Origin of the sequence: Salibacter sp. (assembly GCF_031581065.1) — a bacterium.
Lineage (GTDB): Bacteria > Bacteroidota > Bacteroidia > Flavobacteriales_G > Salibacteraceae > Salibacter.
Genome location: NZ_JAVLBN010000020.1, coordinates 1 through 40,763 on the forward strand (window position 1 = coordinate 1; position 40,763 = coordinate 40,763).

Below are 40,763 nucleotides of genomic sequence, written 5' to 3' on the forward strand. Positions count from 1 at the left end.
ATATGACTGTTGTTGTAAATTCCAATAATACCGATAAGAAAACAGGTTTCTTTTGGAGCACAAATAATGCATATGGGTGGCGACATATAAAATCCGGCAACTGGGAAAACACATTTGAATCACAAGAAAACGACTGCAATGCCGAGTGCATGCTCAATGGCTATGGAGATGGAAGCATTGACATAACAGTAACTACCGAGGATACAACTTTCACTAAAAATCACCCATTTGAATAATAAAATGGAGGATCAACAAATAGCCTTGTTTGTATATTATGGCAACCGAATCTCCAGGCAAACCATTCCTAGTGATTCAACTAATCTATTGTTTTTATAACCTGATCTTTCACTAACATATCCACTTGTTAAATTCGTGTTTTTATACTCTCTTTTTACTGACTGATGCAAAAGCCTTGTTTCTACTGAAAGTGAAATGTACTTTGAAATAATGCCCTCAATTCCCAACGAATACATCCCGCCAACCCCTATTTCTGTCTCTTCATATCTGTAACTATCAGCTCTATAGTTAAGATCAAGTATATCAGAATGCTTGTAGACCCCATAAGCTTCTGCAGCAAGATAAGGTCTTATCCTATTTAAAATGAGAATTCCTTTTTCTACACCAATTTTGAACCGAGTCTCGTTATCATTTTCGTGATAGCCGTAATGTTCGAAACCGGCTCTTAGCGTTAAGTATTTTGTTCTGTACTTGACTCCAACTCCACTCAAAAATGACGGAGATATTTTATCATTATACCAATCCCTATCCTGCATCAACAACGTAGTGATTTTCCACCGCATTTCTTTTACTGCAGAATCAATTTGAGCACCAGATGAGACAGAACTAATTAAAAAAGCGAAAAAGACGATGATTCGGTAATGCATAATATTGAGGGTTTATTTTACTCTAAACTAAGCCATTATTATTCGTTAAGCAAATCAAAATACACCAACACGTTGATTTAAAATAAATTAAACAAATAGTACTTTCATAATTTTAGTACTATGTTTTGCAAAGTACTATTTTAATTATAAGTTTGCTGCGAAATAAAACTGAAAACACGATGAAAACACTTCTCTTATCAATAGTGGCACTACTTAGCAGCCTGGCAACTGTTGCGCAAATCAGCACTACCGATATCGTCAAAGTACTGGGCGAATACGGAACTAAACTCTCTTTCAGCTACGAGAGTGATGAGCTCAATGAAATTGACGTAGAAACGGAAATCCGCGATGAAATGGAACGCTTAAAAGGCGATATCAAGTCTGTGGATCTGACCATTATAGGTGATGGTGATTTTGAAGAAAAATTCAATCCTGAGAAAAAAATCAAAGCTGTTGAAAAAGAGTTTAACCTCATTCGCGAAAAAGCTGAGCATGAAGATGACGACCCTTACATACTCACTGACAGGAAAAGAAAAAATATTACACAAATTGCCATAATCGGATTGGATGATGACGGAAGTGGAATTGTGATGATCATCAATGGTGATCTCACGATTGAAAAAGAAGAATAAGCCCATGAAAATTGAAAATACAAAAGCTCAAATGCGGAAAGGTGTGCTCGAGTTGTGTATTCTATCTCTACTGAAACACAACGAGCTCTACCCTTCTGAGATTATTGACGAGCTAAAAAAATCAAAACTAATAGTAGTGGAGGGAACTCTTTACCCGCTGCTCACACGCCTCAAGAATGCAGGCGTATTGAGTTATCGCTGGGAAGAATCAAAGAGTGGTCCGCCACGCAAATATTACAAACTCACCGCGCTTGGTGAGAAATTTTTATCAGAACTACAAAATACCTGGAAAGAGTTAGATGCAGCCGTTTCAAGTGCATCGTCAAAAAAATAACAAACTATGAAAAAAACACTCTCAATCAATTTAGGCGGCATCGTTTTTAGCATAGATGAGGATGCCTACCAAACGCTGAATCGCTACCTCAACAAGATAAAAGGCTATTTCAGCGCTTCTGACGGAAGAGATGAAATCATGACCGACATCGAGTCGCGCATAGCTGAAATGTTGCAGGATAAACTGGGCAAAACGCGTGAAGTTGTAACGAATAATGACATCGATGAAGTCATCGCGACAATGGGTCAGCCAGAAGATTTCATTGATCCCGAAGAACAAGCCCAGGAAGAATTACACGGTCAGAGCCAGACGCGCAAAACAAAAAAACGACTATTCCGCGACCCTGATAGTAGAGTCATTGGCGGAGTTTGTGCAGGTATCAGTCACTACTTTGGTATTAGCCCAATTTGGTTAAGACTGATTCTTGGTTTAGCTTTTGTCATTTACGGTTTTGGGCTGTTGCTTTACATTTTATTGTGGATTATCATTCCAAAAGCGCGCACATCTGCTGAAAAACTAGAGATGAAGGGGGAACCCGTAAATTTTAATACAATCGGGAAAGAGGTTGAAGAAGGTTTTCAAAACGTTAATGAGAAGTTCAACTCTTTTCGCGATAGTGCATCAGAAAAGGATTTTGGAGGAAAAGTTGGGCAATTTTTCGAAAACCTCGGCCAGTTTTTAATCCGAATCCTCAAGTTGTTCTTCAATGCTTTAGGTAAGGTGTTGGGAGTATTATTACTAATTGGTGGTTCAGTTGGGTTGTTTGCGTTTATTATGGGAATACTGGGAGCCAACTTCAGCCCCATCATGTTTGGCGATGCTGATGAATTTTCTACAATTGCCGGCAGTGAGTTGCGCTCTCTCTTATTCAGCAATGGATTTGATTACTTTTCGGCTATAACGGGAACTATTTTAGTGGCCGGAATACCAATCCTGGTTCTCACGATGGTAGGTTGGATTCTACTCACCAAGAGATCGATCAAGAAAGAAGTTGCATGGGGATCTCTGGGAGCTTTTATTCTGGGAATGTTGCTCACAATTTATGCAGGGCTATCAACAGGCGGTGATTTCAGAAGTCATGCAGAAGTCACAGAGGACTTCACCATTAGCCAGAATGTTGGTGATACGTTGATTTTGGCTCTGACCGATAACCAATTAAAATCAAAGGTGAATATAAACACCGGATCTATAAGTTCAAATTATCCTTTTAATCTGGATGATCATCATGTTTATTTGGGTGATATCGACCTGCACGTTCACAGATCTAGTGATTCTGTTTTTAGAGTGGAATTCATAAAAGCGTCAAACGGAGGTACAATTGAGGAGGCGCAAAAAAGAGCCGGTGAAATCAATTATGAATATTATCAAAATGGTAGCGGGTTGTTTCTCAGCGAAATGCTCAGGTTCCCGAGAGATGATCAATGGAGAAAACAACAGGTTGATATTGAGCTTTATATACCTAAAGGGAAAACAATCTATTTTGAAAATGGATTGAGGAGTTTACTGGACGATATCCCCAATGTATCGAATACTTATGACGATAAAATGATTGGCCATTACTGGACGATGACCGATAAAGGACTTTGGAGCAGGGATTTTGAGAAAGAGAAAAAAGTTGAATCTTCTTCTCCTGATTTACAGGATGCTGACTCAACAAACCCAAAATCTGACAAAGAGGAGGTGAGCATGAAGTTCACCTCTCTTCATTTTCCTAATTTGTTTGACTTAATCTGATTTACTCTCTTTTAATAAATCTCTAATCTCAGAAAGCAACTCCACATTTTTTGGGGTTGCTTCACTTTTATCCTTCTCGTTTTCAGCTTTCTTACGAATTCTGTTAAAAACCTTGATCACTACAAACATCGCAAATGCAATGACAAGAAAATCAATTGTTAATTGAATGAATGAACCATATTGCAGTACAACCTGCTCCTGAATCATTTTACCCGATGCATTCAGTTTTTGAGGTTGCAGGATTATTACGAGGTTTTCAAAGTTTACTTTCCCCAACAATACACCAATTGGCGGCATAATGATATCCTGAACCAGGGATGAAACAACCTTACTAAAAGCGGTTCCGATTATGATACCAACCGCCATATCAAACATATTGCCTTTAATGGCAAACTCCTTAAACTCTTTATAGATTTTCAAGATGTTCCATTTTATCCTCAAAAATAACGAGGAAAGGGAACTCAATAAAAATTAAAAGACATAGTTTACAACCGCATTGTAAACAGTCATGTCAACTTTGTGGAGGATGAAGTTCGGATTATCGTAAGTATTTCCTCTATTGGGTTTGTGCAAAACAAATAACTGTAAATTGAGTCCGTCAAGATAACCGGAAAAATGATAACCAATATTGAAAGTCATTTGATCGTGTGAGGGAAAACCGTACTTATTTCGTAGAGGGTCATTAGGTTCTGACCGATAGTATCTTCCATATGCTGCGTCAAAATTAACTTTTCCTCCCCACTTGAATTGATGCATACCTGCCAGTTGAATCATGATATTTGAAGCATCGCGCATTCCCTCAGTACGTTCGCGCCTTTGAAAGGTGAATAAACCTGTTTCAATTCCCCAAGAGCGAGGGAACAAAAACCTTCCCTGATCAGTGATGTGATTGGCATTGAGTGTTAGTGAATAGTCACCTCGTTTTAAACCAATTTTAGCACCGTAAGTAATACTCTCGTCCTGATCAAAATACCGTTTATCGGGATCTTTATTACCTCCATAATTGATTCTGTCCTGGCGAATAAACTGTGCACCTATATATGGTTTGTAAGTGGAACTATCAGAACCAAGCTCAAATAATGAAGTAAGCATAGCTGTATTACTTACATTATCGATATAATAGTCCCAAAAGTGAATTTTCATATTTTGATAAAGACCGCTCCAATTGAAAAAGGCTAAATAATTAGATTGTGTGTGATTGCGATAATCAGATACCCCGCCTGATGGTTTTAGTCCTTGTGAATAAACACCAAAACACTCGTTAACGGCTTTATAACCATTTGATGATCTGGCTGCAACTGCATTGATTATACCAGAAGAAAACTTGTGATGATCAAAAGAAGTGTTTTTGTAAGTTATTCCTTGATGTAATGTAGGAATCATTCTTCCATCTTGTATATTAAGAAGCGGTGATCTTATTGATTGCCTTCCAATTTTAAAAAAATGCCCTTTGTTTTTATAAGAGATAAACAGTTCACCCAAATAACTAACTTCTCGTTCAGAGGGATTATGTATATCGAATAACCCAAGCTCATATCTACTTAGTTTACCCGTAGCAGGATCTGGTTTAGTGAGGTCAGTAATATTCGTGTTGAAAGTGCTGTAGTAGTAGGCTCCAACACTAAAGTTTTTGTATCGTTTTGTCTCAAAACCCAGCTTACCTCCTACTCCCAGTGCACTGAAATCTTTTAAGCCCTCATCATTATCTGAATAGGAATAAAAAGAACGAAAATAGCCGTTCACTTCACTGTCCAAAAAGGCCTCACGTAAAGTCGAAGCTTCTTGTGAAATCAATAGTTGAGAAAGTAAAAGTGTGAAAACTGCCAATAATGATATTCGCATAAAAGTGGATTTATTTCGATTTAGTTATGTCGTATTTTTCTTTATAAAACTTTATTATTTCCTGAAAAGGACCGTATTTATGTTGTTCTGCATTAAAATCATCAGCCCACGGACCATATGGTGCAGATACCGGTTTCCTTTTCAAATCAGGATAATCTTTTTGAGTATTTGCTTTTTTGGGTCTTTTATGAGAATTAATATAGCCGGCAACATCGTAAGCCTCTTCATCTGACAAGATAGGGTTTTCGTATGTAGCGCCCAAAGGCATATTCCCTTTAATAAACTGCGCTGCAGTCAAAACTCTATTCATTCCAGCACCATGATTGTAGCTATCATCACCCCAGAGAGGAGGATAAGTATATTCATCTCCTGCTTTCAGTCCCTGTCCATCAGGTTGGTGACAACTCGCACAACGCATTTTATATATTTTTTGACCGTTTTTGAGGTCAACTTTTCTATTAGGTATATCGATTTTTGTGAATCCTTTACCCTCTATTTCCATACCTGAAGGTACACCTTCTGATAGCCAATTCATGTAAGCTACATAAGATCTCATTTCTTTGCTATCAATAGGTAATTTTTTTCCGTTCATACTTCGTTCCATGCAACCGTTTATTCGTTCTTCAATAGTGCCGATTTTATTCTCTCTACCTCTATATTGAGGGAACCTACCTGTAACACCAATATACGGAGCTGAATATTTCTTTTGTCCTGCATCTAGATGACAGTTTTCACATGCTAAATTATTCCCGGTATAAACCTTTGATGGATCATCACTTGCAGGACCAATATGTTTGTATGTTTCTTTTACTAATCGATAACCGTATTTGATGTATTCGGCTTCTAAATCATTTTTATTGTCAAGCCGTTCTAGCGGGTTTTTGACAGATGCAAAAAAGTCAGCTTTCTGTGGATCTGACTGAGAAGTTTTATCGTTAATATCAGTCTCCGTATTTTCAACTACAGTACTCTCAAAGTCAATCGTAAAAAGCGGCTTATTGTCAAAAATCAGGATTAAAAAAAGCACTACCACTGCGATGATCAACAACACAACAAGTCGCGTCATTTTTGATATCGACTTCAATAATGCATTAACTACTCCAGTATTAGAATTCTTTGAATTTCCCATTAAAATTTGATTTGGTGCAAAATTGCCTAATCATCATATTGCTTACAGTAACATATATCACTCATGACTGACTATATGATAAACTATCATCACAACTTTTCACCTTTTAAAGTGAACATTTCATTTATTAAAGGTTAGAATTGTGTAGAAATTATTCAACACTTCGATCTAAAGTATGACGCATTTGCAGCATTCAGACTATATGACGCACAATCAAACAATATGACAGCCAGTCTACTATTCTTTTATTTGAGTTAAAGAAAAAAGAGTTTAATCGCTGTTTAACAGAGTACTAAGCATCTCCGCCATCAAACCATTAACCGATAAACACTCTCAATATTCTACAAAATGCACAAACCTTGCGGCTGTATAAACGAAAAATTAATTAATTTTAAGCTGAAAATTTTCATTCATGAAAGTACTTGTAATTGGAGCAGGAAATATGGGTTTAGCTTACGCTAAAGCCCTCGTAAAATCAGAATTTCTCCAAAAAACTAATCTGATGATTTCGGATACAAGTCCGGAAAAAACAGAAGAACTCAAAAAAGTAAGCCGCTTTGATGTTTACACCAAATTGGAAGATTGCCTTCCAATTGCAGATATCATCTTTATTGCGGTTAAACCATATCACGCTGAAGAATTGTTCAAAGAATTAAAGCCAATGATGACCAAAGATCAACTCGCGATCTCCATCATGGCAGGCGTAACAATTCAAAGCATGAAAGATGGGCTCGGTATTAAAAAAGTAGTACGCGCAATGCCAAACCTACCTGCTCAAGTTGGTAAAGGATTGACATCTTTTACAGCATCAGAAGAAGTATCCAGGCTTGAGCTTTCAACAGTTGAGAAATTACTTGATACAACAGGACGCTCAGTTCGTTTAGATACGGAAAACGATGTTGATGCATCAACAGGTATTTCAGGTAGTGGCCCTGCATACGTATTCTATTTCATGCAGAGTATGATGGATGCAGCGCGCAAAATGGGCTTCTCAGAACACGATTCAAAAGTGCTGGTAAGTCAAACATTTGAAGGAGCTGTAGAACTATTCAACAAATCAGATCTAAGTCCCGCTTCCTGGATGAATCGCGTTGCATCAAAAGGTGGTACTACCCGTGCAGCACTTGATTCAATGGAGGACAACAATATCAAAGATCTTGTTGAAGAAGCAGCATATGCCGCGTTCAATCGCGCAGTTGAACTCGGTAAAGAACAAAACGAAAACAGTTAATTAACGCGCACATATAGTGATGGATTCTGATAAGCAATACAAAAAAAGAGTTGTTGTAAAAGTAGGAACTAACGTAATGGTTAATAAAGATAACCGAATCGTTGGTCCAATCCTCAAAAGACTGGTTGATCAAATCGCCAGGCTGTACGAGGAAGATGTTATTACTGTCCTCATTTCTTCAGGATCTGTAATTGCAGGTAAAGAAGTTTTAGACACCAATAATATAGAGGATGACACCGTTCGCAGGCAGGTTTATTCTGCAGTTGGTCAACCGCGCATGATGCGCCATTACTACAGCATGTTCCACGACTACGGAATGCGTTGTGCACAGGTACTGGCAACAAAACGGGATTTTGACCCCGGCAAGCATCGCGAAAATATGATCAACTGTTACGAAGGACTCATGAGCCAGGGAATAGTTCCAATTGCCAATGAAGATGATGCCGTTTCATTATCCATGTCTATGTTTACTGATAATGACGAATTGGCAAGTCTTGTGGCAGAATTGATCAATGCCGATATGCTCATTCTCCTTACCGATACTGATGGCTTGTATGATGGTCACCCTGATCACGATGACTCTTCATTGATCGCTCAGGTTTCAACTGATCAAAAAGTTGAACAATTCGTACAATCCTCTAATAAAAAAGAAGGTGAAGGCCGAGGAGGTATGGAGTCTAAACTAAATGTAGCCAAGAAAACGGCTGCCAAAGACATCACAACATTTATTGCCAATGGTAAAACTCCAGATATCATTATGGATATCGTACACGGCAAAGATGTTGGAACTCGCATCTTTCAGGAAGATGAAGAGTAATGTGATGGTCAGAACCGAAAATCGGATCTGACCGAAAAAGATTTTCGAATTAAAATCAATTCAATACATGAAGCTTTTAAGCGAAGAAAAGAAGAATGCAGTACTTCAGTCGATGATGGACTATATGAAAGAGGATAAAGAAGCCATCATTGCAGCTAACAAAAAAGACCTCGATGCATTTGATCGTGATGATCAGGCACTTTATGACAGGCTTGTTGTTGATTCAGCAAAAGTTGATGACATGATAAGAGCCGTTCGTGAAGTCAAAGAACAAAACGATCCTGTTGGTAAAATCATCAGCGATGATACACTCGAGAACGGACTCAAAATCACGAATAAAACGGCTCCTTTCGGAACCATCATGATTATTTACGAGTCTCGACCTGATGTTACAATTGAGGCTGCTGTTCTCGCGTTTAAAGCAAACAATAAAATTCTACTCAAAGGTGGTAAAGAAGCACACAAGAGTAATGAGGAACTCGTAAAATGCTGGCACAAGGCATTGAAAGATCATGGTCTTGAAGAAGATTGGATCCAGTACCTCAAAATGGATCGCGCCACAACCCAGGAGTTCTTGCGCAATCCTGATCAACCACTAGACCTCATTGTACCGCGAGGAGGAGAAAAGTTGATCAACTTTGTCAAAGAGCACGCAAAATGTGCGGTTCTTATCAGCGGCCGCGGAAACAACTTTGCTTATGTAGCACCTGATGCTGATATGGACAAGGTAATTCCGGTTATCGTCAACGCTAAAACTGATAAAATATCAGGTTGTAATGCGCTTGATAAAATCCTGGTTGACAAGAATCATCCAGATTTTGAAGGAACACTGAGGAAAATTGAGTCTGAGCTTTCAAATGCAGGTGTTGAAATTGTCGCCAGCAGCAAAGTGATCGACAAACTCGATACCAAGAATGAGATCAAAGATGAAAACGTTTGGTATGAAGAATTCCTCGCAATGAAAGCTGCATTTGATTCAGTTGATGGATTAGATGATGCAATTGAAACAATCAACCGCTATTCAGGTGGTCACTCGAACATCATTTTAACTGAAAACAACGATGATGCTCTTAAATTTATGGAGCAAATAGATAGTGCTGCTGTTTACCAAAACGCATCAACACGTTTTACTGATGGTGGTCAAATGGGAGTTGGAGCTGAGTTAGCTATCAGTACTGACAAGCTCCACCACCGTGGTCCACTTGGACTCAAACAGTTGGTAACGAATAAATACTACGTATTGGGTACTGGACAAATTAGAAAATAATTTGCTGTTAATCAGCTTTAATACAGAGGGTGTATCAAAAGGCGTATTAAAGTTTAAAATTCATTATAGAGTAAAATGTAAATACTCCTAAATCAGATTTTTAAATTTTAATGAATTGCCTTTTAATACCGAAAAATCTATCATTTTTCGGTATTGATACACCCTCTTTTATTTCAACCTCTAAAATGTTAAATCAGAACTAAATTACCTTTAACCTTATTACCTTCTCAACCAATTGCGTTTTAAGTACGTAAATACTACAAAATCTGGTTGATGAAAGCTAATAAAATACTCTACCTGCTTTTTGCAACATCGCTGTTTATGCAATCCTGTGATAAGTTTGAATACAATCATTACCAGGTTGACCTCAGCGATGAATACATGAATATCAACCAACAAAACATCAACCAGCTTCGCAACTCTGGATCTGACACAATAAAACTAGCACTCATTGGTGATTCGCAAAGGTTTTATGAAGGTGCATCCAAAGCAGTTGATAGAATTAACCAAATTAGAGATATAGATTTTATTATCCACACGGGCGATCTTGTGGATTTTGGAACGCAAAAAGAATACAAACTCATTCACGATGTATTAAAACAACTCAATGCTCCATACATTACGGTAATTGGAAACCACGATTTAATTGGAAACGGGAGTAAAGTATTTCGCGAAATGTACGGTCCTTACGACTTCACCTTTATGTTTAAAGGGTATAAATTCATCTACCTCAATACAAACGCAAGGGAATTCAACTTTTCACCAAACGTTCCAGACATTTCCTGGTTAGATAAGCAGTTAGCTGATACCTCATCATACAAGCAAGCTATAATCGTCAACCATGTACCTTTCAACAATGATGATTTCAATCCTGCTCTCAGAGATGATTATTACAACACTATAAACAAATACCCCAAAACACTCATCAGCATAAACGGACACAATCACAACTACGTCTTCACACCTTCAATGATGGGTAGCGTACCTTTTTTAAATACCTCCAGTCCTAAAAACGGTGAATTCATTATTTTAAAGATTTGGGAAGATCAATTCACTCACAGATTTGTGAATGAGTAAAATGAGAAAACAACAATACATACTACTTATTTTACTCTGTTTATCCATAACGGTCAGAGCACAGGACTCATCCAGCTCACCATTTCTAAAAAAGCTCATTCCAACCGGAGCTCAGGGGCAGTTTGCCGGGAACATTGGAATGATTTCAATTGGTCCTAACTGGAACCTCTACAAAGAGAAAATACACCTTGAGTACTCATTTGGGGTTGTTCCTGAAAATGAATTCCTCAAACCAATTTACAGCTCAGCCTTAAAACTTCGTTTTACTCCCTGGAAAATTAACATAGATGACAAAACCCACCTCTATCCTGCTTCACTTGGAATTGCAATGAACTACACATATGGTGAGCGATACAACAAATACAACAACCCCGGTCAATACGAAAGAGGTTATTACTGGTGGACAACAGCCATGCGATTTGGTACATTCTACCAAATAGAAATCAGCAGATCATTTGACACCAAATTCTTTAAAGAAGCGGGAGTGTATTTTGAAACCAGCATTTGGGATTTAGATTTATACAACTACTCAGCTAATGAAAACTACATGGAGCTTTCATACATGGAATTGCTAACGCTGGGTGCAGGATTCAGGATCTACTTTTGATCATCACTGTATTCAATCACCTCCCAGGTGTGATCTGAAAGTAATTGTACAGAAGCCACAAAGCTCTCAAAAGGTTTTTTCTTCCCCCATTCATTTGGTGCTATCATCGATAACAACATCGACTCATCTTTCTTTTGATAGAGGAAATATACTTTACCCGGGACAGGTTCAAAGTTGATATCAGCATCGTAAATCTGTTGGCTAATTTCAACGCGATTTTGTAGCTGTTTTGCCTGTCCGGCAAGCGTTTCAATTTGCCCTTTTAATTGATCCATTTGACGATTCGTTTGATCAGCCATGCTCGACATCGCCCTGCCCACGATTTTACCCTTATCCTCAGGTCTGATCGAAACAGCACCAACATTGCTGGCATAAGGCAACAATCCTGGATTTTCAGCTACTTTATCAGGGTCAATAGGTGTTTTTGATTCCTTTCCCAGATCTTTATCGTCTTTCTTCTTTGTCATACACTATGTTAAACGCAAAACAACTAAAAATTCAAACAAAATTACAAAACACTAACATACACACACGAGAATCGTTCATTAGTCTATGATAAATCCCACTATTAAAATTCAGGTTATACCTTTGTAAAAAATAAGCACCATGAACAATCGCGTAGTTCTCATGATCCTTGACGGATGGGGAATAGCTAATGATAAAAACGTATCGGCAATCGACAAAGCCAATACCCCATTTATCGACTCACTTTATGACAAATACCCACACAACACGCTAGAAACATCTGGAATGGCCGTAGGTTTGCCTGATGGACAAATGGGAAACTCTGAAGTGGGACACATGAATTTAGGTGCTGGTCGTGTGGTATATCAGGATCTGGTCAAAATCAACAAAGCTGTTGATGACGGCTCTATCGGTCAGAACCAGGTTTTGCAAGCCGCATTCCAACACGCTAAAGAAAGCGGTAAAAACCTGCATTTCATCGGGCTGGTATCAGATGGCGGAGTACACTCTCACATGAACCACCTTGTGGGTTTGACCAAAGAAGCAGCTAAAACCGGACTCGAGAACATTTATATACATGCCTTTACTGATGGACGCGATTGTGATCCGCACAGTGGAAAAAGTTTTATTGAAAAGCTGGAGAAAGACATCAGTAAAACACCCGCAAAAATCGCTTCAATCGTTGGCCGCTATTACGCAATGGATCGCGATAAACGCTGGGAGCGAATCAAGCTGGCTTACGATGCAATGGTTCACGGCAAAGGTGCCAAATTTGAAAGTGCCGTTGAAGGCATCAAAGCGAGTTATGATAATGACGTAACCGATGAGTTTATCAAACCAATTGTGCTGCAAAACGAAGATCACGAGCCTGTGGCAACCATCAGCGATGGTGATGTGGTGATCAACTTCAACTTTAGAACCGATCGCGGCCGACAAATTTCAATGGCTCTCACTCAACAGGACTTTCCTGAACAGGAAATGAAAAAGCTCGACCTCTATTACTGCACGATGACACGCTATGATGATACTTTTAAAAATGTACACGTTATTTTTGAGAAGGATAACCTGAAGAACACAATCGGAGAGGTAATTGCTAAGGCAGGAAAGAAACAAATAAGAATTGCAGAAACTGAAAAATACCCGCACGTAACATTCTTCTTTTCAGGAGGACGGGAAGAGCCTTTTGAAAATGAAAAGCGAATTATGGTCAACTCGCCAAAAGTAGCGACATACGACTTACAGCCGGAGATGAGCGCTCCTGAAGTAACCGCTAAAATCACAGCTGAACTCGAAAATGAATGGCCAGATTTTGTTTGTCTCAACTTTGCCAATCCAGATATGGTTGGGCACACCGGTGTTTTTGAAGCAGCAGTAAAAGCCTGCGAAACGGTTGACCAATCAGTAAAACAAGTTGTGGAAACCGGTCTCAAGCACGGTTATGAGTTTTTCATCATTGCCGATCACGGAAACAGCGACTGTATGATCAATGATGATGGTTCACCAAATACAGCGCATACAACGAATCCGGTACCGTGTATTTTCGTCACAGGATCTGACCAAAAAATTGATCTCAGGCACGGAAAGTTAGGTGATCTTGCACCAACTATTTTAAAGAGAATGGAAATCGATATTCCTGTTGAAATGACTGGAAATCAACTGATATAAAAAAAGCCCCTGAATTCGGGGCTTTTTCTATCTAATTCATGTTGTAAGCTAAATCACCAACGTGTTTACTTTTTTCAACTTTGAGTGATTTAGAGTAATTCAAAATGTTTTGAACTGTATTGTTACTCGGTGTGCTCTTATACTGCTCGTAAATTTCATTGTTTACTTCATCGAGTAATTGTTTGTGTTTAGGCTCATCGTGAGCATTTTCAAAGGGTAACTGTTGCTCCATAGGCACGATATGTTTACTTTTTTTGGGTTCATTTCCCACATAACGGCACCCGTGTTCAACTTATTGTACGCAATTAAAAAAAAGCGCATTTACAATCAGTACTTGAGCAAATCTACCCTTCGCTCTTCTATGGTTTTACGCATATTGATAAGCGCATAACGCATACGACCCAGAGCTGTATTGATACTCACATCAGTTTCTTCAGCAATTTCTTTGAAACTCATTTGACCGTAATGTCTCATCTTTAAAACCTCTCGTTGTTCTTCAGGTAGTTCTTCAATGATTTCCTTGAGATCTCCCGTGATCTGCTCCCAAACGAGCTGATCTTCAGCATTTGGGTCTTCGCGCTTGATCAAATCAAAAATATCAAAATCACCTCCACCGTCAATCGTTGGGTTACGCTTGAGTGCTCTAAAGTTGTCAATCACAAGATTATGAGAAATACGCATTACCCATGGAAGGAACTTCCCTTCCTCATTGTATTTACCTCTTTTTAAAGTATTCACAACCTTGATAAATACTTCCTGGAAAATATCATCAGCTAGTTGGCGATCTTTAACCAAAGATACAATGTAAGTAAAAACGCGTTCTTTATGTCGGGTGATGAGAATTTCTAAAGCCTCTTCTTTTCCTCGCAAATACTGTTTTACGAGTTCCTTGTCGCTTACATTAGCACAAAGCATAATTACCTCCTCTTTTTCAATTAATCACTTAAATTCTTGAAGAGTAAAAATGCTGCTATAGGCTTTAAATTTTTGTTTGAATTGAACTATTGAGAGTTCGTTTCTGTTAAATATGGTGCTAAGATGAAAAAAAAATCTTTTCGAAACAAATAAAATCTCTGTTCCCCGTACCTTTGCAAATTCAAATTTTAGCAAATTATGCCAAAAACGGACCTCCAGCAAGTCGACACAAAAAAGAATATTGTTATTAAAGGTGCTAAAATGCACAACCTTAAAGGTGTCGATGTCATAATTCCGCGAAACAAATTTATTGTCATTACAGGATTATCCGGCTCCGGTAAATCTTCGCTGGCATTTGACACGCTTTATGCTGAAGGCCAAAGACGCTACGTAGAATCGCTTTCTTCTTATGCCCGGCAGTTTATGGGTAAGCTCGACAAACCTGAGGTAGAATACATCAAAGGGATATCTCCGGCTATTGCCATCGAGCAAAAAGTAAACACGCGTAATCCCCGTTCTACAGTTGGAACAACAACTGAAATTTACGACTATCTCAAATTACTCTTCGCTCGTATAGGTCGTACTTTCTCGCCTGTTTCAGGTGAAGAAGTAAAACGCGACACCGTTACTGATGTGGTAAATTACATCACCAGCCTCACAGAGGGATCAAAACTCATGATCGCCTCTCCCCTGCTCGTAACAGGTAATAAAACACTTGAAGAACAGGTCAAAATTCTCAAACAGCAAGGCTTTACTCGTTTGCTGAGTGATGAAAAACCTGTGAGAATTGAAGACTTTGACCCTGAACTCCACAGTCAGAACCCGGAAATCCTGATCGATCGTGTTGTAGCAAACGATGACGAGGACAATCAAATGCGAATTGCAGACTCTGTACAAACAGCCTTTTATGAAGGTGACGGAAGCTGTTCGGTTCTGACCAAAACCGACAATGGTTTTGATCGCAAAGATTTCTCAAACCGTTTTGAGTTAGACGGAATAACATTTGAACAACCAACTCACCATTTCTTTGCTTTTAATAATCCGCTGGGAGCCTGTAAAACTTGCGAGGGATTTGGAAGCGTGATGGGAATTGATCCTGATCTCGTGATTCCAAACAAAGGACTGTCTGTTTATGAAGAAGCTATTGTTTGCTGGAAAGGCGAAAAGATGAGCAAATGGAAAGACAAGCTCATTAGAAATGCAGCCAAGTTCGACTTTCCTATTCACAGACCCATTCACGAACTCACAGAGGAACAGAAAGAGTTGTTATGGACGGGAAATGAATACTTTAAAGGTCTCAATGCTTTTTTCAAGCACCTGGAATCAAAGAGTTATAAAATCCAGTTTCGCGTGATGTTATCGCGTTACCGTGGAAAAACAACCTGTCCAGATTGTAAAGGAACACGCCTGAGAAAAGATGCTTCGTATGTCAAAATCAATGACAAATCGATCATTGACTTGGTACTCACTCCTGTTGATGAGCTCTACGAATGGTTCCAGGACCTCAACAATCATTTAACTGATTACGATAAAAAGGTTGGTAAACGACTACTGATAGAGATCAACAACAGATTGCAGTTTTTACAGGAAGTTGGATTGAGCTATCTCACACTCAACCGTAATTCAGGATCTCTTTCAGGCGGTGAATCACAACGCATTAACCTAGCTACAACTTTAGGGAGCAGCCTCGTTGGATCGATGTACATTCTCGATGAACCCAGTATAGGTCTGCACCCTCGCGACACAAACCGATTAGTTGGCGTGTTGCATTCTCTCAAAAGACTTGGAAATACAGTAATCGTGGTTGAACACGAGGAAGAAGTGATGCGGGCTGCAGATGAGATCATCGATATGGGCCCAATGGCCGGTACCAATGGCGGTGAAGTAGTTTTCCAGGGCGATCATGATGACCTGATCAACAGTGATGAAAGCCTTACGGCTAAGTATCTCACGGGTAAAATGAACATTGAAACGCCTAAAAACCGAAGAGACTGGAAATTGTCGATCGATATTAGCGGTGCGCGTGAACACAACCTCAAAAACATTGATGTTTCTTTCCCGCTCAAGGCTCTGACTGTTGTAACAGGTGTTTCAGGATCAGGGAAATCCACTCTCGTTCGCAAAATCCTGTTCCCGTCAATTCAAAAGAAATTAGGAGAATACGGTGACATAACAGGTGAGTTTGATGAATTAGCCGGAGACATAAGCGCAATTCAAAATATCGAGTTTGTCGATCAGAACCCGATTGGCAAGTCGTCACGCAGCAACCCGGTTACGTATGTGAAAGCATTTGATGAAATCCGTTCGCTATTTGCCTCACAACAATTGGCTAAACTCCGCGGATTTAAACCTTCCTATTTCTCGTTTAATGTTGAGGGGGGAAGATGCGAAAAATGCAAAGGAGAAGGCGAAATCACGGTTGAAATGCAGTTCATGGCTGATATCCATTTGCAGTGTGATGCATGCAAAGGAAAACGCTACAAAAGTGAAGTTCTCGAAATAGAGTACGAGGGTAAAACGATAGCTGATGTACTAAATTTGACCATTGATGAAGCAATTGAGTTTTTTGGTTCTCAGGAAGAAAACGATGCTAAAAAGGTTGTAAACAAACTGCTTCCACTACAGGATGTGGGACTCGGTTATATCAAACTCGGTCAGTCATCCAGCACATTGAGTGGTGGTGAAGCGCAACGTATTAAACTCGCTTCGTTTTTGGTAAAAGGAAAAACTCGCGATAAAACACTTTTCATCTTTGACGAACCCACAACCGGATTGCATTTTCACGACATTGAAAAACTACTCAGAGCCCTCAACGCATTGATCGACAACGGCCACAGCATTATTGTGGTTGAACACAATGCCGAGATTATCAAGTGTGCAGACTGGGTAATTGATTTGGGACCTGAAGGTGGTAAAAATGGTGGTGATTTGGTCTTTGCCGGTACACCAGAAGATTTGATAAATCACAAGGAGAGTTACACTGGTCAATACCTGAAAGGAAAGCTCTAAAATCCTGATAAAAATCAGCATTTGTTTTGATTTCACTCATGGATAGTCAGTTTCCTACTCCTGATCTTTGAAGCTCAAATTTGAGCTTCTAAAGATGGAAAAACAACTGATCAAAAAATACAATGTTCCAGGTCCGCGCTACACGAGTTACCCAACCGTTCCATACTGGAAGGATAACCCGATGAACCTCAATGAATGGAAAGAATCTGTAGTTGAGACATTCAGAGCCACAAATAAAGAAAAAGGAATAAGTCTTTACATTCACCTCCCCTTTTGTGAAAGCCTTTGTCATTATTGTGGCTGTAATGTTCGCCACACGACAAATCACAAAGTTGAAGATTCATACATCGGTTACGTTATAAAAGAGTGGCAACTCTACTTAAACCTTTTGCCTGATGTTCCTCACATTGCAGAGATTCACCTTGGCGGTGGAACACCAACTTTCTTTTCAAAACAGAACCTCCGCGATCTGATTGAAATGATAAAGAGTACCTCTACAATTCATCCACAGGCTAAAATGAGTTTTGAGGCAGATCCTCGCAACACAACTAGAGAACAACTTCAAACACTTTACGATTTAGGTTTTAGGCGAGTGAGTTTTGGTGTACAGGATTTTGACCAAAAAGTGCAGGAAGCGATTAACCGGATTCAACCTTTTGACATGGTTCGCGATGTCACTGAAATAGCACGCGAAATTGGTTATGAATCCATCAATTACGACCTCATTTACGGTTTACCCCACCAACAGCCAGAGTCAATCGAGCAAACATTCAACTTCGTGAAAGAAATGATGCCAGAGCGAATTGCTTACTACAGTTATGCTCATGTTCCGTGGATGAAAGGCATTCAGCGAAAATTTTCAGAAAACGATCTGCCACAGGATGATGCCAAACGCGAGCTCTACGAGCTTGGGAAAACACTTTTAGAAAAAGCCGGCTACATCGAAATTGGTATGGATCATTTTGCATTGCCAAATGATGAGCTCACGCTCGCTTTCCAAAACAAAACACTTCACCGCAATTTCATGGGCTATACGACTCAACCAACCGAGTTGATGATAGGGCTTGGATCGAGTTCTATCAGTGATTCATGGACAGCTTTTGGTCAGAACCACAAGACAATTCGCAACTACCAAAAACTGCTCGATCAAAATGAATTGCCTATTTTTAGAGGCCATTTATTGAACAGGGAAGATCTCGTGATAAGGAAGCACATCCTTAGTCTGATGTGTCAGTTTGAAACGAGCTGGGGGAATGAAGAATTACAGCATCCCACAGTTGGTAAAGCAATTGCCCAACTCGCAGAGTTTGAAAAAGATAAACTCTTACAAATAGGCAATCATAGCCTCATCGTTACAGATAAAGGAAAACCTTTCATCCGTAACATTTGCATGACTTTTGATGCACATTTAAAACGAGATAAACCTAAAAGAAAACTATTTAGTAAAACAGTTTAAAATCCATAACAATGAAGAATGTACTTTTCCCCACCGATTTTTCTGATGCTGCAGATTATGCAAAGAAAGCAGCTTTTAAACTCTGCAAGGAACACAATCTTACGCTTCACGTGATGAACTCGCTCGACAATGTTCATCGCTATGTAAGCATGAGTATGACAAATGCAGGAGATCCATCAGTACCGGGATTTGAGCCTGAGTTGATGCTTGAAGCAATGAAAGAGCACAAAAAGCAGGCTGAGAAAGACCTTCTAGCGCTCAAGGAAGAAGCTGAAAAAGCAGGCATCCAGGTTGAAGGACACCTCAAATCAGGAAAAATGCACAATGATGTTCAGGAAGTTGTAGAAAAATTCGATATTGATTTCATTATAATGGGAACCCATGGTGCAAGCGGTTTTGAAGAAGCTTTCATCGGGTCAAATGCACAAAAAGTTGTTCGCTCAGCTAACGTTCCCGTTTTAACCATCAAGCCGGTTGAAGAAAACAAGACATTTGATGTTAAACGCATTGTATTTGCTTCAGACTTTTTGGAAGAGGAAATCAATAATGAAATTCCAAAAGTTCGTGCTTTTGCTAATTTCCTCGAGGCTTCTCTCGAAGTGGTTTACATCAACACTCCTTCTTATTTTGAGCAGACTGTTGATTCAGAAAGACGGATTAGAAAAGTGTTGGATAAAAACAGCATGAAAGATGTGAAGTTCACTATTTTCAACGATTTCAACATAGATGACGGAATCGTCAACTTTGCTGATCATGTTGAGGGTGATGTAATTGCACTAATTACTCACGGCTTTAGCGGACTCAAAAAGTTTCTCAATGACAACATTACTGAAACTGTAGTCAATCATTCATCCAGACCTGTATTGAGTTTTCAGATGCCTAAAGATTAATGCGATACTACAACACGTTTGAGTTGTGTAGTATTTTCACTCACAACTCTCAATAGATACACTCCCGGGTTTAAATTATAGACCGGGAGTTTTTTTGTGTCGTTTAATTCCCTTGACATCACCTCTCTCCCACTCAGTTCATAGAGCGTAATTGTTGCAGGCTCTGCGATCTCCACATTCAGAACCGAACGTGCCGGATTTGGGTAAACCCTTAATTCCGGCTCTGACCGAAAATGAGCAAATGTTGATGTTGTATCAACAGCATTGCAGGGAGTTGATAGTGAATCAAAATATGTAATGACGCTGTAAAGTGATGGAACCACACAACCTCCGTGATTTGATGGCCCCTGTGAATAAGCGGCCACATCCTGTGCTCCCATTGCGTTCATAAATGAATCAGCTTTGATCGAGTTTTGGTATTCGACCTGCTCATCTCCGGTGCAATAATACATTCTGGTAGCACTATCGGGAACCCAATTATACACATCATTATCGAGCAAATTTTGCCATAGAGGATGATTTTTAGATTGATAAGTAGAACGAATGTCATTTAAAAAACCCGCTTTCATGAAAGAATCTATTCGGCTTGGCATTGCATTGTTTAAATCAGACAATGTGTGAGTACCATCTAATAATGGTGGAATTGTTACATCATAAGGAGCGCGCAATAATTCTGCGATGGAATTGTTGTAAAGGTTGCCGTAAGCCTGCTGATAACCTTTTATCAAATAAACGACATAACCGGGATTGCTGTAAGGTGATCCGGAAATAATTCCTCCCGCCTGGATTCCGCTCATATCATAGGGACCTGATGCCGGTGCAGCTGCTCTAACACGGAATTCATTTTGTAAGTTATTTTCCTGAATGTATTGGTGAGTGGCCATAGCTGCATGTCCACCCTGCGAGTAACCGGTAATGAAAACATCTCCATCGAGGTTGGTATTGAGATCAGAGCACAACTCTCGTGCAGCTCGCATAGCATCAATTGAGGCTGTAGCCTGGGTCTCAGCATGGACATAAGGATGGAATCCTGGATTGTCTCCCATTCCCAAATAATCAGGTAAAACCATAACATAACCAGCACCTGCGAAAAGTTTGCCTATTGTCCCTTCTCCATTGTTTCGGCTGGGAACATCATCTCTTTTTAAAACCGTTCCATGTGCATACAACCCCATTGGGTAACCCGCACAACTATCGGTTGGGATTACCACCATTCCACTCGCAATTTCATTATTACCGTTTTCATCGGTTGTGAAATAATTTATCTTGTATATGTCAACAGAATATGGTAAGGCTACATTGAGGCCTAACACACTTGCGGTATTAGAAAGTGCTGCACTTGAAAGAGTTTGGAGTTTTTGGTGTGAATCCAACACCTGAGATTTCACGTTTATGGCTAAAACCAACAAAAGGAAAGTTATTAACGATAATTTGATTTGTTTCGGCATGATTAAGAAAACTTTAAGTATTAAATTAACAACAACAGCGCACTAAGATAGTGTTTTCAATAAAGGTATGTGAAAAACTACAGGATTAAACCTGTCGAACCATTTCGTTTTCCTCGTAGTTTAGAACCACTGAATTAGTAATTTTTTAAATACATACTGCTATGGAGGAACAACTTAAAAAAGAGATTCTTGAGTTAAGAGACAAGCTCAGCGGAGACATGATGAAAGACATGGAAATACGTGATAAAATCCATAATCTCGAAATGAAACTCAACGGTGTTAAACCTGAGGATTCACATTTTGACTGCGTTGGTTGCGGCAGTTAATCAACTTTTTCACAACACCTCAAGCCTTACCTCAAACGTCATTAACTTATAAAAGCATTGAACCGGAGTCGCCCTCTCCGGTTTTTTTGTGGTTAAAAATCCAGACTTTGTTTTAAAAAGGTCAGTTCAAATTACAGTTTTAAATTGTGGGTTGATGAAATCACCAAAACTGTATTTTGATGTAATCTTCCTTTTATTTCATATCCAATAGAAGTTATATTCTCCTTAAACCAGTTAGTTTCAATAACTCCTTTATTATCTTCAAGTATCAAAATCGGTTTGCATCGATTAATTAAGTTTAGTGCTCCAGTTAATGCTTGTTTTTCATAACCTTCAACATCTAGTTGAAGAATTGAGACATCTCTATCATCTCCAATTACGTCATCTACCCTCTTAACACTAACTTCAATAGTCCTTCCGCTTTTATCCTCACCAATAATTCTACTTCCTCCTCCTAGTGTAACTCCTTTTTCAGATTCAATTAACATTTTAGATGATGTACTTTCATCTCCTAATCCACAATTGTAAAGATTTACATTTTTTAAATCATTCATTAATAGCGTAATATAAGCACATCTATAATTTTCACTATTAGGTTCAAACGCCCAAAGCTGTGCGTTTCCTGATAACGCGTTAGAAAGAGGTGGAAGAAAATCTCCAAAAAAGGTTCCTGCATGAACAATATCTCCTGAACTGCAATTATCTCTTATAAATTTCACAGTTTTAGGTTCGTGCACTTTACCTTTCAATACCTTTTGTACAGCTGGCCGCTTTTGAGAAGAAAGTGGAGTAAAATATCCACCAAACTCATTGTAAGTAACAATCCCATCCAATACACGATCAGTATTATTGATGGATTCTGAGTACTTAGGAGTACTTCTTCTTGTTAAAGCTCTTTTAATTGCTACATACTCTTTGTTGATCTTTTTTAGCATAGGTCTTATTCCAAATTGTTTTCGGAAAAAAAGTAATCAAATAGATTTACTAAATCTTGAAAAAGGACTCTATTATACTTCTATTTCACAAAAAAATAAACTAAACAACAATAAATCATTAATTATCAAGACTATAAAAACCAGTAAAAATTAGATAACTACTAATAAAAAAGGCCAAATCATAAAAATGAAATGGCCTCTAAACTATTATATTCTTGATTAAGCGATTAACTTTCAATCGGGAATTCTTTCTTGATTTGTTCAACCCATTTCGTTACTCGCTCTTCTGTCATTTCGTCCTGGTTATCTTCATCTATTGCGAGTCCCATGAAGTATTTACCATCTTCAGTTTCTGCTTTTGACTCATCGTGTTCAAAACCATCAGTAGGCCAGTAACCGATTAGCTTTCCGCCATTTTTCAATACAACATCACCGAGTATACCAACTCCATCTATAAAATAAGTACTGTATCCGTATTGATCTCCAAGTCCGAAAAAGGCTACTGTTTTACCAGTAAAATCAACTTCCTGAAAATCATCGTAGAAATCATCCCAGGCACTAACGAGCTGACCATCATGCCAGGTTGAAAGACCGATGATGATTTTATCGTATTGATCAAAATCTTCCGGTTCAATATCATAAGCATCGTGAAGCTCGATAATATCTTCACCAATTTGCTCCTGTATCATTTCTGATACTGCCTCAGTGCAGCCAGTGTCAGATCCGTAAAAGAGTCCTATTTTTTCCATGTATCAATCTTATCTTTTTATATCAAAATCACGAGGCGAAATTACAGTGCATTTCAACCTTATACAATGACAATACTCACAAAATTGTTCAGGAATTAAAAAGATAGCGGTTAGGTAAAATGAGGTTTTCCCGCACTGCATAAATTACGATGCCTGCAGTATTATTAATTCCCAACTTGTTCATGATATTTTTGCGGTGTGTCATCACTGTGTGAGCACTGAGGTGTAACTCCTCAGCAATCTGCTTGTTTGTCTTTCCCTGTGCAATTTCTCTTATTATCTCAATTTCTCTTGAGCTCAAACTAATGGGGTCACAGGAAAGCTGACCGGTTTTTATTTCCTGATCATCGAGCTCGTTTAGTATTTTACCACAAAAAAACTGCTTACCCAAATGTGTTTCATTGATGCTATCAACAATTTCAGCTTTACTGCACGACTTCAACACATGACCTGAAATACCGGCTTCCAAAGCACGCTGAATGAGGTTTTTCTTGGCAAATTCTGTGATGGCTACAAATTTCTTATCGGGATAGATGTTATGAAGAGCTTTGATGTCTTCGGTTCTGAATGATGTTGCCATGTAATCGATTAAAACGACATCGGGTTTCCATTCAGAAAACAACCTCACGAGCGCTGACCCATTGTCAACTTCCCCTACTACTTCAACACTGTCTTCCTGAGCAAAAACGGATTTCAACCCTTCTCGTATGAGTTCATTCGAATCAGCTATGACAATTCTTACAGGCTCCATTATTTAGACTTGATCTTAATAAAGACAAAGGTAACGCAATAGTGAAACAGCAACAAGTTAATAACAGACTTAAATACGAGAAGTTTTTCACAAATCAGATGAAGAAAATGTGTGACCATCGAGTGCTAACTCAGTATTGCCAAACACTTCACGGGCTTCTTCAAGGTGTTGATCAAAGTTTTTATAGCGGGCAGAGTAATGCCCAATAAGAAGCTTACTAACTTTTGCCTTTTCAGCAATTGTTGCTGCATCACGAGCCGTTGAATGATAAGTTTGTTGAGCACGCTCTCTAAACGCTTCTGTGAAAGTAGCTTCGTGATAGAGTAAATCTGTATTCTCGATCAACGGGACTATCCTATCATTGTAGCGCGTATCAGAGCAAAAAGCATACGAATAACTCTTGCGGGGAGGCAATGTGATTTCTTCGTTTTGAAATACTCTGCCATCTTCGCGGTGAAAATCTACTCCCTCTTTGATTTTTGGTAATTGTTCTACAGGAATTTTCAACTTGTCGATCAACTCCTTTTTTATTCTCCTGTTTTTGGGTTTTTCAACAAAGAGAAATCCATTGCACGGAATTCTGTGATCGAGCGGAATGGTATAAACATCGGCAATATTATCGGAGTAAATGTGGCTCTTACCATCATTGAACTCCAATTCCTGAAAATTGATTTTATAATTGAGCTTACTATCTGCTACTTTTAGCTGGAGGTTGATAATCTCTTTCAATCCGGGTGGACAAAAAATCAACAACTCGTTTTGCCTGCCCAGCAAGTGCATGGTATTCAACAGTCCGATCAACCCAAAAAAATGATCTCCGTGAAGGTGACTGATAAAGATTGCCTTAATCCGCTGCATTTTCACGCGGTATTTGCGCATCTGGATTTGCGTACCTTCTCCACAATCAATTAAGTAATGAGATTGATTGATGGAAATTAACTGAGAAGTTGTATTTCGTGTTGTGGTAGGAATAGCGCTATTTGCTCCTAAAATCTTTAGCTCAAACCCCATTACTGCACTACGATCATTTTGATGTGCCGTGTTTTATCAGCCGCTTTAAACGTACCAAAATAATGACCCGGTGAATAATCTGAAATATCGTAGTGAAATTGGTTGGTTCCTGTTTGCAATTGAACATTGAACTGATCGACTAATGTTCCTGTAATGTCAAACATTGAAACTGTTCCTTCCCTGGGCTTGTCCGTAATAAAAGCAAAACTCGGATTTGCTTTCACCGGATTCGGGTAAATAGAAAATGAAAGGTGATTATCATCCAGTGAGTTAATACCATTCGCCTGCTGAACCTCAACATCGTAATTCGCATCGAGGTTTGAATCTAAAGTGAAAAAGCTTGCTTTAATATAAGCTGTAGTTGTAAAAACACCTGATACAGATGGAGTACCGCTAATCATGATGCAGTGATCTCCACTGGAAAAACTACAGGATTGTGGATTGCAATCATAGCCGAGACCAGGAGGAATATTCACAACAGAATCTACCTGGCCTGTAAAATTTTGAGGTACTCTAAAAGAGATAACAAACTCGGTGTATTGCCCCTCAACCATTGTTACTGTGGTATCATCAGGGTTTGGATAAACCAGTGAGTTGCTATTGTCCAACTTATTACTTTCAGGTGAACACTGTCCTAAAGCAGAGTTGAATCCTCCAAACGTTATTATTGTAAGTAAAAGCGTAAAAATTCTTTTCATAGTGTTTAATTTATATGTTGTCTATTTCGCGTTCAACTTCTTCCATAAAAATAATGTCCTGTGCTTCTGATACTGTTGGAGCACATTCGGTTTCAGCGAAATATGATTCACAAAATTTCTCATCCCCCGAAATTACAAAACTTTTCTTTTTATCCTCAACTTTTGATTTCCATATGTTAACTGCTTCCAGGAAATCGTCTTTAGGTATATCGTTATCGGTCAAAACCAGCAATACGTTTTCCTCATTCCGGCTCCAGTGCTCCTTGCAGGCTTTTACATCAGATTCGTGATCTGACCATTTGAGAAAATACTGTGTGTGTTTATCACCTTTTTCGTATTTCATAGCTACACGGTTTATGTTTAACGGGCAATTTTTTCAGCCAACAGATAGAGAACAGCCATGCGAATAGCTACACCGTTTTCAACCTGGTTGAGAATAATCGCATGATCGCTGTCGGCCACGTCAGATGTCATTTCTACTCCCCTATTGATAGGACCCGGGTGCATGATGGTGATCTCTTTAGACAAACTATTCAACAATTCCGCATCAACACCATAGGTCATTGTATATTCTCGGATTGATGGAAAATACTTGATCTCCTGTCTTTCGAGCTGAATGCGCAACATATTGGCAATGTCACACCATTCAAGCGCTTCGCGTAAATCGAGTTCAACTTCAACTCCCAAATCTTCAATGTATTTTGGAATGAGTGTTTGTGGTCCGCAAACTTTGACTGTAGCTCCCAGTTTTTGAAGCGCGAATATGTTGGAAAGCGCTACACGTGAATGAACAATATCTCCCACAATCACAACTTTCTTTCCTTCTACATCACCGTATTTCTCGCGAATGGAATACGTGTCGAGAAGAGCTTGTGTGGGATGTTCGTGAGCACCGTCACCAGCGTTGACAATTCTCGAATTCACATTTCTGCTCAAAAACACAGCTGCTCCCGGGTTTGGATGGCGCATAACCACCATGTCAACTTTCATGGCGAGAATATTATTCACCGTATCGATTAGAGTTTCCCCTTTCTTCACTGAAGAACCAGATGCGGAAAAATTCACCACATCAGCTGAAAGCCGTTTTTCAGCCAGTTCAAAAGAGAGCTTTGTGCGTGTTGAGTTTTCAAAAAAGAGATTGGCAATTGTGATATCTCGAAGTGAAGGAACTTTTTTGATCGGCCGGTTGATGACATCTTTAAAATTATCAGCAGTGGTAAATATCAACTCGATATCTTCCCTGCTCAACCCTTTGATTCCTAAAAGATGATCAACACTCAAATTACTCATCATCAATTGTTTTTAGAACAACATGTCCTTCATTATCGAGATTCACATCCACGCGTTCTGATACAACCGAGTCAACTGTTCGTCCAACATAATCGGCCTGGATGGGAAGTTGACGACTAAATCTTCTATCGATCAGAACCAGGAACTCGACCTTTTTTGGCCTGCCAAAATCCATGAGGGCATCCATGCCGGATCTGATCGTGCGCCCCGTATAAAGAACATCATCAATCATGATGACCTTCTTGTTTTCTATTTCAAAATCGATTGTTGTTTCGCTTACTGTAATCGGTTCATCGCGTCTTCTAAAATCATCGCGATAGAACGAAACATCGAGATACCCCAGTTCAACATCTGCTCCGGAAAGAACCCTTTTAAGCTCAGCGTGTAACCTGTCAGCTAACTGGATTCCGCGAGGCTGCAAACCAATTAGAACTGTATTTTCAAAATCACCGTGATTTTCAATCAACTGGCGAGCCAATCGCTTGATAGTGATGTCGAGTACTTTGCTATTGAGTAAAATTCTGGGTTGCATTCTTTGGCAAATATAGGAGTAAGTCCCAATCATTTTTCAATCATAAGGAGCCAATTTTTTACAATTTGCTTTCCGTGACTACTCAAAATAGATTCCGGATGAAATTGCACACCGTAAACAGGTAGGCTTTTGTGCTCGATTGCCATTGTCACATTTCCCCAGGTTGCAGTCGCTTTCAAATCTCCCGGCAAAGCTGATCGTTCAGCTGCCCAGGAATGGTACAATCCCACTACAGTTGGGTTCTGAATATTACTGAAAATTGAAATTCCATTGTGCACAATTTCAACGGGTCTGCCGTGCTGCACACCAGGCATATTGAAAAGCTCTCCGTCAAAATGATTGATAATTCCCTGCATTCCCAGGCATACTCCCAGCAATGGCTTTTCATTCACAAACCGCTCGATTACCTGCATGAGTTTCCCTGCAGTTTGGGGCAACTCCGGCCCCGGACTCAAAACAATTGCATAGCTCGTGGTCAGAACCGACCAGTCGATTTCGTCATTCCGCATCACTACAACCTCATCAACCAACGGCTCCAGCAAATGAACCAGGTTATAAGTAAAACTGTCGTAATTATCGATGATCGAAATAGTTCTATTCATATCCGCAAAAGTGCATAATTTGTCAATAACTCCTACTTTGATTTGGTATTCCCATTTTGAGAATTATTTTTGTTGATAATCGCACAAACCTAAACATGGAAAAATCAAAACCACTCAAAATATTTGTTGTTGAAGATGATGAATGGTACAATAATTTTTTAAAGTACAATTTAGAACTCAACGAAGACAACGAAGTCCACTCATTCAAGACCGGTAAGGAGTTTATCAAAAAACTTCACGAACGCCCTGATGTGGTAACGCTCGACTACTCACTCCCCGATATGGATGGTGATAAGGTCATGAAACACATCAAGGATTTCGACTCTAACATTCAAGTGCTTGTAGTATCGGGACAGGAAGATATCGAAACGGCTGTCGAAATTCTCAAACAAGGCGCTTATGATTATGTCGTGAAAAACAACGACACACGTGAACGGCTTTTTGCTGTCCTGAATCACATCAGGAAAAATGTTGAGCTAAAAGAGGAAATTTCAGCACTCAAAAAAGAGATCAGCAAAAAATACGATTTCTCTAAAGCCATTGTGGGAAATAGTACAGCCATAAAAAAAGTCTTTAACCTCATAGAAAAAGCCTGTGAGAGTAAAATCACCGTTTCAGTAACAGGAGAAACAGGAACGGGAAAAGAACTTGTTGCTAAAGCGATTCACTACAACTCAAAGCGAAAGAAAAAACCATTCATACCTGTAAATATTACAGCAATACCCAGCGAATTGATCGAGAGTGAACTATTTGGTCACGAAAAAGGAGCTTTCACGGGTGCTCAACAACGCAGGATAGGAAAGTTTGAAGAAGCAACAGGCGGTACGATCTTTCTCGATGAAATTGGTGAAATGGATCCCAACCTGCAAGCTAAACTGTTGCGAGTATTGCAGGAACGTGAACTGAACAGAATTGGGAGTAACAAAACCATTCCGCTCGATGTGCGAATCATTGTAGCAACTCACCGCAATTTAGCCGATGAAGTCAAAAAAGGCACCTTTCGCGAGGATCTCTACTACAGATTGCTCGGTTTACCCATTCACCTACCTCCGCTCAGAGAAAGAGGAAACGACATCCTTCTTATTGCCGATTTCTTTGTCAAAGAATACTGTAAGGAGAATGAGATTCCAATCAAAAAACTGAGTTCAAAAGCAAAAAGCAAATTATTGAAGTTTCCGTTTCCGGGAAATGTTCGTGAGCTCAAAGCTGTGATTGAACTCGCCTGTGTAATGGCTAATGACGAGATGATTGAAGAAAGTGATATTTCTTTCAATTCATCTAACAACATGCAGGATATCCTAATGAAAGAAATGACTCTCAAAGAATACCAGGCTCGTATCATCGAAACGTTCATGGAAAAGTACGATAACAATGTTTTGCAAGTAGCTAAAAAGCTCGATGTGGGGAAATCAACAATTTACAGAATGATTCAAAACGGGGAAGTTCAACAAAAATGAGTAATGAATTATACGACATTGAACAGTTAAAAATGGCAACAGGCAATGATCCTGATTTCACTAATCACATGATCAAAGTCTTTTTAGAGGAAGCTCCCAAACTTTTCGATAAACTGAGTAATCATTTCGAGGTAAATGATCCCAAAGGAGTTCGATTTATCGCTCACCAGTTAAAGGGAAACTTCAAAGCTATGGGAATCCACTCCTGGGAAGATCTAAGAGCGATTGAACTGGCAGCCAAAGAAGAAGAACTCGGCAAAATTGAAACAGAAATGGAGTCTGTTCAGGAAAAATTTCCTAAAATTATTGAATCATTAAAACGAGAATTATGAATCATCAATTCATTCATACCGATCATGCTCCTTCTCCAATTGGACCATACAGCCAGGCAACACGAGCTGGTGACACAATTTATGTCAGTGGTCAGATCGCGATCAATGCCGAGACCAATGAACTCGAAACAGACAACCTGGAACAGGAGACTGAACGAGTACTCGAAAACCTGAAACAGGTTCTCCTGGCAGCCGGTGCTAAACTGGAAAATGTAGTCAAATGCAGCATTTTCATTTCAGATATGAACAACTTTGGCCGAATCAACGAAGTGTACGGCAAATACTTTGAACGTAACCAACCGGCCCGTGAAACTGTTGAAGTTGCCGGATTACCTAAAGACGTAAACGTAGAAATCTCCTGCATTGCAGTTGTATAATTCCAGCAAACAATGAACGACCCCAAAATGATCGATTACCGAAGCGATACCGTTACACAACCAACTCCTCAAATGATTGAGGCAATGAGCAAAGCTCCGGTTGGAGATGATGTTTACGGTGAAGATCCCACAATCAAAGAGCTGGAACAATACGCAGCCGATCTTTTTGGGATGGAGAATGCGCTGTTTTGTCCATCGGGTACAATGACCAATCAAATTGCCATCAAAGCACACACTACTCCGGGAAAAGAAGTCATCTGTCACGAATGGGCACATATCTACAACTACGAAGGTGGCGGAGTCGCTTTCAACTCGGGCTGCCAAATCAGACCCATTCCCTCAAAAGACGGTAAGTTTAAAGCTCTTGATGTAGAGGCCAGAATTCAATCGAACACAGATGTTCACGCTGCTCCCACAGCTCTTATAAGCGTTGAAAACACGGTAAACAAAGCTGGAGGGACTGTTTGGAAAAAGGATGAAATTGAACCGATCACACGTGTCGGTCAGATCCACAACATCCCGCTTCACCTCGATGGTGCAAGGCTGTTCAATGCACTGGAAGCAACCGGTGAAACGCCTGCCGATTACGGCAAGCTCTTTAACAGCATTTCAATCTGTTTGTCGAAAGGTCTCGGAGCACCAGTTGGCTCGCTACTATTGGGATCTGACCAGTTCATTACAAAGGCACGCAGAATTAGAAAAGTAATGGGTGGCGGAATGAGACAGGCCGGAATCATTGCCGCTGGCGGATTGTACGCCCTCAAAAACAACATTAACCGTTTGCGTGAGGATCGTGAAAATGCGATCAAGATTTACGAGGCAGTAAAAGAATCTGCAATTTGCAAATCAGTTGAAAAACCACAGACGAACATCGTCCTCTTTGAAACAACCGATAATAAGCCATTGAATGCGGTTCTGACCGAAATGGAAAAGTACGGAATCAAGGCTTCACCGATGGGTAATAAAATCAGAATGGTGACGCACCTCAACCACAGCCACGAAGATATTGTGCGCACCTGCGACATCTTAAGAAGCTTGTAAACAATGAGCCTGTACAGCGGTTTATACGATATGCGCAAACATTTCCTTACACTGCTGATATTTATTTCAATATCTGTTTTCGGTTACAGTCAGAGCCAAACGGAACTCGAAACTTTCAATCAAAAACGCCAACACATCGTGACAACCGGCATGTATGTGCTCGGTGGCTGGGCCGTTGCGAATATGGTTACAGGCGGAATTGGTTACGGGACTTCATCAGGTGAAGCACGGTATTTTCACCAGATGAACATGATGTGGAATACAGTAAATTTAGGGCTTTCAGCAAGTAGTTTGTTATTCCGGGACGATTTACCCACAACATTAAAAGGATCATTAGAAGCGCAACAAAACATCGAACACTTATTGCTCTTCAATGCCGGATTAGATGTGGCATACATTACAGCTGGGTTTTACCTCAAAGAACGCGCAAAACGCGGTAACCGCTATGACAGATTCACGGGTTACGGCAACTCACTTCTCCTCCAGGGTGGTTTCCTCTTGCTTTTTGATGGTGTGATGTATTTCACTCTCCGTAATCACGGAAGCTCAATCGGGAAAATCCTTGAACACGTTCAGTTTAGCAGTAATTCTGTGGGGGTAAGTTTTTGGTTTTGAAATAATCACGTTTTTGGGTAGGATTGCGATGCATCACAATCCTATAAATACCTATTCAATACAAAATCTAAATTATACGCAAAAGCATATAAAAACCTAAAAACAACATCAATTATATCTATTTGCATATAATTTACTACATTTGGCAGTGATTATATTTAAAAGCATATAATGAAAAACCTTTCTGAATTTGTCAAAGAGCGAAGAAAAGAAGTGGACCTCACGCAGGAAGAGTTTGCTGAACGTGCCGGTGTTGCCCTCACCGTAATTAGAAAAATTGAACAGGGCAAAACGAACCTCAACATGGATAAAGTAAATTTGGTTCTGACCATGTTTGGGCACACACTGGCTCCTGTAAATCAAAAAGAAATTGAAAAATGAGACAGGGAAATGTATTTTACAAAGATCATTTAGCCGGAATCATAACGGAGACAAATGATGGAGAGTACGTTTTTCAGTACGATGAGCAATACATTAAGAATCACAACGATAGCTTCATCACCTTCACAATGCCTGTCAGAAAAAAGCCTTACAGAGAAAAACGCCTTTTTCCTTTTTTCGAAGGATTGATTCCTGAAGGGTGGCTATTGGATATAGCATCTAAAAACTGGAAGATCAATCAAAATGACCGCATGGGCTTACTCCTGGCATGCTGTGAAAATTGCATCGGTGCGGTGAGCGTAAAACCAAAACCTTCACACGATGAAGAATAAATGTTTGTACTGTTACAAAACTGTTGAACAAGGTGCAGACTTTCACGAAAAATGCGCCATAGAATTCTTTGGTTCACCAAAGGCTCCTGAGATTGACTATTCGCTCGATCAAATGAGTGAATTGGCAAAAAAGGTGGTACAAAGAAAAATAACTGTCCCTGGTGTACAGCCAAAATTGTCGATGTCTCTTTTTCAAAAAAACAATTCACAGTCAGAACCGAGACTAACAGTTGTAGGTGCTCTTGACGGACAATACATTTTCAAACCGCCTTCAGGAACATTCCCTCAAATGCCGGAGAACGAGCATGTAACCATGCGCATAGCTGAGGCTTTTGGAATAAGAGTTGTTCCATCAACATTGATTCGATTAGCATCAGGAGAGTTATCGTACATTACAAAACGAATTGACCGTACAGATAAAGGTGAAAAAATACACATGCTCGACATGTTCCAGATTACTGAAGCATTCGACAAATACAAAGGATCAATGGAAAAGGTTGGAAAAGCACTCGATGCTTATTCCTCCAATACGCTACTCGATAAAGTCTTTTACTTTGAGATAGCTCTTTTTTCCTTTCTCACAGGAAATAACGACATGCACCTGAAAAACTTCTCAATGATAGAGAGTCTGTCAGGTTGGGTTCTCTCACCGGCTTACGATCTTTTGAATGTGTCTATTATTCTGCCTGAAGACAAAGAAGAGCTCGCACTGACATTGAGCGGAAAGAAAAAGAAACTCAGGCGTGCGCACTTTGAGGAATTAGGTAAAACCTTGCAACTTACTGACAAACAAATCAAAGTTGTTTTCAATCGAATGCAAAAAAACAAACCAAAAGCAATTGAATGGATTAACGCTTCTTTTCTTGACTCCGGATTGAAGAAGGCTTATCAAAACACACTGGATTCACGGTACAATCAATTGGGGCTATGAATTGAATGGGTTGATTAATTGTTTATTAAATTTGTTTATGTAGGATGGCGATGCATCGCCATCCTACAGATCGAAACGAAAGCGAATTACAGGTTCCTGAGACCACCTTTCAAAGCTCCAGCCGAGTCCGGGATATTTTGCCCGCAGAGCCGGGAGCCTCTCAAAGTTTGCTAAAACTTTGTAACTTTACAAACCAAACCGAACAAACAACACTGTAATTATGAGATCTAAAAACCCTGCAATTTGGGTTGTGCTGCTCTTCGCTATCATCAGCACCACAATCCAGGCTCAAAGCGTTCGCTACCGAATCGATTATTTCAATCCGCGTATTTTAAAAGCTTATGACGACAACTCACTTATCGTTTCAAGAAGAGCTTATCAAGATGAAATCAGGATTGACTCTATTACTCCTGATGGACAAATCATTAATCAAAGTATATTCTTTCTCAATAATGAAGTAAACGGTTATTTGTATTCGGTAAAACACAACCTCTTCATCACAACATCGAGCGTTCCCGATCAAAATGAATGTGCTGATTGCAGACAAATTGCATTCAATATGTACAATGGAAACGGAGTTTTACAGAATACCGAAAATATCAAGACTCCTAAAAATGAAGATACAAAAGCTCTTTATCGCCCATTTATTCATCGTGACACTTTGATACTTTTTGGAAAATCGTATTCAGATGGGGATTGTTACGATGAAAACCACCTCATTTTATCAGATTTCAACGGTAACAAACAAGCCGAAATTGAACTGGGTTGTGAAGCAAAACTCAAATTTGATACTACTGATATTCACGTCAACATCTCAGGAAACTGCCAGTGTGGAAATGATCCGATTAACGAGGATCAGGTTTACAGCCTCGACTCAAATTTCGTCCAAAAGAAACCTGCTATACCCATATTCAAAGAAATCAGCAGTACAAATAAATTCATCGGTTATTCATCTGATAGAATCGTAAATGATGTGAGTTTATTTAAGGGAAAAATTTACAACACTGCAGATCCGGTTAACCGATACATTGCAAATGTTGTAGACACCAACAACCAAACATGGCGCAATTTAGACAGCCTCTTCAACGACCCGATGAAGGACATCGCCATTCACGACATGATCAAATACGATTCGTTTTACGTGTTTTTGAGTCCGAACACGAGAAATGACTCCGGCCGGGCCGGCCTTCACTGGATATCTGAGGATTTGAAATACCACGGCCGATTGATTCGCATCGGGATACCGGGCAGCAAGATCATCGGTGGCAATATACAGGTTGGAAAAGGCAACAGACCCGATATTTTCCTCAGGCTCAAAGTCAGTGGTGGAGGCATTACCAAAACCCAGTTCCTGCGCATCAATATGGCTCCTTTTGATCCCAGTTCAGTTCCTGAATTTTCACGGTCAGAGCCGAATGTGCAGTTCTACCCCAATCCTGCATCGGAGTTTGTCACGATCGATATGCCTTACACGAGCGGAAACCTGCAAATCATCAACGCGACAGGAAGGCTGGTCAGGGATCTGACCGTTACGCAAAACCAACAACTCGATGTTTCGCAACTGGGCAGCGGAATGTATTTTTTCAGATTCACAAACCAGGACCGATCTGTCACTAAAAAAATGGTGATCCGATAAACGATCAATCTGCGTACCTTTGCGCCATGCGCATTGATATTGTCACCATATTACCGCAACTCATGGAGAGTCCGTTTGCTGATTCCATCATGAAACGCGCGCTGGAAGCCGATCATGCCGAATTGCATTTCCACAATCCGCGCGATTACAGCCGGGACAAGCACAAAAAAGTGGACGATTACCAGTTTGGCGGTGGTGCCGGAATGGTCATGCAGGTTGAGCCGCTCGCACTTTTGCTCGATGAGTTGAAAAGCGAACGCGATTATGACGAGATCATTTACATGACTCCTGATGGCGAGCGATTTGACCAACGAATGGCAAACTTCTATTCGCAAAAAGAGAACATCATTATCATTTGCGGTCATTATAAAGGGATTGATGAACGCATCAGGGAACATTACGTCACCCGTGAAGTTTCTATTGGTGATTTTGTGATATCGGGCGGTGAACTGGCTGCAACCGTTTTTTGCGATGCCGTGATCAGGCTCATTCCCGGTGTGCTGAATGACGAGACCTCGGCTCTGACCGATTCCTTCCAGGACGATTTACTGGCTCCTCCTGTTTACACGCGCCCGGCAGAGTTCAGAGAATGGAAAGTTCCAGATGTTTTATTATCAGGCAATTTCAAGAAAATTGAGGAATGGCGACACGATAGGGCACTGGAAAAAACAAGACTTCGCAGACCCGATTTGCTGGAACGAGAAATTGAAAATAATCGCGAGAAAAACGCAAAACAGTAGGTCGTTCGCAAAATATTTCATAATATTGCACGCTCAATTTTGAGAGGAAAATACACCTTATAAGCATTTTCGTCATGGACCAAAGAATTCAAGAAATAACAAACGAAGTAAACGGAACACCAGAATATCCTGAATTTTCAGCCGGAGATACAGTAAATGTAACTTACATGATCCGCGAGGGTGAAAAACAACGTCCACAGAGTTTTCAGGGTACAATTATCCAAACTAAAGGAAAAGGCCCAACGGGAACATTCACTATTCGCAAAGTTTCAAGTGGTGTAGGAATTGAGCGTATTTTCCCATTAGGTTCAACTGCTATTGAAAGCATTGAAGTTAAGAAAAGAGGTTCTGTACGTAGAGCTCGTATTTTCTACCTCCGTGACAGACAAGGGAAAGCGACAAGAATTAAAGAGAAAAGACATTAATATACTCCGTATTTTTTACGGTCAGAGCCCCGCATACAGTGCGGGGTTTTTTATTGCCTGATTTTTCAGCTGACAAAAAAGGCCGGCTCGCAAAAACGAACCGGCCACCCGAACCACATCAACAATTCTAACGACAATAAGAATCTTGATAGCATTGAAACATCAGTTCTTCTTTATAGTTCATTTCTTTTTCAATTTTTCTTCAATTCCGCTCTTTTCAAAAGGATAACTGTTGAACGTTCCCAATCCTTTAGCGATAACAGTGTCTCTGTTGACGGCATTGATCACACCGCTCGTGATGATAATCCTGTTTCCCTCCTCCTCTACTGTTCCTTCTCCAACTAACTCATCTCCCAGGTGAGCAGGATGCAGGAAGTTCAGTTTGAACTCTACCGTTGATACGAGTCGGCCGCGTTCGCAGGAAACGGATAATGCAGCTACTCCCAAAACACTGTCCATCATCCCGGCTACCATTCCACCGTGAATTGCGACAGGAGTCGCCATGTGGCGTTCCTGAACTTTCATTCGGTAAATTACTTTCCCGGGCTCAGGAACTTCAAACTTCATGTCGTGGTCCTGTCCGAATTTATTGATCTTGTTGTAAAGCTCTAAGATGTTATGCATGCATACTTCTTTTGAAGTGAAAATTAGTAAAAAGATTTTTTAGTGTGTTATTAAACCTTTTGACTTTAGACTATTGACAAACGTGATCAGCACTTTCAGCTCGATCTAACTTTATTTTTGCTCCATAGGGTAAGATTTTCTGTTATGTTGCCACTAAGACACCAGGACACAAAGTATTTTTGACGATCCGTGCCTACAGCATTCGTTGGGGGTACAGCTCACTTTTGATCTGGGCTAAAACCCAGAGTTAAGTTTAAATCGTGCCTACGGCACTCAACTTGTGTCTTCCAAGACCATAGCATTATTACTCCCTTCTACTTCGGCTCCGTGCTTCGGCTCAGCTCGGTAACCGGGCATTTTAGGCAAAGTCAAACCTACCAATTAACGAACCACCAAACCTTCAAAAAATTAACTCCCAAATAATTCCAAAAACTCTATTAGAACGCTCCTCAACCTTGGCCTCAACCTCGACCTCCTCTCTCGTTTTGAGCCCCGCGAAAAACATATTTCCTATTTCGTTCTTGAGCTCGTAAAAGAACATATCTCCTCCTCTTCGCTCTCAACCTCAAACTTGACCTCAACCTCAACCTTGACCTCAACCTCAACCTCAGCCTCAACATACAAACATCTCCCAAATCTTGGTTACCTTGCTCTAAGTCGTATTTTTGTGGAACTCGAATAAAAAGATGGATTGTGAATGGTTAAAATAAACATTTAGCAATTGAAATTGATTTAATTATGTAAATCCATCTAACCGTTGATGAACTAATATGAACAGATGAAAAAAGACAAAGAAATATTTGATCTCATCAGTGCCGAAAAAGAAAGGCAAAAAGATGGACTGGAACTTATCGCATCTGAAAACTTTGTTAGCGATAACGTATTGAATGCAATGGGCTCAGTGCTTACGAACAAATATGCTGAAGGACTTCCAAACAAGCGCTATTACGGTGGTTGTGAAGTTGTTGATCAGGTTGAAGACCTTGCAAGAACACGCCTTAAAGAATTGTTTGGAGCTGAGTGGGTAAACGTACAACCACACTCGGGAGCCCAGGCAAACTCTGCCGTGATGTTGGCTTGTCTTAATCCGGGCGATAAGATCCTCGGTTTTGATCTGTCACATGGCGGCCACTTAACACATGGCTCACCTGTGAATTTTTCGGGGAAGCTCTACTCTCCTTCTTTTTACGGAGTAGAAAAAGAAACCGGTGTTATCAATTACGATAAAGTAGCCGAAAAAGCGAAAGAAGAAAAACCCAAAATGATCATTTGCGGTGCTTCGGCTTACTCGCGCGACTGGGACTATGAAGCGTTGCGCAAAATAGCCGATGAAAACGATGCACTGCTGCTGGCGGACATTTCACATCCGGCCGGATTGATCGCCAAAGGGATTTTGAACGATCCGCTCGAACACTGCCACATTGTGACGAGCACCACGCACAAAACACTTCGTGGTCCGCGTGGCGGAATTATCATGATGGGATCAGACTTTGAAAATCCGTGGGGTTTGAAAACGCTAAAAGGAAAAGTGAAGATGATGTCGCAACTGCTCGATTCAGCAGTATTCCCCGGTACGCAGGGTGGTCCGCTCGAACACGTAATTGCTGCCAAGGCTGTTGCCTTTGGCGAAGCACTTACTGATGCGTTCATGGACTACACCGTACAGGTTGTCAAAAACGCCAGGGTGATGGCTGACGAGTTTGTGAAACGCGGTTATCACGTGATTTCAAACGGCACAGATAACCACTCAATGCTGATCGACCTGCGCGCTAAAGATGTTACCGGAAAAGAGGCAGAAAAAGCACTCGAAAAAGCCGGCATCACGGTTAACAAAAACATGGTTCCGTTTGACGATAAGTCGCCATTTGTGACATCGGGAATGCGTGTGGGAACTCCGGCTGTTACAACGCGCGGACTCAAAAAGGACGACATGCCGCGGATTGTCGAGTTCATCGATCAGGTTCTGACCGATACTGAGAACGAAGAAAAAATTGCTAAAATCAAGGCGAATATTCGCGACTGGATGTCGCCCAAACCGCTCTATCAATCATAAAAACGGATAAATTTTATGGAAATAACTGCAAATAATCCAAATCGCACTTCATGGGTAGATGTACCTGAAAACAGCGACTTCCCCATTCAAAACCTGCCGTTTGGCATTTTCTCTACTACTGAGAAAGACGCTCGTGTAGGTGTGGCACTCGGTGGGCACATCATCGACATGTACGAACTGGCGAGTCGCGGTTACCTCAGTGACATCATCAAAGATGCTGAAGTGTTCAACCAGGCTAAGCTCAACCCTTTTATGAAATTGGGTCGTGACACGGTCAGAGCCGTACGCAACGAGCTGGCCAACATCTTCGATTCGAACAATGCCAAGCTCGAATCAAACGATGACGACAAGGCTGCTATCCTCGTGAAACAAAGTTCAGCATCGATGCACATGCCCGTTCAGGTTGGCGATTACACAGATTTTTACTCGAGTAAAGAACACGCGACTAACGTTGGTAAAATGTTCCGCGATCCGGATAATGCTTTGTTGCCTAACTGGCTTCACATTCCGGTTGGTTACCACGGTAGAGCGAGCTCTATCGTTGTTTCGGGAACGCCTGTTCACCGTCCAAAAGGACAGACAAAGCCCGATCCTGAGCAACCACCGGTTTTTGGTCCGTCAAAACGTGTGGATTTTGAACTTGAAATGGCTTTTGTAACCTATGACGGCAAAGCACTTGGCGACTCGATCTCGAGTGACGAAGCTGAGGATTACATCTTTGGAATGTGCCTCTTCAACGACTGGAGTGCGCGCGATATGCAAAAATGGGAATACGTACCACTCGGTCCGTTTCTCGCAAAAAGTTTTGCATCATCTGTGAGTCCGTGGATCGTGACGATGGACGCGCTAGAGCCATTCCGCTGTGCCGGACCACAACAGGATCCTGAGCCACTTCCATACCTCAAGACAAAAGGTGATCACAGTTTTGATATCAACCTTGAAGTTGGTATCAAAACAGACAACACTGACGAAACAAAGCTGACGCATTCAAACTTCAAGTACATGTACTGGAGTATGGCGCAACAGCTCACTCACCACACGGTAAACGGATGTAATATTCGCGTTGGTGATATGATGGCTTCAGGAACGATTTCAGGAAAAGACAGCGATGAGTTTGGTTCAATGCTCGAGCTCACGTGGGCCGGTAAAAACCCGATCAAACTTCCTGATGGATCTGAACGCAAATTCATCGAGGATGGCGATACTGTAATCATGCGCGGTTACAGCAAAAAAGACGGCATCCGCATTGGATTTGGCGAAGTGCGCTCTAAAGTACTTCCTGCCAAGTAATCGATTTTATTTATTTGAAATGGAAAGCCTCTTGACGAATGAGTTGAGAGGCTTTTTTTGGTTTAAAACATTAAGAAATGAAGAATCATTAAGAGTATAACAAATAAGTGCCGTCAGGCACGCTCCACATCTATCTCCGGGTGATAGCCCGGAGCCTAAGTGTAAAAAACAACTATTGAGTACCGTAGGTACGGTTCACATCTAAAAAGCCTGATGTTTATTTACTTTTCTGT

The 40,763-nt window shown here is 40.2% G+C and carries 45 protein-coding genes; 27 read left to right on the plus strand and 18 right to left on the minus strand.

Annotation, left to right across the window (positions count from 1 at the left end; all coding sequences use genetic code 11):
• Nucleotides 1-236, plus strand: a 236-nt coding sequence (locus RI557_RS06485; RefSeq protein ID WP_310682819.1) for a hypothetical protein, incomplete at its 5' end; no start/stop codon positions are given.
• A 36-nt stretch (nt 237-272) separates the two neighbouring features.
• Here the strand turns inward: RI557_RS06485 and RI557_RS06490 are convergent.
• Entirely contained in the window at nt 273-884 is a 612-nt protein-coding gene (locus RI557_RS06490) for a hypothetical protein (RefSeq protein WP_310667681.1), read from the minus strand.
• A gap of 179 nt (nt 885-1,063) precedes the next feature.
• Between RI557_RS06490 and RI557_RS06495 the strand changes: the two genes are divergently transcribed.
• From RI557_RS06495 to RI557_RS06505, 3 genes are read left to right on the plus strand one after another with little or no spacing between them, the layout of a single operon-like run.
• Complete coding sequence (locus RI557_RS06495; protein ID WP_310682821.1) at nt 1,064-1,516, plus strand: hypothetical protein; 453 nt, start codon at nt 1,064-1,066, stop codon at nt 1,514-1,516.
• A gap of 4 nt (nt 1,517-1,520) precedes the next feature.
• Nucleotides 1,521-1,850 (plus strand): PadR family transcriptional regulator, encoded by a 330-nt coding sequence (locus tag RI557_RS06500; protein WP_151167119.1) that lies wholly within the window; start codon nt 1,521-1,523, stop codon nt 1,848-1,850.
• A 6-nt stretch (nt 1,851-1,856) separates the two neighbouring features.
• Nucleotides 1,857-3,584 carry a PspC domain-containing protein gene (locus RI557_RS06505; protein ID WP_310667679.1) on the plus strand — a complete coding sequence of 576 codons (1,728 nt, stop codon included), beginning with the start codon at nt 1,857-1,859 and terminating at the stop codon, nt 3,582-3,584.
• On the opposite strand, the gene mscL is transcribed toward RI557_RS06505, so the two are convergent.
• The 3 genes from mscL to RI557_RS06520 are packed head-to-tail and all read right to left on the minus strand — an operon-like array spanning nt 3,576 to nt 6,555.
• Nucleotides 3,576-4,004, minus strand: coding sequence for a large-conductance mechanosensitive channel protein MscL (mscL, locus tag RI557_RS06510; RefSeq protein WP_310682823.1), 429 nt, complete (start codon nt 4,002-4,004; stop codon nt 3,576-3,578). The two genes, RI557_RS06505 and mscL, sit on opposite strands and share 9 nt — an antisense overlap.
• 51 nt (nt 4,005-4,055) lie before the next feature.
• Nucleotides 4,056-5,426, minus strand: a complete 1,371-nt coding sequence (locus RI557_RS06515) for an OprD family outer membrane porin (protein WP_310682825.1) — start codon at nt 5,424-5,426, stop codon at nt 4,056-4,058.
• 10 nt (nt 5,427-5,436) lie between these two features.
• On the minus strand, nt 5,437-6,555 hold the full coding sequence (locus RI557_RS06520; RefSeq protein WP_310667677.1) for a c-type cytochrome: 1,119 nt from the start codon (nt 6,553-6,555) through the stop codon (nt 5,437-5,439).
• Nucleotides 6,556-6,967: 412 nt separating this feature from the next.
• Between RI557_RS06520 and proC the strand changes: the two genes are divergently transcribed.
• The 5 genes from proC to RI557_RS06545 all read left to right on the plus strand — a co-directional run bounded on the left by proC (nt 6,968) and on the right by RI557_RS06545 (nt 11,554).
• A complete protein-coding gene (gene proC, locus RI557_RS06525; RefSeq protein ID WP_310667676.1) occupies nt 6,968-7,786 on the plus strand; it encodes a pyrroline-5-carboxylate reductase in 819 nt (272 codons plus the stop codon).
• Nucleotides 7,787-7,805: 19 nt separating this feature from the next.
• The gene (proB, locus tag RI557_RS06530; protein WP_310667675.1) at nt 7,806-8,603 is read left to right on the plus strand and encodes a glutamate 5-kinase; all 798 of its coding nucleotides are present in this window, start codon (nt 7,806-7,808) and stop codon (nt 8,601-8,603) included.
• Between the two features lie 67 nt (nt 8,604-8,670).
• Nucleotides 8,671-9,870, plus strand: coding sequence for a glutamate-5-semialdehyde dehydrogenase (locus RI557_RS06535; RefSeq protein WP_310682827.1), 1,200 nt, complete (start codon nt 8,671-8,673; stop codon nt 9,868-9,870).
• Nucleotides 9,871-10,143: 273 nt separating this feature from the next.
• Nucleotides 10,144-10,947, plus strand: coding sequence for a metallophosphoesterase (locus RI557_RS06540; RefSeq protein ID WP_310667673.1), 804 nt, complete (start codon nt 10,144-10,146; stop codon nt 10,945-10,947).
• 1 nt (nt 10,948) lies between these two features.
• Nucleotides 10,949-11,554 carry a hypothetical protein gene (locus RI557_RS06545; protein WP_310682829.1) on the plus strand — a complete coding sequence of 202 codons (606 nt, stop codon included), beginning with the start codon at nt 10,949-10,951 and terminating at the stop codon, nt 11,552-11,554.
• Here the strand turns inward: RI557_RS06545 and RI557_RS06550 are convergent.
• A complete protein-coding gene (locus RI557_RS06550) occupies nt 11,545-12,021 on the minus strand; it encodes a DUF2452 domain-containing protein (protein ID WP_310667671.1) in 477 nt (158 codons plus the stop codon). The genes RI557_RS06545 and RI557_RS06550 overlap by 10 nt on opposite strands.
• Nucleotides 12,022-12,160: 139 nt before the next feature.
• On the opposite strand from RI557_RS06550, the gene gpmI reads away from it, so the two are divergent.
• Nucleotides 12,161-13,684 carry a 2,3-bisphosphoglycerate-independent phosphoglycerate mutase gene (gene gpmI / locus RI557_RS06555; protein WP_310667670.1) on the plus strand — a complete coding sequence of 508 codons (1,524 nt, stop codon included), beginning with the start codon at nt 12,161-12,163 and terminating at the stop codon, nt 13,682-13,684.
• Nucleotides 13,685-13,715: 31 nt separating this feature from the next.
• Here gpmI and RI557_RS06560 read toward each other — a convergent pair whose 3' ends face one another.
• Entirely contained in the window at nt 13,716-13,916 is a 201-nt protein-coding gene (locus tag RI557_RS06560; protein ID WP_151167109.1) for a hypothetical protein, read from the minus strand.
• Between the two features lie 95 nt (nt 13,917-14,011).
• On the minus strand, nt 14,012-14,599 hold the full coding sequence (locus RI557_RS06565) for a sigma-70 family RNA polymerase sigma factor (RefSeq protein ID WP_310667669.1): 588 nt from the start codon (nt 14,597-14,599) through the stop codon (nt 14,012-14,014).
• A gap of 198 nt (nt 14,600-14,797) precedes the next feature.
• Here RI557_RS06565 and uvrA point away from each other — a divergent pair, with 198 nt between their 5' ends.
• The 3 genes from uvrA (at nt 14,798) to RI557_RS06580 (ending at nt 19,954) form a co-directional block, all read left to right on the plus strand.
• The gene (uvrA, locus tag RI557_RS06570) at nt 14,798-17,608 is read left to right on the plus strand and encodes an excinuclease ABC subunit UvrA (RefSeq protein WP_310682831.1); all 2,811 of its coding nucleotides are present in this window, start codon (nt 14,798-14,800) and stop codon (nt 17,606-17,608) included.
• A gap of 94 nt (nt 17,609-17,702) precedes the next feature.
• Complete coding sequence (gene hemN, locus RI557_RS06575) at nt 17,703-19,064, plus strand: oxygen-independent coproporphyrinogen III oxidase (protein ID WP_310667667.1); 1,362 nt, start codon at nt 17,703-17,705, stop codon at nt 19,062-19,064.
• 11 nt (nt 19,065-19,075) lie between these two features.
• Nucleotides 19,076-19,954: a universal stress protein gene (locus tag RI557_RS06580; RefSeq protein ID WP_310667666.1), complete on the plus strand. Its 879-nt coding sequence runs from the start codon at nt 19,076-19,078 to the stop codon at nt 19,952-19,954.
• Here RI557_RS06580 and RI557_RS06585 read toward each other — a convergent pair.
• Nucleotides 19,951-21,402: a T9SS type A sorting domain-containing protein gene (locus tag RI557_RS06585; protein ID WP_310667665.1), complete on the minus strand. Its 1,452-nt coding sequence runs from the start codon at nt 21,400-21,402 to the stop codon at nt 19,951-19,953. The genes RI557_RS06580 and RI557_RS06585 overlap by 4 nt on opposite strands.
• A 161-nt stretch (nt 21,403-21,563) precedes the next feature.
• On the opposite strand from RI557_RS06585, the gene RI557_RS06590 reads away from it, so the two are divergent.
• Nucleotides 21,564-21,728: a hypothetical protein gene (locus RI557_RS06590; RefSeq protein WP_170265053.1), complete on the plus strand. Its 165-nt coding sequence runs from the start codon at nt 21,564-21,566 to the stop codon at nt 21,726-21,728.
• A 131-nt stretch (nt 21,729-21,859) separates the two neighbouring features.
• On the opposite strand, the gene RI557_RS06595 is transcribed toward RI557_RS06590, so the two are convergent.
• The 9 genes from RI557_RS06595 to RI557_RS06635 all read right to left on the minus strand — a co-directional run bounded on the left by RI557_RS06595 (nt 21,860) and on the right by RI557_RS06635 (nt 28,296).
• On the minus strand, nt 21,860-22,663 hold the full coding sequence (locus RI557_RS06595; protein ID WP_310667664.1) for an FkbM family methyltransferase: 804 nt from the start codon (nt 22,661-22,663) through the stop codon (nt 21,860-21,862).
• Nucleotides 22,664-22,890: 227 nt separating this feature from the next.
• The gene (locus tag RI557_RS06600; RefSeq protein ID WP_310667663.1) at nt 22,891-23,412 is read right to left on the minus strand and encodes a flavodoxin; all 522 of its coding nucleotides are present in this window, start codon (nt 23,410-23,412) and stop codon (nt 22,891-22,893) included.
• A gap of 88 nt (nt 23,413-23,500) precedes the next feature.
• Nucleotides 23,501-24,163, minus strand: coding sequence for a response regulator transcription factor (locus RI557_RS06605; protein ID WP_310667662.1), 663 nt, complete (start codon nt 24,161-24,163; stop codon nt 23,501-23,503).
• A gap of 87 nt (nt 24,164-24,250) precedes the next feature.
• Nucleotides 24,251-25,174 carry a ribonuclease Z gene (locus RI557_RS06610; RefSeq protein WP_310667661.1) on the minus strand — a complete coding sequence of 308 codons (924 nt, stop codon included), beginning with the start codon at nt 25,172-25,174 and terminating at the stop codon, nt 24,251-24,253.
• Complete coding sequence (locus RI557_RS06615) at nt 25,174-25,872, minus strand: T9SS type A sorting domain-containing protein (RefSeq protein WP_310682856.1); 699 nt, start codon at nt 25,870-25,872, stop codon at nt 25,174-25,176. The genes RI557_RS06610 and RI557_RS06615 overlap by 1 nt, the downstream gene beginning before the upstream one ends.
• Before the next feature lie 10 nt (nt 25,873-25,882).
• Nucleotides 25,883-26,215 carry a hypothetical protein gene (locus RI557_RS06620; protein WP_310682858.1) on the minus strand — a complete coding sequence of 111 codons (333 nt, stop codon included), beginning with the start codon at nt 26,213-26,215 and terminating at the stop codon, nt 25,883-25,885.
• A gap of 17 nt (nt 26,216-26,232) precedes the next feature.
• Nucleotides 26,233-27,162: an aspartate carbamoyltransferase catalytic subunit gene (locus tag RI557_RS06625; protein ID WP_310682872.1), complete on the minus strand. Its 930-nt coding sequence runs from the start codon at nt 27,160-27,162 to the stop codon at nt 26,233-26,235.
• Nucleotides 27,155-27,694: a bifunctional pyr operon transcriptional regulator/uracil phosphoribosyltransferase PyrR gene (gene pyrR / locus RI557_RS06630; RefSeq protein ID WP_310667658.1), complete on the minus strand. Its 540-nt coding sequence runs from the start codon at nt 27,692-27,694 to the stop codon at nt 27,155-27,157. Before pyrR ends, RI557_RS06625 begins: the two co-directional genes overlap by 8 nt.
• A gap of 29 nt (nt 27,695-27,723) precedes the next feature.
• On the minus strand, nt 27,724-28,296 hold the full coding sequence (locus tag RI557_RS06635; protein WP_310682860.1) for an aminodeoxychorismate/anthranilate synthase component II: 573 nt from the start codon (nt 28,294-28,296) through the stop codon (nt 27,724-27,726).
• 95 nt (nt 28,297-28,391) lie between these two features.
• Here RI557_RS06635 and RI557_RS06640 point away from each other — a divergent pair, with 95 nt between their 5' ends.
• The 11 genes from RI557_RS06640 to rplS all read left to right on the plus strand — a co-directional run bounded on the left by RI557_RS06640 (nt 28,392) and on the right by rplS (nt 36,563).
• Entirely contained in the window at nt 28,392-29,753 is a 1,362-nt protein-coding gene (locus RI557_RS06640; RefSeq protein ID WP_310682862.1) for a sigma-54 dependent transcriptional regulator, read from the plus strand.
• Entirely contained in the window at nt 29,750-30,085 is a 336-nt protein-coding gene (locus tag RI557_RS06645) for an Hpt domain-containing protein (protein ID WP_310667655.1), read from the plus strand. The genes RI557_RS06640 and RI557_RS06645 overlap by 4 nt, the downstream gene beginning before the upstream one ends.
• Complete coding sequence (locus RI557_RS06650; RefSeq protein WP_310667654.1) at nt 30,082-30,462, plus strand: RidA family protein; 381 nt, start codon at nt 30,082-30,084, stop codon at nt 30,460-30,462. Before RI557_RS06645 ends, RI557_RS06650 begins: the two co-directional genes overlap by 4 nt.
• 12 nt (nt 30,463-30,474) lie before the next feature.
• Nucleotides 30,475-31,503 (plus strand): low specificity L-threonine aldolase, encoded by a 1,029-nt coding sequence (locus RI557_RS06655; RefSeq protein ID WP_310682868.1) that lies wholly within the window; start codon nt 30,475-30,477, stop codon nt 31,501-31,503.
• A gap of 3 nt (nt 31,504-31,506) precedes the next feature.
• Nucleotides 31,507-32,118 carry a DUF6992 family protein gene (locus RI557_RS06660; protein WP_310667652.1) on the plus strand — a complete coding sequence of 204 codons (612 nt, stop codon included), beginning with the start codon at nt 31,507-31,509 and terminating at the stop codon, nt 32,116-32,118.
• A 171-nt stretch (nt 32,119-32,289) separates the two neighbouring features.
• Nucleotides 32,290-32,499, plus strand: a complete 210-nt coding sequence (locus tag RI557_RS06665) for a helix-turn-helix domain-containing protein (RefSeq protein ID WP_310667651.1) — start codon at nt 32,290-32,292, stop codon at nt 32,497-32,499.
• Nucleotides 32,496-32,831 (plus strand): HipA N-terminal domain-containing protein, encoded by a 336-nt coding sequence (locus RI557_RS06670; protein WP_310667650.1) that lies wholly within the window; start codon nt 32,496-32,498, stop codon nt 32,829-32,831. The genes RI557_RS06665 and RI557_RS06670 overlap by 4 nt, the downstream gene beginning before the upstream one ends.
• Entirely contained in the window at nt 32,821-33,762 is a 942-nt protein-coding gene (locus RI557_RS06675) for a HipA domain-containing protein (protein ID WP_310667649.1), read from the plus strand. Before RI557_RS06670 ends, RI557_RS06675 begins: the two co-directional genes overlap by 11 nt.
• 220 nt (nt 33,763-33,982) lie before the next feature.
• Nucleotides 33,983-35,398 (plus strand): T9SS type A sorting domain-containing protein, encoded by a 1,416-nt coding sequence (locus RI557_RS06680; RefSeq protein WP_310667648.1) that lies wholly within the window; start codon nt 33,983-33,985, stop codon nt 35,396-35,398.
• 26 nt (nt 35,399-35,424) lie between these two features.
• Nucleotides 35,425-36,138, plus strand: a complete 714-nt coding sequence (trmD, locus tag RI557_RS06685) for a tRNA (guanosine(37)-N1)-methyltransferase TrmD (RefSeq protein WP_310667647.1) — start codon at nt 35,425-35,427, stop codon at nt 36,136-36,138.
• Nucleotides 36,139-36,212: 74 nt separating this feature from the next.
• Complete coding sequence (rplS, locus tag RI557_RS06690; RefSeq protein ID WP_310667646.1) at nt 36,213-36,563, plus strand: 50S ribosomal protein L19; 351 nt, start codon at nt 36,213-36,215, stop codon at nt 36,561-36,563.
• A gap of 180 nt (nt 36,564-36,743) precedes the next feature.
• Here the strand turns inward: rplS and RI557_RS06695 are convergent, their stop codons facing one another.
• Nucleotides 36,744-37,187 (minus strand): PaaI family thioesterase, encoded by a 444-nt coding sequence (locus tag RI557_RS06695; RefSeq protein WP_310667645.1) that lies wholly within the window; start codon nt 37,185-37,187, stop codon nt 36,744-36,746.
• A gap of 778 nt (nt 37,188-37,965) precedes the next feature.
• Between RI557_RS06695 and glyA the strand changes: the two genes are divergently transcribed.
• Nucleotides 37,966-39,240 carry a serine hydroxymethyltransferase gene (gene glyA / locus RI557_RS06700; RefSeq protein ID WP_310667644.1) on the plus strand — a complete coding sequence of 425 codons (1,275 nt, stop codon included), beginning with the start codon at nt 37,966-37,968 and terminating at the stop codon, nt 39,238-39,240.
• A 15-nt stretch (nt 39,241-39,255) separates the two neighbouring features.
• Nucleotides 39,256-40,530, plus strand: coding sequence for a fumarylacetoacetase (gene fahA / locus RI557_RS06705; RefSeq protein ID WP_310682870.1), 1,275 nt, complete (start codon nt 39,256-39,258; stop codon nt 40,528-40,530).
• Nucleotides 40,531-40,763 lie beyond the last annotated feature (233 nt).

Excerpts from the sequence above, each read along its gene's own strand:
- RI557_RS06490 (WP_310667681.1), bottom strand. The coding sequence starts at position 884 with ATGCATTACCGAATCATCGTCTTTTTCGCTTTTTTAATTAGTTCTGTC.
- RI557_RS06495 (WP_310682821.1), top strand. The coding sequence starts at position 1,064 with ATGAAAACACTTCTCTTATCAATAGTGGCACTACTTAGCAGCCTGGCA.
- RI557_RS06500 (WP_151167119.1), top strand. The coding sequence starts at position 1,521 with ATGAAAATTGAAAATACAAAAGCTCAAATGCGGAAAGGTGTGCTCGAG.
- RI557_RS06505 (WP_310667679.1), top strand. The coding sequence starts at position 1,857 with ATGAAAAAAACACTCTCAATCAATTTAGGCGGCATCGTTTTTAGCATA.
- RI557_RS06515 (WP_310682825.1), bottom strand. The coding sequence starts at position 5,426 with ATGCGAATATCATTATTGGCAGTTTTCACACTTTTACTTTCTCAACTA.
- RI557_RS06520 (WP_310667677.1), bottom strand. The coding sequence starts at position 6,555 with ATGGGAAATTCAAAGAATTCTAATACTGGAGTAGTTAATGCATTATTG.
- proC (WP_310667676.1), top strand. The coding sequence starts at position 6,968 with ATGAAAGTACTTGTAATTGGAGCAGGAAATATGGGTTTAGCTTACGCT.
- proB (WP_310667675.1), top strand. The coding sequence starts at position 7,806 with ATGGATTCTGATAAGCAATACAAAAAAAGAGTTGTTGTAAAAGTAGGA.
- RI557_RS06535 (WP_310682827.1), top strand. The coding sequence starts at position 8,671 with ATGAAGCTTTTAAGCGAAGAAAAGAAGAATGCAGTACTTCAGTCGATG.
- RI557_RS06540 (WP_310667673.1), top strand. The coding sequence starts at position 10,144 with ATGAAAGCTAATAAAATACTCTACCTGCTTTTTGCAACATCGCTGTTT.
- RI557_RS06545 (WP_310682829.1), top strand. The coding sequence starts at position 10,949 with ATGAGAAAACAACAATACATACTACTTATTTTACTCTGTTTATCCATA.
- RI557_RS06550 (WP_310667671.1), bottom strand. The coding sequence starts at position 12,021 with ATGACAAAGAAGAAAGACGATAAAGATCTGGGAAAGGAATCAAAAACA.
- gpmI (WP_310667670.1), top strand. The coding sequence starts at position 12,161 with ATGAACAATCGCGTAGTTCTCATGATCCTTGACGGATGGGGAATAGCT.
- RI557_RS06560 (WP_151167109.1), bottom strand. The coding sequence starts at position 13,916 with ATGGAGCAACAGTTACCCTTTGAAAATGCTCACGATGAGCCTAAACAC.
- RI557_RS06565 (WP_310667669.1), bottom strand. The coding sequence starts at position 14,599 with ATGCTTTGTGCTAATGTAAGCGACAAGGAACTCGTAAAACAGTATTTG.
- uvrA (WP_310682831.1), top strand. The coding sequence starts at position 14,798 with ATGCCAAAAACGGACCTCCAGCAAGTCGACACAAAAAAGAATATTGTT.
- hemN (WP_310667667.1), top strand. The coding sequence starts at position 17,703 with ATGGAAAAACAACTGATCAAAAAATACAATGTTCCAGGTCCGCGCTAC.
- RI557_RS06580 (WP_310667666.1), top strand. The coding sequence starts at position 19,076 with ATGAAGAATGTACTTTTCCCCACCGATTTTTCTGATGCTGCAGATTAT.
- RI557_RS06585 (WP_310667665.1), bottom strand. The coding sequence starts at position 21,402 with ATGCCGAAACAAATCAAATTATCGTTAATAACTTTCCTTTTGTTGGTT.
- RI557_RS06590 (WP_170265053.1), top strand. The coding sequence starts at position 21,564 with ATGGAGGAACAACTTAAAAAAGAGATTCTTGAGTTAAGAGACAAGCTC.
- RI557_RS06595 (WP_310667664.1), bottom strand. The coding sequence starts at position 22,663 with ATGCTAAAAAAGATCAACAAAGAGTATGTAGCAATTAAAAGAGCTTTA.
- RI557_RS06600 (WP_310667663.1), bottom strand. The coding sequence starts at position 23,412 with ATGGAAAAAATAGGACTCTTTTACGGATCTGACACTGGCTGCACTGAG.
- RI557_RS06605 (WP_310667662.1), bottom strand. The coding sequence starts at position 24,163 with ATGGAGCCTGTAAGAATTGTCATAGCTGATTCGAATGAACTCATACGA.
- RI557_RS06610 (WP_310667661.1), bottom strand. The coding sequence starts at position 25,174 with ATGGGGTTTGAGCTAAAGATTTTAGGAGCAAATAGCGCTATTCCTACC.
- RI557_RS06615 (WP_310682856.1), bottom strand. The coding sequence starts at position 25,872 with ATGAAAAGAATTTTTACGCTTTTACTTACAATAATAACGTTTGGAGGA.
- RI557_RS06620 (WP_310682858.1), bottom strand. The coding sequence starts at position 26,215 with ATGAAATACGAAAAAGGTGATAAACACACACAGTATTTTCTCAAATGG.
- RI557_RS06625 (WP_310682872.1), bottom strand. The coding sequence starts at position 27,162 with ATGAGTAATTTGAGTGTTGATCATCTTTTAGGAATCAAAGGGTTGAGC.
- pyrR (WP_310667658.1), bottom strand. The coding sequence starts at position 27,694 with ATGCAACCCAGAATTTTACTCAATAGCAAAGTACTCGACATCACTATC.
- RI557_RS06635 (WP_310682860.1), bottom strand. The coding sequence starts at position 28,296 with ATGAATAGAACTATTTCGATCATCGATAATTACGACAGTTTTACTTAT.
- RI557_RS06640 (WP_310682862.1), top strand. The coding sequence starts at position 28,392 with ATGGAAAAATCAAAACCACTCAAAATATTTGTTGTTGAAGATGATGAA.
- RI557_RS06645 (WP_310667655.1), top strand. The coding sequence starts at position 29,750 with ATGAGTAATGAATTATACGACATTGAACAGTTAAAAATGGCAACAGGC.
- RI557_RS06650 (WP_310667654.1), top strand. The coding sequence starts at position 30,082 with ATGAATCATCAATTCATTCATACCGATCATGCTCCTTCTCCAATTGGA.
- RI557_RS06655 (WP_310682868.1), top strand. The coding sequence starts at position 30,475 with ATGAACGACCCCAAAATGATCGATTACCGAAGCGATACCGTTACACAA.
- RI557_RS06660 (WP_310667652.1), top strand. The coding sequence starts at position 31,507 with ATGAGCCTGTACAGCGGTTTATACGATATGCGCAAACATTTCCTTACA.
- RI557_RS06665 (WP_310667651.1), top strand. The coding sequence starts at position 32,290 with ATGAAAAACCTTTCTGAATTTGTCAAAGAGCGAAGAAAAGAAGTGGAC.
- RI557_RS06670 (WP_310667650.1), top strand. The coding sequence starts at position 32,496 with ATGAGACAGGGAAATGTATTTTACAAAGATCATTTAGCCGGAATCATA.
- RI557_RS06675 (WP_310667649.1), top strand. The coding sequence starts at position 32,821 with ATGAAGAATAAATGTTTGTACTGTTACAAAACTGTTGAACAAGGTGCA.
- RI557_RS06680 (WP_310667648.1), top strand. The coding sequence starts at position 33,983 with ATGAGATCTAAAAACCCTGCAATTTGGGTTGTGCTGCTCTTCGCTATC.
- trmD (WP_310667647.1), top strand. The coding sequence starts at position 35,425 with ATGCGCATTGATATTGTCACCATATTACCGCAACTCATGGAGAGTCCG.
- rplS (WP_310667646.1), top strand. The coding sequence starts at position 36,213 with ATGGACCAAAGAATTCAAGAAATAACAAACGAAGTAAACGGAACACCA.
- RI557_RS06695 (WP_310667645.1), bottom strand. The coding sequence starts at position 37,187 with ATGCATAACATCTTAGAGCTTTACAACAAGATCAATAAATTCGGACAG.
- glyA (WP_310667644.1), top strand. The coding sequence starts at position 37,966 with ATGAAAAAAGACAAAGAAATATTTGATCTCATCAGTGCCGAAAAAGAA.
- fahA (WP_310682870.1), top strand. The coding sequence starts at position 39,256 with ATGGAAATAACTGCAAATAATCCAAATCGCACTTCATGGGTAGATGTA.